Origin of the sequence: Morganella sp. BCCO 40_0007 (assembly GCF_032989665.1) — a bacterium.
GTDB classification, from domain to species: domain Bacteria; phylum Pseudomonadota; class Gammaproteobacteria; order Enterobacterales; family Enterobacteriaceae; genus Morganella; species Morganella sibonii.
In genome coordinates this window covers 57,153-114,823 of sequence record NZ_JAVBIN010000011.1, presented here as the reverse complement: position 1 = coordinate 114,823, position 57,671 = coordinate 57,153, and the positions used below count along the sequence as shown (strand labels likewise).

The window sequence follows — 57,671 nt, the reverse complement described above, 5'->3', positions numbered from 1 at the left end:
TCCGGCGCCTTGATACCGGCAGCCCAGACCATCAGGCTCGCGGTAATATGCTCACCATCTTTGGTGTTCAGGCCGGATTCATCGGCACTGGTCACCATAGTCTGTGTCATGACTCTTACGCCCAGCTTGCTCAGTTCCTGATGTGCGGCACCGGCAATTTTCGGCGGCAGTGCAGGCAGGATGCGCTCACCCGCCTCCACCAGCGTCACATTCAGCGCATCCGTGTTCAGACCTTTAAAACCGTAGCTGTGGAGCTGCTCAACGGCGTTATACAGTTCTGCGGACAATTCCACCCCGGTCGCACCACCGCCGACAATGGCGATATTCACTTTTTCGCCTTCGCCGTGGCTGGCGGAATATTTCAGGAACAGGTTGAGCATCTCATTATGGAAACGTTTTGCCTGTGACGGACTGTCGAGGAAGATACAGTTCTCTTTGATTCCCGGCGTCCCGAAATCATTGGAAGTACTGCCCAGCGCCATTACCAGGATGTCATAATCCAGGTTACGTTCCGGTACCAGCAGGTCACCGTTGTTATCACGGATTTCCGCCAGGGTGATATTTTTGCTGTCGCGATCCAGTCCGGTCATAGAGCCGAGCTGGAAATTAAAATAGTGATTGCGGGCATGTGCCAGGTAGCTCAGGGCATCCACGCCGTCATCCAGAGAACCGGTCGCCACTTCGTGTAACAGCGGTTTCCACAGGTGGCTGCTGTTGCGATCGACCAGAGTGATTTCCGCTTTTTTCTTCTTACCCAGTTTGTGGCCAAGCTGCGTTGCCAGTTCAAGCCCGCCTGCGCCACCGCCGATAATCACAATCTTCGTATTCGGTGTAGTCATAACATCCTCTGAAAAATAATCTAACGTTATCTCAGGGCTCTTCAGGAAAAACAGTGAGATAACATCAGACAAAACTGAATCGTGTCACACCATGGTATACCACAACAGGTAATTTGGTCATACCATATTTGATCATAATCAAATTTTGGGTAATCCGGCGGTAAAATGCAAACATTATTTTAAAGTTAACAAGAATATTTTACTTTTGGTTTACCTCTGATGCTTTCTTTAATCACCGGATTAACTTTTCACAGTCACTCATGGAAAAAGCCTGTTATCTTGCTGATCCGCCAGCAGAAAGTTATTGATATAGCGCAATGACCGGAAAGATACGTAAGAGATACCGCACAGGGAAAGCAGTTTTGAGACAGGAATCGCTTCAGTTGAGGCGTAAAAAAACCGCGCCTTAGCAGACGCGGTCATTTTACTGATATCAGGCTTTTTTAAACGGAGTTTTAAACGTTTTGATTTCCTGTAAATGACGGGACAGATCTTTAAATTTATGAGCCTGCTCTTCATCCCAGATAACCTGATAGTAAGGCGATAAAGTATCATGCGCACGCTGACTATCCAGTGCCTCATCATTGCGGGACAACAACACCAGGCAGTTCTGCCGGTTCAGGGTGCGGAAATCCGAAATACACTTGGTCATGATATCCAGATACTCTTCCGGGCGGTCGATTTTACCTTCCATATTTTCATACGGGAACAGGTTCGGGTTCACCATCACCTGACGAATTCCGCACAGGTAGCCGACACGTTCAGCCCAGAAGCCCCCCAGCCCCACGCCCAGCACAATGGCCGGACCTTCGCTCTGTTTTACCGCTTTATCCACTTCGGTCAGCAGATATTTCATGTCATAACGCGGATGCAGTGTGCTGTAACTGATAAAACGGACATCCGGGTCCGCAAATTTCAGCTGCATCACTTTTTCATGATTGCCCGGGCTGGTTGAATCAAATCCATGAAGATAAATAATCATGCTCGCTCCTGCCATTGTTCGTGTAATACGGATAGGGTTTTGTTCGCCTGCTGCCAGCGCTCACTGCGCTGCAATTCGGCCAGATCATAACCTTTACCCCGATGATACAACTTATCAATACGTTGTGCCGTGATAACAGGCAAATTATCAAGGATAGTCACAGCACCTTTACGGTTATTACAGACCAGGATCATATCGCAGCCCGCATCCAGTGATGCCTGACCGCGTTCGGCATAACCGCCCATGACCGCCGCCCCTTCCATTGACAGATCATCCGAGAAAATCACCCCGTCAAACCCGAGCTGCTGACGCAGTACTGATTTCAGCCAGTACGGCGAGCCGCTGGCCGGACGATCATCAATCTGAGTGTAAATCACATGAGCAGGCATGACGGCATCAAGCAGCCCGCGCTGGATAAATTCACGGAAAATCGCCATGTCTTTACCGCGGATCACCGCCGGATCGCGTTCATCACGCGGCGTTTCTTTGTGGGAATCCGCACTGACCGCACCGTGTCCCGGGAAGTGTTTACCGGTACTCGACATTCCGGCACTGCGCATACCGCGCACAAAACGCTCCGCCATCTGCGCTGCAATATCGCCGTCCTCATGGAACGCACGCGAGCCGATAGCCGCGCTGCCATGCCCCAGATCCAGCACCGGCGCAAAACTGATATCAATATCCATGGCGATCATTTCCGCCGCCATCAGCCAGCCCGCTTCTTCTGCCATCGCAGAGCCGGTGAGCGGGTCATTCAGCAGTGCAAAAGATTGCGCCGCCGGCAGACGGGTAAAACCCTCTTTAAACCGCTGAACGCGCCCGCCTTCCTGATCAACCGCAATCACCACACGGTTGTCGCGGGTGGCTTCACGGATCTGCCGCGTCAGTTCACGCAGCTGTGCCGTGTCATGGAAATTACGGGTAAAAAGAATCACTCCACCGACAGAAGGGTGGCGCAGAATTTCGCGCTCTTCGCTGTCCAGCTCATACCCTTCAACATCTAACATTACAGGACCCATGGTGACACCTCGTTATATTTACCTGAGCCCGGCGGCGGCTTTCAGCGCGGCCGGGTATTGCAGAAACTGCGGGTCGCCGGTTTGTCCCCAGCGGCTCTCAAACCACATAACCATCATATAATCTGCCCGTGCCTGCCAGCGGCAGGTCTGCGCCAGTACACGCTGCGGACAGTGATAAGCAGAATAATAACGCAGAAAAGTGTGAATTAACGTCAATGACCAGTTATTGGCACGAAAAAGTGTGGCGAGAGAGAGGCCGATATCCGTGTCAGCGGCGTATTCCCAGTCAATCAGATGCAGATCACCCGCTGCGGTCACGATATTACCGGGGTGGATATCCATATGTGCAGGGGCGAGTTTCAGCGGCTGCGGTTCCGCTTCGCGCATAAAGTGACGGTGGATACGCAGCAGCTGCGGGGTGCGGCGGTGTTTGTCCGTCAGATGAAAATGCCTGTCGGCCTGCGCTTTGAGCGGCAGACGATACCCGGTAAGCGGCTGGTTATGCAGATTGCTGACCAGCGCCGCCAGTTGCGGCATAAACGCCGGTTCCTGCATCTGTTCCGGCGGCAGAGTCTCCCCCGCCACCCGGTACAGCAGCAACCAGCCGTGGCTGAAGCCCGCCACACACGGCACCAGCCCGCTGTCACGCAACCGGTGCAGGATACGTGCCTCTTTCTGACGGCTGACACCGATATCCGCACTGTGTGCCGTCTGCGCTCTGCCAATCAGAAATACATCATTTTGTTCAATACTGACACTTTCCCGCGTCAGCCCGTTCAGCGGACGGATTGTCCAGCCGCCGGCCGGCAGTGCGGGAAAGTGTTCAGCGAGACATAACAGTAACGCGCTGTTACTGCTCAAGCACCGCGCCCTTACCGGACCAGATGATTTCACCGCTGCTGACAGACATCAGCTGCATTTCCATCTGACGGGCATCGCGGGTGCCGGTCACCACACTGTACAGCACATATTCGGCATTCAGGTAACGCGCCAGACCGATGGCTTTGCTGCGCAGGGTCAGTGTGTCGTTATCGCCCATACCAAGCACTGACATAGCACTGCTGACCGCACCGGCCGGGATCACATTCAGCACCCCGGTTTTTCCGATGGTATTCATCAGAGCACCGGTCGCGACATTGGTTTGCAGACTGCTGTTGGTCTTATTACCGACTTTATTGACCAGCAGTGTGCTGCCCTGATTCACGCCGTCACTGTGCACCATCTGATTAACCAGCGGTGTGATGCTCTGTTCCCATTCAATTTTTTTCATTTTCGGCGGCACAGGCACCGTATCTGACGGCGGCAGCGGCGGCGGTGTGGTATCCGCAGGCGGAGGTGTTACTGTATCCACCGGAGCCGGTGGTGTTACCGGTGCCATTGAAGGACACCCGGCCAGCAGCCAGACAGAGGCAATCACACATAAAAGACGTTTCATCACAATTCTCCTGTCCGCCGCTTATTTTGCCAGCATCGGTCCCAGATGACGGCCGCCGACCAGATGCATATGGATGTGGAACACTTCCTGTCCGCCGTGGCGGTTGCAGTTCATAATCAGGCGGTAGCCGTCATCCGCAATCCCTTCCTGCTGTGCAATTTTGGCTGCCACAGTGATCATATGACCCAGAACCTGTTCATCTTCCGCAGTGACATCATTCACGGTAGGAATAAGATGATTGGGAATAATCAGAATATGCGTCGGTGCCTGCGGGGAAATATCACGGAACGCCGTGACGCTGTCATCCTGATAAACGATATCAGACGGAATTTCACGACAAATAATTTTACTAAAAATAGTTTCTTCGGCCATAACCTGCTCCTGTAATTAATCAGCCTGACAGACGGGTCCGTATTTACCGGACTGACACCTGAAACAGACGGCTGAAATTGTCAGTGGTGATCTCAGCAAGCGCTTCAACGCTCACCCCTTTTAATACCGCCATATACTCCGCCACATCACGCACGTAAGCGGGCTGGTTTTCTTTGCCGCGGAACGGTACCGGTGCCAGATAAGGTGAGTCCGTTTCAACCAGAATACGATCCAGCGGCACAATCCGTGCGGCTTCGCGGATCTGTTCTGCGTTGCGGAAGGTCACGATACCGGAAAAGGAGATATAAAAACCTTCATCCAGCAGTGCCGTTGCCGTCTCTTTGTCCTCGGTAAAGCAGTGTAACACGCCGCCGCACTCCCCGGCCTGTTCTTCGCGGATAATCGCCAGGGTATCTTCACGGGCATCGCGGGTATGTACAATGACCGGTTTATTCAGTTCACGTCCGATGCGGATATGCTCACGGAAAACATCACGCTGAAGCGCCGCATTCTCTTTCTGATAGTAGTAATCCAGTCCGGTTTCGCCGAGTGCCACCACACGTTTATCCGCTGCCAGTTCACGCAGCAGTGTGAAATCATACGGCTCATCCAGATTCAGCGGATGAATACCACAGGAAAAGGCCACATCCGGGCGTTCGCCAATCAGCTCACGCATTTTGGTATAACCCGGCAGGGTTGTCGCAACCGCCAGCGCATATTTCACATCACGCTGTGCGGCTTTTTGCATAACATCATCCACACTCTCGTGCCGTTTTTCATAATCCAGACAATCGAGGTGGCAGTGGGAATCGACTAAAAACATAATTAACCTGTTATTTTAAATGAGGTGGTGCAGAAAACAGCGTTTCCTGGTGTAACAATTGTTCTGTCAGCAGCAGCTCCTGGTTAACCCCGGTGATAGTCATCAGCCGGTGGCGGCAGGTCAGCCAGCTTTCCGCCGCACTCAGTAAATGCGCGCTGCTGTAATGTGCCGCCAGTTGTGCGATAAGAGCGGACTGATCCTGATTCAGACAGGCGGGAGCCATATTCTGCTGATATTTTACCGCATCCATAAACAGGGTTGTCAGCCAGCTGATGCGCTTTTCCGTATCCTGATGATTCAGTTCAGATAACAGCGACAAAAAGTCCCCGCTGCGCACTGAGGCGGCCAGTTGCGTAAACAGGTTCAGCCGGTTTTGCCAGTCAGCGGTTGTCAGCAGCAACAGTGCTGCTGCCGGGGCATTATGGCAGAGATTCAGTGCCGTCTGACGGGAAACCGCATCGGACTGCGGATGTTCGCGCTGCAACCACTGTAAGCCGGTATCCGGTGACGGCGGTGCCAGGTGATACGCAAAACAGCGGCTGCGCAGTGTCGGCAGTAATTGTTCCGCCCCCTGACTCTGCAACACAAACCAGGTATTCTCTGTCGGCTCTTCCAGGGTTTTCAGTAAGGCGTTGGCGGCCGCTTCCGTCAGCAGTTCCGCCTGCGGAATATGAACCAGCTTGGCACCACCCTGCTGAGCGTGGTCATGCAGTTTTTCTGTCACGGCGCGCACGATATCAACACCGGAGGTGGATTTGCCTTTTTCCGGCTGCAGAAGATAAAAGTCCGGATGGGTGCCTGCCAGCATCAGTTTACAGCTGTGGCACTCCCCGCAGCTTTTAATACCCTGCGGCTGCTGACACATCCGCAGACGTGTCAGAGCATAGGCCAGCTCGTCGGTGCCGGTGCCGGGAATACCGTACAGCAAAAGCGCATGGTGCCCCTGGCCGGACAACCACGCGGTTGCCAGCTGACGGTAAACAGGATTAAGCCACGGATACCAGTTCATTACGCCTCTTTTTGCTGTGCCAGCCAATCCAGTACCGCAGTACGGATAGATTGATGGACATTATCCATTGATTGCGATGCATCAACAGTAACAATGCGCGGGTCAGATTCGGCCAGTTCCAGATAACGGGCCCGGGTACGACGGAAGAAATCCAGCGATTCCTGTTCAATTCTGTCCAGCTCCCCCCGGCTGCGGGCACGGGATAAGCCGGTTTCCGGCGGCAGATCGAGATACAGCGTAAAGTCAGGATAAAAATCCCCCAGCACGGTATCACGCAGTGACTGCATCAGCTTGCGGTCAATACCGCGTCCGCCGCCCTGGTAGGCCTGAGAAGACAAGTCATGGCGATCGCCGATCACCCATTGTCCCCGCGCCAGTGCCGGTTTGATGACATTATCCACCAGCTGAATACGGGCAGCGTATAACATCAGCACTTCGGCTTTATCTGTGACGGTTTCGCCGTCGATCCCGTCTTTAATCAGTGTACGCAGTTTTTCTGCCAGCGGCGTGCCGCCCGGCTCACGGGTATAGATCAGATCCGTGATGCCATTTTCATGCAGTGTATCAACAATCACCTGACGCGCCGTGGTTTTCCCGGCACCTTCAAGCCCTTCAATTACAATAAATTTGCCTGTCATTGTTTTTTTAATCCGTTACGGTAATCCGCAACCGCCCGGTTGTGATCCCGCAGGTTTGTGGTAAATACATGTCCGCCTTTACCGTCTGCGACAAAGTAAAGGTAACCGGTAGTGTCCGGTCTGGCTGCCGCTTCCAGCGAAGCACTGCCCGGCATAGCGATAGGCGTCGGCGGCATGCCGTCAATCTGATAGGTATTATACGGCGTTGCCCGCGCCAGATCGCTGCGGTAAATCGTGCCCTGATAACGTTCCCCCATACCGTAAATGACGGTCGGGTCAGTTTGCAGGCGCATTTTCAGTTTCAGCCGGTTCATAAAAACTGAGGCCACTTTTTTGCGTTCGCCGTCCACACCGGTCTCTTTTTCAATCAGCGAGGCCATGATCAGCATTTCATACGGATCGGCATACGGTAAGTCGGTGTTACGGGTCTTCCACGCCGCCGCCAGCTTTGTTTCCATCTGCTGGTGCGCCCGTTTCAGAATCTGAGTGTCTTCCGTTCCGGCGGTATAAAGATAGGTATCCGGATAAAAACGCCCTTCGAGGTGGCTCCCGGCAGGCAGGCCGAGCATCTCTGTCAGTTTATCCGCCGGTAAATCCGCGAGGGTCTGTTTCAGATAAGGCGCTTCTGACAGAATTTTTTGCCAGTCCGCCAATTTACTGCCCTCAACAAAACGGATGCTGAACTGTGCCTCTTTACCGCTGACAAACAGTTGCAGCATGCTTCTGACGGTCATATCCGGCGTCAGGCGATAAGTACCTGCTTTGATTTTTGCCAGATCCGGCTCCAGTTGCAGCAGCCAGTCATAGTTATGTGATTCCGGGATAATCCCGCTTTCCGCCAGTTTTTTTTCCAGCGCCACCCGGCCGGTACCCGGCGGGATGGTGAAAATTGTCTCTTCAGTAACTGAAATTTTTTGTCCGGAAAAAGCGTTCACCTGGTGATAAAGCCAATACGCCACGCCGCCGGCAACCGCAAGCAGCACCAAAAATGTCACAAGGAAAATCCGTGTTTTTTTCATCAGTCATTAACTCTGTTCGTTCAGGGTATTGCTGCCGGACAGTGCGGCAAAAGCAGGGTAAAAAGTGAACGGGAAGTATACCGCCAGTGATGACGGTCATCCGCACGGATTTCATTGACCGGCATCACCGGCATCAGCGCATTGCACATAATCACTTCATCTGCTTTTGCCAGCACCTGCGGAAAACGTTCGGTTTCATAACAGCGGTAACGGCTGTTTTTCAGTACATCCATGATATGCGCGCGCATCACACCTGCCACGCCGCATTTGTTCAGTGACGGCGTAAATACATCATCACCGCAGCGCCAGAACAGATTTGCACTGCATCCTTCGGTCAGAATACCGTCAGTATCACAGACAATGGCTTCATCTGCCTGTTGTTCTGCCACATACCGGCGGATAAGTACCTGTTCCAGCCGGTTCAGGTGTTTGATACCAGCCAGATACGGATTGACGGACAGTGGCACCGGGCTTTTTACCAGCGATAAACCACGTTCCTGCAATGCCGGATAACCTGCCGGGTAAGCAGAACGGATCAGGATCACCACCGGCGGTACATCCGCGCGCAGATAACCGCGTCCCTGCTCACCGGCAGAGATAATTACTTTCAGCACAGCATCGGTGCTGCCGTCTGCGGCCTGCATAATCCATTCGGTCAGCAGTGATTCATCCGGCGGTGTCAGCCCCAGCCCTGCGCAGCCATCCTGTAACCGGTGCAAATGGCGTGTCAGTAATGCCGGTTTGCTGTTCACAATACGCATTGTGGTAAAACAGCCGTCACCAAACTGCACACTGCGATCAGAAATTGCAATCGTGTGCTGCGGTACACCATTAACCCAGTAATGCGCCTGTTGTATCATAGCCAACTCATTGTTTTAACGATTATTATTTAACCGTTATTCAGTATCCGGACAGACCTGTATAATAGTACAGCTGTGATTTTTGTGCAAAAGCACGATAACGGATGCCTCAGGTAAAAAAAAAGCGCCGTCATGGCGCTTTTTCCTCAGAAAACAGACTCAGATCTTGCGGAAAATCAGGGAACCGTTGGTTCCGCCGAAGCCGAAAGAGTTACAGAGTGCGTATTCCATACCTTCCACTTTGCGGGCTTTGCCCGGTACAAAGTCGAGTTTGCAGACCGCATCATCCTGATTATCCAGGTTGATGGTCGGCGGTATAATCTGATCACGCAGAGCCAGAATGGTGAAAATGGATTCCACTGCACCGGCAGCACCCAGCAGGTGACCGGTCATGGATTTGGTTGAACTGACCAGAACTTTCGTTCCTTCACCAAATACCGTTTCAACGGCTTTTGCTTCCGCCACATCACCCGCAGAGGTGGATGTACCGTGAGCATTAATATAGCCGATGCTGTCAGCAGGGATGCCCGCATCCTGAATCGCGTTTGCCATGGCCAGTGCGGCACCGTCACCGTTTTCCGGTGGTGATGTCATGTGATAAGCATCGCTGCTCATCCCGAAACCGACCAGTTCCGCGTAGATTTTCGCACCGCGGTTTTTCGCGTGTTCGTACTCTTCCAGCACCAGCATACCGGCACCGTCACCCAGCACAAACCCGTCACGATCTTTATCCCACGGACGGCTTGCGCCCTGAGGATTGTCATTATTGGTGGATAAGGCACGTGCAGCACCGAATCCGGCAACACCTAATGGTGTGCTGGCTTTTTCAGTACCACCGGCAACCATGACATCTGCATCACCGTAAGCGATAATCCGGGCCGCGTGCCCGATATTATGCACGCCGGATGTACAGGCAGTGGCAATGGAGATACTTGGTCCGCGCAGACCGTACATAATGCTCAGATGTCCGGCAACCATATTGATGATAGTTGACGGGACAAAGAACGGGCTCACTTTACGCGGGCCGCCTGCTGCCAGAGAAGCGCAGTTTTCTTCAATCAGTCCGAGACCACCAATACCAGAACCAATCGCAGCTCCGATGCGGGTTGCATTGGCTTCTGTTACTTCAAGTCCGGAATCCTCTATTGCACGGATACCGGCTGCAATACCGTATTGAATGAAGAGATCCATCTTCCGGGCATCTTTGCGCGAAATATTAAAATCTTCGTGATTGAAATCTTTTACCATACCCGCGAATTTGGTCGCATGGTTTGAGGTGTCAAAATGATCAATCAGGCTGATACCACTCTGCCCGGCACACACAGCTTTCCAGGATGAATCGACTGTATTACCGACAGGAGATAACATGCCAAGTCCGGTCACAACTACACGACGCTTAGACACGCTTATCCTCCGGGGGGGGAAAATAAAAGAAACAAGGCGGTCGGGTGACCGCCTGGACATGAGGGATGCTTACTTGCCTGCGTTCTCAACGTAGTCAATAGCAGCCTGTACAGTTGTGATTTTTTCTGCTTCTTCGTCTGGGATTTCGATGTCGAACTCTTCTTCCAGAGCCATCACCAGCTCAACTGTGTCAAGAGAATCAGCGCCTAAGTCATCAACGAATGAAGCTTCGTTTTTTACTTCTTCCTCTTTAACACCCAGTTGTTCAACGATGATTTTCTTAACACGTTCTTCGATAGCGCTCATACTATTAAATTTCCTATCAAAACTCGCTATATGCGATGGTTTTCGTAGTTTATAAAATACAGGAAAAGATGCAACCCAATCCCGGCTGGTCTAACCATATAAATACTCACTTTTGCGTGCGTTTACACAAAAACGGCAAATGGTTAGCTCAAACATTAAATCATGTACATGCCACCATTGACATGCAATGTCTCGCCTGTGATGTAAGCCGCTTCATCAGAAGCTAAGAAGGCTACAGCACTGGCAATCTCTTCAGCATCACCCAAACGGTTAGCAGGAACCTGAGATAAAATGCCTGCACGCTGGTCGTCTGTCAATGCACGAGTCATATCGGTTTCGATAAAACCCGGGGCAACGACGTTGACGGTGATACCGCGCGACGCAACTTCACGGGCGAGTGATTTACTGAAACCAATCAGCCCGGCTTTCGCCGCCGCATAGTTAGCCTGTCCGGCATTTCCCATCGTTCCGACAACAGAACCGATGGTGATGATGCGCCCGCAACGTTTTTTCATCATGGCGCGCATAACAGCTTTGGACAGACGGAACACGGATGAAAGGTTAGTGTCCAGGATATCCTGCCACTCATCGTCTTTCATACGCATCAGTAAGTTGTCACGTGTGATACCTGCATTATTAACCAAAATATCGATTTCGCCAAACTCAGCGCGAATATTTTCTAATACATGGTCAATGGATGCGCTGTCGGTCACGTTCAGCGCAAGGCCTTTACCCTTTGCGCCTAAGTATTCACTGATAGCTGCCGCACCGCTTTCGCTGGTTGCAGTACCAATCACAGTTGCACCGCGTGCTGCTAATTTCTCAGCAATTGCACGGCCGATTCCGCGGCTCGCACCGGTGACAAGGGCAATTTTGCCTTCAAAGCTCATCTCAACCTCAGCGATTTTCAAGTGCTGTTTCCAATGATGACATATCATTGACAGCAGATGATGTTAATGTTTTCACAATACGCTTAGTCAGCCCGGTCAGTACTTTGCCCGGCCCCGCTTCCAGCAGATCTTCAACACCCTGCGCGGCCATAAACTCAACAGTTTCGGTCCAGCGTACCGGATTATAAAGCTGACGGACTAATGCATCACGAATTGCATCGGCGGAAGTCTCTATCTTAACATCAACATTGTTCACAACAGAAAAGATTGGTGTGTTAAATGTGATATTTTTTAGCGCAACGGCTAATTTATCAGCAGCCGGCTTCATTAATGCACAATGTGACGGCACACTGACCGATAACGGCAGTGCACGTTTTGCACCGGCTTCCTTACATAAGGCCCCGGCACGCTCAACCGCGTCTTTCTCACCGGCGATAACCACCTGACCCGGTGAGTTAAAATTAACCGGTGATACCACCTGCCCCTGTGCAGCATCTTCACAGGCTTTGGCAATGGCGTCATTTTCCAGACCGATGATCGCGTACATCGCACCGGTACCGGCAGGAACCGCTTCCTGCATCAGACGGCCGCGTAATTCGACCAGTTTAATGGCCTCTTTAAAATCGATCACACCGGCACACACCAGCGCGGAGTATTCACCCAGGCTGTGACCGGCCATCATGGCAGGCATTGCGCCATTTTTTTCCTGCCAGACGCGCCAGATAGCCACAGAGGCCGCCAGCAGTGCAGGTTGGGTCTGCCAGGTCTTATTCAGTTCTTCTTCCGGTCCGTTCTGAACGAGTGCCCATAAATCGTAGCCCAGTTCAGCGGATGCTTCGGCAAAGGTTGCCTCCACGACCGGAAAATTTGCCGCGAGGTCAGCCAGCATACCGACTGACTGAGAACCCTGTCCCGGAAATACCATTGCATATGCAGACATGATTTAGCTTCCTGAAAAATTAAAAACGAATTAAAGCAGAACCCCAGGCGAAACCGCCGCCGAAGGCTTCAATCAGAATCAGCTGACCGCGTTTGATGCGCCCGTCACGAACGGCTTCATCGAAAGCAGTCGGCACAGAGGCCGCTGAGGTGTTGCCGTGGCGATCCAGGGTTACCACCACTTTATCCATGCCCATATTTAATTTTTTTGCGGTGGCACTGATAATGCGCAGGTTTGCCTGATGCGGCACCAGCCAGTCGAGTTCTGATTTGTCGATATTGTTCGCCACCAGCGCTTCTTCAACGACGTTGGCTAATTCACGGACCGCCACGCGGAACACTTCGTTACCCGCCATCGTCAGGTACGCCGGTTTTTCGCTGTCTTTGCGATCTTTATTCGGTAATGTCAGCAGATCGCCGTAACGGCCGTCCGCATGCAGATGGGTGGAGAGAATGCCCGGTTCTTCTGACGCTTCAACCACAAAAGCACCCGCGCCGTCACCAAACAGGATAACGGTACCGCGATCTTGAGGGTCCAGCGTTTTCGCCAGAACATCCGAACCGATAACCAGGGCTTTTTTCGCCATACCGGTTTTAATAAATTGATCCACCACACTGATGGCGTAGCTGAAACCGGCACATGCCGCAGCCACATCAAAGGAGATACAGCTGTCGATACCCAGCAGTTTCTGGATTTCACAGGCGGCACTCGGGAAACCGTGAGTGGAAGACGTGGTCCCCACGACAATCAGATCGATATCACCGGCAGGAATACCTGCCATATCCAGTGCGTTCAGCGCTGCCTGGTGGCCCATCGTGACAACGGTTTCGTCATCACCGGCCAGACGGCGCTCGCGGATACCCGTACGAGTAACAATCCACTCATCGGTTGTGTCGACCATTTTTTCCAGATCAGCATTTGTGCGGATTTGTGCAGGAAGATAGCTCCCGGTTCCTAAAATTTTTGTATACATATTAGTTAGTTACTCTTAGGTAATACCATAGCAAGGCGAGATGCAATTCGTTCCGGCACCTGCTTTTCAACGGTCTGAACCGCCTGCGTAATGGCAGCGTTGAATGCACTTACATTCGCCGCACCGTGACTTTTAATCACAATGCCGCGTAATCCTAACAGAGAAGCGCCGTTATACTGGTCGGGGTTCAGGTGGCTGAAGCGTTTATTCAGCCATTTTGTCACCACTTTCTTCACGACTTTCTTCACAGCTTTGTACAGCAGAGATGACGATTTGCCTTCATTCTGTGATTTAAACATAGAAAGGATCACACGAATCACCCCTTCCATGGTTTTCAGGGTAACGTTACCCGCGAAGCCGTCACAGACCAGCACATCCGTTTTACCGGTCAGCAGTTCATTACCTTCTGCATAGCCGATATAATTGATGTCCGGTATCGATTTCAGCACCGTGGCTGCTTCGCGGATATTGTCGAGTCCCTTGGTTTCTTCTTCACCGATGTTCAGTAATGCCACTCGCGGATGAGGAATCCCGGCCACATCTTCTGCCATCACCGCGCCCATGACAGCAAACTGCACCAGCATCTCACTGCTGCACTCTGCGTTTGCGCCCAGATCAAGCAATACTGTTTTGCCTTTCTTCTGATTCGGCACCACGGTCATCAGTGCAGGACGCTCGATGCCTTCAATGGATTTCAGCATCAGTTTTGCCAGCCCCATCAGCGCTCCGGTGTTTCCGGCACTGACGCACGCCTGTGCCTCCCCCTCTTTCACCAGTTCCAGTGCGATACGCATGGATGTGCCTTTACTCTGGCGAATAGCCTGAGAAGGTTTGGCATCACCGGCAATCGTCTCATAGGCAGGGATCACCCGCAGACGAGTGAGCAGCTCAGCATTCTGGTTTGCAAGCAGAGGAGAAATGGAATCAGGGTGCCCGACCAGCAACAGGGTGAGCTTTGGATTAGATGCCAGTGCCTGCAGCGAGGCAGGCACTGTGACATGGGGGCCGATATCCCCACCCATGGCATCTAACGCGATGGTTAGATTAGTCAAGATATCAACGTGCTTAAAAGCAGCAGATTACTTGTTGATTACCTTACGACCACGGTAGTAACCATCAGCGGTCACATGGTGGCGCAGATGAGTTTCACCAGAGGTTTTGTCAACAGAAACCAGAGTTGCTGACAGTGCGTCATGAGAGCGACGCATACCACGTTTGGAACGAGTTGGTTTATTTTGTTGTACGGCCATTGACCTTACTCCTTAAGTACTTTTCTTTAAACTGGCTAATGCAGCAAACGGATTTGGCTTTTCTGCTTCCGGAGGAAGCTCACCAAAGACTTTCACCGCGTCGGACACTTCACAGTGTTCAGAATCATGTACCGGAACCACAGGCAGAGAAAGAATTAATTCATCTTCAATCATTGCCAGTAAATCTGTCTCACCAAAATCACTTACGTCAATTGGCTCATACTCTTCCGGTAATGCCTCAGCCTGTTCATCGCTGACAACCGGGCTGAAACAATACGTTGCGCGGACATGAAGCGGGAAGATGTTACCACACCGCTGACACTCAAGTGAAACATCAGTTTCTGCTGTTCCCTTAATGACTGTCAGACGCTGCGGATCGATTTCAAACGTCAAATCAACATCAACGTCGCTGTCCACACTGACTACCGATTCGGCTAACCGCGTAACCTGCTCAGGTGCATAGCACCCCCGGTAATCCAGGCGCTTCTGCGCGGCGCGCTTTGCATCAATAGTCAGAGGTAATTTTATCTTTTGCATAAGGCGCGCATCTTATATTCGTAAGACGATATAGTCAAAGAAAATATAGACAGCAAAGAGGGCGGTAACCTGCCTTCCCGCTAAAAATACACTCAATAAGCGGCGCATAGTTTAGAATGAGTTTATTCTTTTTACCACGATTTTCGGAATATTTATGATCTCACTGGTTCTGGCCTCCACCTCCCTGTACCGCAAAGCCCTGCTGGAGAAACTCGGCGTGCCGTTTGTCTCCGCCGCTCCCGGCACAGATGAAACCCCGTACCCGGCAGAAGACGCACAATCACTGGTCATGCGCCTGGCCCGCAAAAAAGCCCGCTCGCTGACACAGCAATACCCTGACAGCCTGATTATCGGATCTGATCAGGTCTGTGTGCTGGACGGGGAAATTACCGGCAAACCGCATCACTATGATGCGGCGTTTGCACAACTGCGCAAAGCTTCCGGTCAGCGCATCACCTTTTATACCGGACTGAGCCTGTACAACAGTGCCACCGGGGAAGATCACACGATATGTGAACCTTACCACGTATATTTCCGTACACTGGAAGATGACGAAATCCGCGCTTATCTGCTGGCGGAAACGCCTTATCAGTGTGCCGGCAGTTTTAAATCCGAAGGATTAGGAATCGCCTTATTTAAAAAACTGCAGGGAGATGACCCTAATACACTGATAGGATTACCGCTGATCCGCCTGACAGAATTACTGATTCAGGCCGGATACAACCCACTGCGGATACCCCGCTGACCTTTATCCGGGGTATCCGATGACTGTTAAGGAACTGACATGAAGCTGAAAATGATCGCTGCCGCAACGCTGCTGTTCAGCGCAGCCGGCCTGGCTGCCCCGTCACTGGCGGACAAAACAACGTTTGTTGCCGACTGTACAAAAGGCGCTGTGACCAACCTGAAAAATCCGGACAACCGCAGTAAAGTCCCGGAAGTCTGTGAGTGTGTCTATGACAACTCACTGGCAAAATTCGGTAAAGACGGGCTGACCAAACTGGATGATCAGATCCGCAAAGGTCAGAAACTGACAGAACAGGATTCTCAGGCTATCGGTGAGATTGCCCAGAACTGCACCACTAAAATTATCGGTGTGCAGACAAAGTAACCACCGCATGTCGTCGATACTGCCAATATAAGAAAAAACCCGCGTTCGTCGCGGGTTCTTTATAACGGGGTCTGCACTCTGTTTATTTTGCCTGTTTCGACCGCAGCACAGTCAGACAATGACGCAGCTTTTCATCTAACGGCGCCTGAAGACGCATCGCCTCACCGGTAGACGGATGTGTAAAAGCAAGTGCCGCCGCATGTAAAAACAGCCGGTTCAGGCCCGTCCCTTTCAGTTGTGCATCAAACTGTGCATCACCGTAACGGTTATCAAATGCGATAGGGTGCCCCGCATGAAGCGTATGCACACGGATCTGATGCGTACGTCCGGTCACCGGGCTGGCTTTAACCAGTGTGGCCGTATCAAAGCGCTCTTCCACTTTAAAACGGGTTTCTGATGGTTTTCCTTCCGGGCTGACTTTCACCACGCGTTCGCCGCTCTGGAGAATATTTTTCAGCAGCGGTGCCTGCACCACTTTTACGGAAGACTGCCACTGACCGCGTACCAGTGCCAGATAGTCTTTCTGCATCTGCTTCAGACGCAGTTGTTCATGCAGCGCCCGCAGTGCGGAACGCTTTTTGGCGATCAGCAGAATACCGGAAGTATCACGGTCGAGCCGGTGCACCAACTCCAGGAAACGCGCGTCAGGACGCAGCGCCCGCATTGCCTCAATCACGCCGAAACTCAGACCGCTGCCGCCGTGCACCGCAGTGCCCGCCGGTTTATTAATCACCAGAATATGATCATCTTCATACAATACACACTCTGCGAGTGCGGATACTTTATCCAGTTTCGCTGATACCGGCGCATCATTTTTCTCTGCCACACGCACCGGCGGAATACGGATGCTGTCCCCGTCCGCAATTTTGTATTCCGGTTTGATCCGGCCTTTATTTACGCGCACTTCCCCTTTACGGATGATGCGGTAAATCATGCTCTTCGGTACCCCTTTGAGGCGCGCGAGCAGAAAATTATCAATACGCTGGCCGGCTTCATCGCCGGACACAACAACAAATTGAACTGTCTGATTATCAGTTTTCATGAAACGGGGGGCTATCCTCTGAACCGTTGCTCCGCAAACCGGGATCGTTATCCGGTGAAACAGGCGGCAAATGTGCATCAATGTTTTACGCGGCTATTTTCCCATTTTTTCCGGAAAAAGACCAAGGATTAACGTCATTAACAAATTTCTGCATAATTTTCACCGAAACATGCAATGTCACCTTGCTATAACCACACCGGCAATGGAATAATGCATGCGCCGATTTTGGCAAAGCAGATATTTTATATTTGTCTGACCGATGACAACGCAGCAATGGCGTAAGACGTTATTTCCGGTCAGATAATCAGCGGGCTGCGGGTTGCAGCTTACCGGGCCGGTATCACGTATAAACGTGATTTTCAGCCGGCAACGGGGATTCAGACAAGACTGAACCTCACCGACACAATTTGCACCTCTATACGATCGACAGCCGGGAGGCTGACGGTGCGGTAAAAGCCACGAGGTCATCGGTTCCGGTAGCAACGAAATTGCCCGCAGCGCACTAATTAAATGAAAAGATTGAGTAAATTATAATGAAAAGAATGTTAATCAACGCAACTCAGCAGGAAGAGTTGCGTGTTGCCCTTGTCGACGGGCAGCGGTTGTATGATCTGGATATCGAAAGCCCCGGTCACGAACAAAAAAAAGCAAACATCTATAAAGGGAAAATCACCCGTATTGAACCGAGTTTAGAAGCTGCTTTTGTTGACTATGGCGCAGAGCGTCACGGTTTCCTTCCCGTCAAAGAAATTGCCCGCGAGTATTTCCCTGCTAATTACCACGCCTCCGGCCGTCCGAATATCAAAGATGTCCTGAAAGAAGGTCAGGAAGTCATTGTTCAGGTCGACAAGGAAGAGCGCGGTAATAAAGGCGCGGCACTCACCACCTTTATCAGTCTGGCCGGCAGTTATCTGGTTCTGATGCCGAATAACCCGCGTGCCGGCGGTATTTCCCGCCGTATCGAAGGGGATGATCGCACCGAGCTGAAAGAAGCCCTGTCCGCACTGGATATCCCGGATGGTATGGGTCTGATTGTCCGCACCGCCGGTGTGGGTAAATCGGCCGATGCCCTGCGCTGGGATCTCGAATACCGTATCAAGCACTGGGAAGCCATCAAAAAAGTTGCTGAAGGCCGCCCTGCTCCGTTCCTGATCCATCAGGAAAGTAATGTTATCGTCCGCGCGTTCCGTGATTATCTGCGCCCGGACATCGGTGAGATCCTCATCGATAACCCGAAAATTCTGGAACTGGCCCGTAAGCACATCACCGCTATCGGTCGTGCCGACTTTGCCAGCAAAATCAAACTGTACCAGGGCGAAGTGCCGCTGTTCAGTCATTATCAGATTGAATCGCAGATTGAATCCGCTTTCCAGCGCGAAGTCCGTCTGCCGTCCGGCGGTGCGATTGTTATCGACACCACTGAAGCCCTGACCGCTATCGATATCAACTCCTCCCGTTCAACACGCGGCGGTGATATCGAAGAAACTGCATTTAACACTAACCTGGAAGCGGCAGATGAAATTGCCCGCCAGCTGCGCCTGCGTGACCTCGGCGGCCTGATTGTTATCGACTTTATCGATATGACGCCGGTCCGTCATCAGCGCGAAGTGGAAAACCGGATGCGTGAGGCAGTTCGTCAGGATCGCGCCCGTATCCAGATCGGCCGTATTTCCCGTTTTGGTCTGCTGGAGATGTCCCGCCAGCGCCTGAGCCCGTCACTGGGTGAATCAAGCCACCATGTGTGTCCGCGATGCAGCGGCACCGGGACTGTGCGTGATAACGAATCACTGGCGCTCTCCATTCTGCGCCTGATTGAAGAAGAAGCGCTGAAAGAGAACACCCATCAGGTACACGCGATCGTCCCTGTTCCGGTGGCGTCTTATCTGCTGAACGAAAAACGCCAGGCCGTCAGTGCAATTGAAGCACGCCAGGCGGGCGTCAGCGTGATTATCGTGCCGAACAACCAGATGGAAACCCCGCACTTCCGCGTGGTCCGTGTCCGTAACGGTGATGAGATCGGTACCCTGAGCTATCGCCTGCCGGAGAAATACGAAGCGGAATCCGCTGCCGGTGAAGAAGAGGAAACTCAGGAACGCCGTGCGCCGGAGCAACCGGCTATCAATGCCTTTGCTATTACTTCCGACGCACCGGTACCGGCACAGTCTGCCGCTGCCCGCAAACCGGAAAGTAAACGCGATAACCGTCAGGACAAACAGGCACCTGCTGCTTCTGAAGGTGGTTTCTTCAGCCGTCTCATCAAAAAGCTGTTCGGTTCCGCACCTGTTGTGCAGGAAGAAACTGAACAGAAAGAGAAAAAACAGAGTAACGACAACAATAACCGCCGCGGCGGGAATGACCGTAACAAACAGCGCCGTAACCGCCGCGACCGTAATGATCGCAACGGTGAACGCACCGAACGTACTGACCGCCCTGAGCGCGGCGAACGCAGTGATAACGAATCACGTAACAAGCGTGACCGTGATACGGTAAATGAGCCGCGTAAAGGTCGTAATCAGAATACGCCGAACGAAGATCTGACACCGGAAGAACTGGCCGCCCGCGAAGCGCAGCAGCAATTACGCCGTGAACAGCGTGCAGAGCGCCAGCGCCGTCGTCAGGAAGAGAAGCGTACTCAGCAGGATGCGAAAAAACTGCATGCGCAGCAGGAAGATCAGGATGCCCTGAACAGTGACGGTAATACGGAAGATGATGATGCACCAACACCGGTTCGTCAGCGCCGTAACCGCCGCCAGCTGAACGGCTCTGTCCGTATTACGGATGGCGCAACACAGACTGAACCGGCTGTTGCAGCTTCCGTTCCTGCTGTAACCGACACTGCACCTGCTGCAGTCCCGGCGGATACAGACGTACCGGCTGCGGCTGAAAACAATGGTGATGAAACGCACAGCGATAACATTCTGCCGCGCCGCTCCCGCCGTTCACCGCGCCATCTGCGTGTGAGTGGTCAGCGCCGCCGCCGTTACCGCGAAGACCGTCAGCTGACGCAATCCCCGGTTCCGCTGGAAATGGCTGTGTTCTCTCCTGAGCTGGCCTCCGGTAAAGTGTGGGTTCAGTATCCGGTTGTGACACCTGCTGTACCTGCGGAACCGGAAATGACAGAAGCGGCTCCGGAAGTCACCGCGATAGTGACAGAAGCTGCGGTTGTCACCCAGATTGTTGCTGAAACGACAGAAACCACGGTTGTGGCAGAACAGTTCTCTCTGACAATCGCTTCTGAAGCGCCTCAGGTTACCGCGCCGGAAGAAACACCGGCTGCTGAGACTGTGACTGAACCTGTACCGGCAGAAATGCCTGCTCAGGAAACCACAGAGGTTGTAGCTGATGAACCGGCAGTAACTGACATCGTTACGGCTGAACCGACAGTGATTGCAGAGCCTGAAGTGATTACAGAACCTGTAGTGATTACAGAGCCTGAACCGGTCGTTGTTGCTGAACCGGTTGCTGAGCCTGTTACTGCTCCTGTGGCAGCACCGGTTACTGAAACAGCCGCCGTTGTGGCCGTACGCCACGCGTATTCACCGATGACCAAAGCGCCTGCTCCGGCAACCACCGGCGAAGCCTTTGCTATCACTGAATACCAGCGTGAAGCCCGCGAAGCCTACTCCCTGCACGGTGCAGGTGGTCATGCCGCGACTAACCATGCAGCTTCAGAGCCATCAAAAACACTGCTCTGATAATGTATCGCTGAACTGAAAATGGCTTCCTCCGGGAAGCCATTTTTTTATTTCCGGAAAAGACCGGTAACTGATGGTTCTTTATACGAAGCTGGCTTTCAATTATACTAATGACGTCTTGAGAGTCCTGCCTGTCAGTGACTCTGAAGTAACAGGAGAAACAGCATGGTAAAAAAGACAACCCAGACAACCGTTACAGCTATCGTGGCAAGCCTTATGGCTTCGCTCGCTCCTGTTCCTGCACAAAGCACAACCTTACCCGTAACCGCAGTGGAAATAAGTACAAACCATAATGTGGCGGCCTCCCTCACATTTAATCTTCCGGGGGGCGTCGTTTTCCTGCCGCTTGAAGATGCTGCTGATTATCTTAATCAGATCAATGAACATCAGCGATCACTTCTGAATACAGTCGTACAAGACAGACAAAACCGGGGAAAAGGTGCCCTTTTTGCATTCACTCCGCGAATGAAACGTTTGTGCGCTGATGGTCTTAAACATCATATGCGCGTTAAAGAAGCCATCCGGCTTGTCATGGCAAATGATAACCTCAGTAAAACGTTCCCCGGTAACCCCGGACAGCAAGCACAATATAAAGCTAATCTGCTTCGCTTCGGTCGTGCGGTCGCACAAAGTGAATTTATCCTCAGAGATACATTGTCACTCATTGAACAAAGCATGCCTCCTGAAAATACAGTGCATTTAACAGATATGCCGGGTGATAACGAAGTCCGTTCCTGGATTGCTGCTGAACACAAAAAACTCAAACTCCCGGTATAGGAGTAACACCGATGCCTTGCATAGTGAGTGTTCATTCTGATGTAGAGATGCCGGATATCGCAAACAGTTATGCTAAAGCTTTAGAGACCTGGAAGAACTCACAGATTTTACCTGATCATTTCGGTAATGAGGGTCAATGGGAAAGTAATCCCCGGTTGTGTGATTCTTTCGTCTATAAACTACATATCCGATTACCGTCAGAACCCGGATGGAAAAAAAACAAAGCACAGATTGACAGACATTCCAATCATTACCTTGTGTTTTCAAGGCATTGGCTCGATTATGATAACATTCAAATCATCAGTGTTATGAGCCCTGACGGCCACGAAAAAGCCAGAACATCTTATATGTCTGAATTGGAACGACGGGCAGAAGAGTTTCAGAACAGTTAAAAAAACCGCGAATGCTGCCATTCACGGTTTCTGTGGTTCTGATTATGCGATTACTTAATATCTTTGATATCGCCCATCGCTTTGAGCTCTCTGGAGATTTCACGGCGCTCTTTTGACAGATCCGCATTCTTGATGATGTACTCATCCACACGATCTTCGTAGTCACTGCGCATATTGGCAATGATGGCCTGGATATCTTCAATGGACATACCCGGCTTGATGTAATCACTCAGGTTATCAAGCAGAAGTACACGTTTCTGGTTATCACGAATTTTCTTTTCGTTGTCAGTTATTTCACGCAATATTTTATTTTTACGGCGAAACATACGAACGAACTCCAGGACATTGTGAAAGGAAGGCTTGGTTGTGTTGTCCATTATTCTACCCTTAGTCATATCTGAAATGTGATTCATTAAACAATACAGGTTAACCATGACTGCCGACAAGCACTTCCGCCGGTTTTCGTCAGTTTTATTCAGTGTAGCGTATTTCTGTGCGGAATTGTTTCAGCTGGCAGACATTCCGCATAAAATACTGCAATTTTGTGCGATCGGCTATCGGATAACATGACAGGGATAATCAGTACTGAAATTGGTATTTTGTTCCCGATTTGTTACCCTGTAGCCCATCATTTATCAGAAAACGGGCCATACGGTGTCTTCAGCACAATTTTTCTTTCACGATTACGAAACCTTCGGGCAGGACCCTGCCGGTGACCGTCCGGCGCAGTTTGCCGGTGTCCGCACTGACAGTGAATTCAATATTATCGCCGATCCGGTGATCGCCTACTGCGCCCCGGCAGATGACTACCTGCCGCAACCCGCCGCCGTGATGATAACCGGTATCACGCCGCAGGAAGCGTTGCAGAAAGGTGTTAATGAGGCGCAGTTTGCCAGACTGATTCATGACACCTTTACACAACCGGATACCTGCATTCTCGGCTATAACAGTATTCGTTTTGATGATGAAGTCACCCGTAATATTTTTTACCGGAACTTTTACGACCCGTATGCCTACAGCTGGATGAACCGCAATTCCCGCTGGGATCTGATTGATATTACCCGCGCCTGTTATGCCCTGCGTCCTGACGGTACAAACTGGCCGGAAAATGACGAAGGTCTGCCAAGCTTTAAGCTGGAGCATCTGACGGCCGCAAACGGCATCGCCCACGAAAATGCCCACGATGCGATGGCTGACGTGTATGCCACCATCGCCATGGCAAAACAGTTACGGGGCGCTCAACCGCGTCTGTTTGATTATTTCTTCAGTCTGCGCGACAAACGTAAACTCGCCGCTCTGATTGATATTCCGTCCATGAAGCCGCTGGTACATGTCTCCGGCATGTTCGGGGCTGTCCGTGCCAATACCAGCCTGGTGGCTCCGCTGGCATGGCACCCGGATAACCGCAATGCCGTGATTATGTGCGACCTGGCCGGTGATCTGACCCCGCTGCTGACACTGGATGCGGATACCCTGCGTGAGCACCTCTATACCCGCCGTGATGAACTGCCGGACGGCGCATCTCCGGTACCGCTCAAGCTGGTGCATATTAATAAATGCCCGATCCTGGCGCCGGAAAATACCCTGCGCCCACAGGATGCACAGCGTATCGGGCTCGACAAAGATGTGTGTGCCCGCAATGCGGAACTGCTGCATCAGCATCCGGAGATCCGCGAGAAAGTGGTGGCCGTTTTCGCACAACCGCGTGAGTTCCCGCCGCAGAATGATGTGGATCGCATGATTTATCAGGGCTTTTTCAGTGACTCAGATAAAGCGGCAATGACCATTATCCGCGAAACCGATCCGAAAAATCTGCCTGCGCTGGCATTAAGTTATCAGGATGCGCGTCTGCCGGAATTACTGTTCCGCTACCGTGCACGGAATTTCCCGGGTACGCTGGATGAACAGGAGCAGCAGCGCTGGCTGGCCCATCGCCGTGAGGTATTCAGTCAGGATAATTTAACACGTTATTTTGAACAGATCGGTGAAATGATGCAGGAATATCAGCATGATGCGCATAAAACAGAACTGCTGAAGAAGTTGGTACAGTACGCGCAACAACTGGCGGAGTAAGCAGACAGACCGCCGGGAGCAGCGCTCCCGGCAATAATATTATCCCGCTTTATTCGAGGTATAAAACACCCGGCACAGGGATTCCCTGTACTTCGGGCAAACAGATACCAGCCGTGTCCGGCTCTCAGTATCCCGTCCCAGTTCCTTCAGCACCCCTTTGGTGATCAGTGAATCGGCACTGCTGTGCTTGATGCCGATACTGACATTTTCATCACGGGCATTCAGAATATAGATAATCAGCGCGCGCTCATCCGAACTGAGGTTATGCAAAACCTCTGCTTTATGGCATTTGACCTGAACCGCTTTGCCGAAGGCATTTTTGAGTCTTTTAAACATAGTGACCAGTAAACAGGGAGAAAAGCTGATTATAATAAAATTAATCCCTTATTAACATTACTGATTTATCCGGAAAATTAATGAAAAAATCCGGTTACAGACATAACCGGATTTTGCGGATTTCATTCTTCAGTAAGGTTATTTCTGATGCTGACTACAGCCACATCCTTCGTGCCCTTCACCCCAGTATTTTAATTTACTGGTTTTACCCAATCCCGGATTCAGGGTATTGGTCGGGTCCGTCGCTTTATAGAAGGCTTTCAGCTGTGGTTTGGCTTTATACAGATGGCCGACATTATGCTCTGCCGGATATTCCGCCCCGCGCGTGTTCAGGATTTCCAGCATCTCTTCTTTCAGTGCGTGCGGGTCCACGCCTTTCTTCACAATATAGTCCTGATGGAAAACGTGGCATAAAAAATGTCCGTAGTAGAGTTTATGCACCAGTTTACTCTCAATTTCCGGCGGCAGAACTTCCAGCCACGCCTGATCATTACGGCGCAGCGCAATATCCAGCGCCAGGATATCCTCCACCTTACTGCTGTTGACCGCGTGATAACGGATAGCGGCACCGGCGGCCACAAAACGGTGCAGGAAAGCATCTGCGCCCTCTTTGGCATCACACTCAAAGAAGCCGCCTTCTGCATTTTCAAAGAAACTGCTCAGCCAGCTGCGGGCTTCATCAATGCCTTCACCGGCCATTTTCAGCATCAGGTGATGTTCATATTTATCGCGGTACTCCTCCATCCGGCGCGGCAGATGGTTAGGCCATAAATGGCTGAATAACTGCATTGTTCGGTCGATCAGGTTTTTCGGCAGCAGCGGGATTTTATTGAAGATCGCATCCATCCGTCCTTTGATGGTGAACAGTTTCGGCATTTTTTCGGTACCGAGTTTATCAATCGTCAGGAAGCTGTCTTTACCGTAGACTTTCGCGATGTCATAACACTCGCGGTGCATATATTCCCCTGCCACCGGCAGATGTTTAAAGCTGGCGAGAATATGGCGGCGGATATCTTCCAGTACCGACGGGGTATTGGTGCCGATATAGAAGACTTTGTTCTCCCCCTGTGACGGGAACGTATCCAGGCGCACCGCAAACACCACCAGCTTACCGGCACAACCGGAGGCTTCAAACAGGCGGCGTTCATCGGCATTGAAACGGGACGGCGTGTCTGCATCCACATCGCGGATACGCTGATGATAGTCATGATCAGACGCCGGTTTATCCGTATCCTCAATATCCGCCTCCTGATAGCGGCGGTATTCCAGACAATTCAGAATCTCTTCCGGGGACGAACCTAAATCAATCCCCAGATGGTTTACCAGTTCTGCAGTGCCGTCCGCATTAACACGACCGTACAGCGCGAGTTCGGTATAAGCCGGTCCCCGCTGCACCAGCGAACCGCCGGAGTTATTACAAATCCCGCCGACCACAGATGCCCCGATACAGGAAGAGCCAATCACGGAATGCGGCTCACGGCCCAGCGGTTTCAGGACTTTTTCCAGATGCCACAGGGTACTGCCGGGTAACGCCACAACCTGCTGCTGTTTTGTCAGTACCTGAATCTTATCGAGGCGCAGTGTGCTGATAATGACAATCTCACGGTCATAATCATCCCCGCTCGGCGTGGATCCCTCTGTCAGACCGGTATTGGCCGCCTGCATGATCACAATTCTGTCAGCTTCTACAGTGGCTTTAAACACCTGCCACAGTTCATACAGCGTACCCGGGAACACCACCGCCAGCGCACTGCCCTCACCGGAGCGGAAACCCTTGCGGTATCGCTCCGTCTTACGCGGCTCCGTTAAAATATGTTTATGACTGACAATATCTGTCAGTGCCTGAATAAGACGTGCGCTGTCAGGTTGCTGACTGTTGATCATACTTTCCCCCGATTCAGATTACTTATTGTTCATTAAGTAATTATGCCTCTTATCTTATTTATAATACAAATACTATTTTTAACAAATTTAACAGATTAACCACGAAACCGGTTTATTTAAACAGATTGATCAGCAGCGTCACCATCATAATTCCGACGGTCAGGATCAGGATTTTGCGGACAATCTCACCATTGGTACGGATGGCATGCTGACTGCCGAGGTGATTTCCGAGCAGGCTGGCGGCGATCATCGGGATACTGAGCAGAAACGCGATATGTCCGGCCATAATAAACGCCACCAGCCCGCCGACGTTAGATGCCAGATTAAAGATTTTCGAGGTGGCGGAGGATTTCAGTAAATCCAGGTTGTTGATCAGAAACAGACAGATAATAAAGATACTGCCGGTGCCCGGCCCGAAAAAGCCGTCATAGAAACCGACAATAAAACAGGTAAAAAAGACCAGCCAGACAGATTTACGTACCGCATTACCCTGCTGTGCGCCACCGAGTTTCCCTTTAAAGAAAGCGGCCAGCAGGCCGATCGGCAGCATACAGATAATAATGTAGGTAATCGTTTCAGACGGCAGATAAATAATCGCCTTCGCGCCCACCCAGGCTCCGAAGAACGATGAAATAATCCCGGCCGGAATTATCTGCCAGTAAACGGATTTGTTTTTGATAAAGTTTGAAATTGCCGCCAGTGTACCGACAGAGCTCACCAGCTTTTCCTGACCCAGTGCCATATGCGGCGGAAGGCCGGTCAGCATAAAAGCAGGGATCAGAATCAGCCCCGCACCGCCTGCGATAGAATCAATATACCCGGCCACAAAAGAGGCAATGACCAGCAGTGCCAGTCCCGCATAAAAATAGTCTGCCATCAGGCTGTGTTCAATATACATCCGCATCCCTTAATCATTATCTTTTATGATTTACTGTACTTTCAGCGGGTTACTATACCTTATTGCATATAAAAAAACGGCGCACAGAATCAAACTGTGCGCCGTTTCCGGGATAAAGAACTGCTTAAAACTTACTGTTCCGGCATCTGCGGCATCGGACGACGGAAGCGGCGGGTCAGCCATAACATATAGATCAGACCCAGTGCGCCCCAGCTCAGTCCTAATTCCATCGATTTCGCATCGAGGTTGAACCAGAGCACCGTGACGGTCGCAGCACCGATAATCGGCAGCAGCAGGTAGTTGATCTGGTCGCCCAGCGTCTTGTTGCGGCGCTCGCGGATATAGAACTGTGAAATCACCGACAGGTTAACGAAGGTAAACGCCACCAGTGCACCGAAGTTAATCAGCGCGGTTGCGGTGACCAGGTCAAACCAGACCGCACTCAGCGCCAGAACACCCACCAGCATCACGTTCAGTGCCGGGGTGCGCCATTTCGGATGTACGTAACCGAAGAATTTCTCCGGGAACACACCATCGCGGCCCATGACATACATCAGACGGGATACCCCTGCCTGTGCTGCCATACCGGAAGCCAGTACGGTCACGCAGGAGAACACCAGAATGATGGACTGGAAGAAGGCACCGGCCACCATGTACATAATTTCAGGCTGTGACTCTTCCGGATTGTTGAAACGGGACACATCCGGGAAATAGAGCTGCAGGAAATAAGACACCGCGATAAAGATCAGGCCACCAATCAGTGCGGTCAGGAAAATCGCTTTCGGGATCACTTTCCCGGCATTCGGTGTTTCTTCTGACAGGGAGCTGATACCGTCAAACCCTAAGAAGGAGAAGCACAGTATCGTTGCCCCGCTTATCATCGGGATCATTTCCGCATCAATGGAGGCAAACGGACGGAAGGAGAGCAGCGTACCCGCCCCTTCACCCGCAGACACACCACGGATCAGCAGACCGACAAACACAATCATCACAGCAACCTGTACCACGACAATTCCGGTATTGAGGTTTGCCACGACATTGATGCCGCGCAGATTAAATAATGTCATCAGGAATACCAGACCGGCGACAAAGATCCATGGCGGACAGTCCGGGAAGATAGCCTGAAGATAAATTTTTGCCAGCAGAATGTTGATCATCGGCATGAACAGGTAGTCCAGCAGTGATGACCAGCCGACCATAAAGCCGATATGCGGGCTCATGGATTTCTGGGCATAGGTATACGCCGAGCCGGCGGAAGGGAACCGTTTAACCAGTTTTCCGTAACTCAGCGCAGTAAAAAGAATGGCTGTCAGTGCGATAGCATAAGACGTCGCAACATGACCGCTGGTAATTTCGGACACGATCCCGAAGGTATCAAAGATGGTCATCGGCTGCAGGTAAGCAAGCCCCATCATAACGACCTGGACGAGTGTCAGTGTTTTTGCGAGTTGTACGCGGTTATTGGCAGCTGTACGGTTCAGGCCAATATCAATTGCAGAATTATGCGACATGAGCGAATCCTCCCGTAACACCGACAATCATACTGATACTACTATCAGATGGCGTGTTACCGGGAAGACTTCGCATCTGCCTGTAGGCAGTGAAGTAAGAAGGGGTTTGGAGTGCAGAGCAGGAGCGCCGTGCTCCGTAGTCGTCGTTGCAGCAGCCAGTGCCGATTGGCACAGGTGCAAAAGTGAAAAATTGCGCCATTTATCGCATCCTCATACCGGTGTTTATCGTCCGGTGTAATTCAGTAAACAGTTATCCGGCCTATCGGCCCCTTTTTTTGTCGGTGACAATATTTTAGTGCAAAAAAAAAACCGATGCGTATAAATGCATCAGTTATTTTTTTGGATGGCGCATTCTGCACCCCCCGGTCATAAATTTCAAGCTTTGTTCGCCCTTATCAGGCAATTTTTTTCCATACCGGTTTAGCAGCAGAATTTCCGTGACGAAACTTTGAATATTTATAGCAAAAACGTTAAAAAATCCGGCTGTTCGTGTATTTTTCAGTCACTCTGCCTGCCATAAAAAAATACGGCGCCCGGGAAAGGGCGCCGTTTTTCGACACATAATAATGAATGATGGTTACATCAGAAGTTATAGTTCAGACCGATGTTGTAACGGCGGCCGTCGAGTGTGGCTCCGTAGTTTTCATTATCAATACGGCGATCCAGTACGTTATACACACCCGCCACAAAGTTCAGGTCTTTATTCAGCTGATAGCTGCCGCCGATATCCACGGTAGCATAAGAGCCTGTTCCTGTTGCCATGCTGGTGCGGGACAGGTAATCAGACGTTTTACCGCGGAAGTTAATCCGGCTCCAGGTTTTGATATCCTGCGTGGTATCCCAGTTCAGTGTGGCGTTAGCCATATGTTTTGGTGTCTTATTCAGCGGTTTACCTTTAAATTTACCGCTCTTCTGTTCAGAATCAGTAAAGGTATAGTTAGCCGTTAAATCAACAGAATCGGTAATCTGCCAGTTCATAATCGTTTCAACACCGCGCATATTGGCTTTATCGACGTTGATACGGTCACTGACGAAATCATAAGTATTTCCGTCCGGGTCTTTCTCAGTACATGTTATCGTTGTACCTGTTCCGCAACGGCGGATTTCTGTGATTTTGTCTTTAAAGTCAGTATTAAAGACCGTCAGGCTCATATTGAGGTTATCCTGATTGTTCCACAGCACGCTAATCTCTTCGGTAACGGTCTTTTCAGGTTTCAGATTCGGATTGCCGAAAATAACCGCATTTGAGTTACCGCCGCCGGTTGCCTGTCCCCATGATGCCGTTGCCTGACGCAGATCAGGTGAACGGTAACCGGTAGACACACCACCTTTCACTGTCCAGCTTTCATCCAGATGCCACACGCCGTAAACACGCGGCGTCCAGTGCGTACCAAAGTTTTCATCTTTATCCATACGCAGACCGCCGGTCAGAGTGAAATCATTGGTCAGTGCCCAGTCATCCTCTGCAAACAGTGCCCAGCTGTAGCGGTCAAGTTTATTACCTTCCAGTTTGTTGCCTTTATCTTTCAGCTCTTCGAAACGATACTGGCCACCGAGGCTCAGCATATGATCGCCGAGCGGCATAACTGTCTGGTTACGGGCGATGGTGTCGTAATACTCCATATTACGGCCCGGGTTTTTGGTTTCGTTACGCTGAACATAGCTGTTCATGCTGCCCCAGTCGTAGTTACCGTCATGGGTAATCGCATATTGTGCCATTTCATACTTGCTGAAACTGCTGGATTTTTTCTTTTTACTGGATTCTGACGCACTTTTTTCCCAGCGGGAATCACGGTGCTGATTATCTTTTTTGAAATCAAAATCGATGCTGTTCTGCTCATCCGGCGTTAATGTCAGTGTACCGCCGCCGCTGGTCATGATCTGGCGGTTAAAACCGCTTGAAAAATTATCTTCCCCGCGATGAGAATACTGGCCATTCACTTTCATGCTCAGCAGGTTATCCACCAGCGGACCAGCGGCGAAGAAACTGCCCTGCCCGGTGTTACCGCTGTCTTTGCTTTCTGTGATAGTGGCATCGGTACGGACACTTGCATGCCACTCGCCCTGCGCTTTCCGCGTGATAATATTGATAACCCCGCCCATGGCATCCGAACCATACAGTGAAGACATCGGTCCGCGCACCACTTCAATGCGATCAATCGCAGTCAGCGGCGGTAACCATCCCTGCTCAATACCGGAGTTATCACTATTAGGGCGCGTTTCACGGCTGGCAACCCGTTTTCCGTCCACAAGAATCATGGTGTATTTCGGGTCCATCCCGCGGATACTGATATCAGAAGAACTGCCGCCACCGGTAACCACAACACCCGGTACATCTTTCAGTGCATCTGTCACATCACGGTACGCTTTATCTTCCAGCTGTTCGCGTGAAACAACGGAGATAGTCGCCGCAGCATCCTCAATTTTCTGCTGGAAGCCGGATGCGGTGGTGACCATAATCACGTCTTCTTTATTTGCAGCCTGAGCAGCCATCACCTGAGCGGCGAGTGCTGCCATAACACATACCGCCACTTTTCGTTTTGAAAAAATAACCATTCTTTTGATTCTCCAAGAGATAATATATTTATGGACAATCGACATTTGCTCTCAGGGATTTATATCCCTTTTTTAATAATAACGACCCTGCCATTTCAGGCATCGGACATTATTTTATTATTACCTTTTATAAGGTTATTTGTTTTTATAAATATAAACTATACAGAAAACAATGTATTATCAGCGCATAAAAACATATGCGGCATACAGATAATCATCCTCTGCGGAAATATATTCCGCAGAGAATAAAAAAGAATATGTAATATAAACCGGTTTTATTATGCCAGCGATGCAACTGCCCGCGGCACCAGACCATCAATCACAACATGCGGCACAGCCTGTGAGCAGTGCTCAATACGACCGCGTACGCCATAAACGGTTGCCAGGCTATCCGGGGTAATAACAGACTCCGGGTCACCTTCTGCAATTAAATTTCCGTCTTTCAGCATTAATATATGATCGCCGTGACGCAGTGCGATATTAATATCATGGACAACCACTACCGTAATAATATTCCGGCGTTGTGTTTCACGACGCACCAAATCCATTACGTGATACTGATAATTTAAATCCAGTGCGCTTAACGGCTCATCCAGTAATAACAGTTCCGGCTGGCGGATTAATGATTGTGCCAGCCCGACTAATTGTTTCTGACCACCGGATAACTGATCCAGATAATGCAGCGCCAGATGTTCAATACCCAGTTGTGACAGCAGAGACATAACTTCCTGCTCACTGTCCCGGTCTGAAACACCACCGGATGCCCGCTGCGCAACAATGACCGATTCCAGTACATGCAGATGCACACCCGCAGGCAGTGTCTGCGGCAGATAAACCACCTGCTTCGCGCGTTCGGCAAAATTCATCCGCATCAGGTCATGTCCGTCGAGCAATAACTGCCCTTCGGCTTTATTCAGTCCGGCCAGAGAGCGCAGAAGCGTGGACTTTCCGCTGCCGTTCGGCCCGAGCAGCACAGTAATTTTACCATGCGGCAGTGGCTCAACACTCAGATCTTCAATGATTTTCCGTTTTGGATAACCTGCATTGAAGTGTTTAATCTGTAACCCGCTCTGAGCAGACATTGCATTCAAATCCATCTTACATGCTCCCTTTATGACGCAGGATCATGCTCAGGAAGAACGGCACACCTACCAGTGATGTCACAATACCAACCGGAATAATCACCCCCGGAATCAGGTTTTTCGAGGCAATGGACGCCATCGACAGTACCAGCGCCCCGATTAATGCGCTCGCCGGCAGATAGAAACGGTGATCCTCACCAAACATCATACGGGCAATATGCGGTGCAACCAGGCCGATAAAGGCAATCGGGCCGACAAAAGCCACCGCCAGTGCAGTCAGGATACTGATGCGCAGCAACGTGCCGAGACGCAGACGGCGCACATTAATCCCGAAACTGACAGCCCGGTCTTCACCCAGGCGCAGTGCGGTCAGCTTCCACGAGTTACTCATGGAGAGCGGCAGCAGGATGGCAAATGCCAGCGTCATCACACCCAGTTTCACCCAGGTGGCACGCGCCAGGCTGCCCATCGTCCAGAAAACCAGCCCCTGTAAGGTGTCTTCTGTGGCGATAAACTGCATCATTGAAACCAGTGCGTTAAAGGTAAAGACCATGGCAATACCGAATAACACCACGCCGGAGGTTGCCACACGAGTCCAGCGGGTGATGCCGTCAAGCATCAGCGCGGAAAACAGGGCAAAAATAAAGGCGTTCGCGGAGACAAACCATTGATCCGGCACGCCCGGAATACCGATCCCGAGGACTATCGCCAGCGCCGCACCAAACGATGCGGCGTTGGAGACGCCGAGGGTAAACGGACTTGCCAGCGGGTTATTGAGGATGGTCTGCATTTCTGCCCCGGCAAGGCCGAGGGACATACCGACCACTACCGCCATCAGGGCGTACGGCAGACGGATTTCCCAGACAATCACACGGGTGCCCGCCGACACGCTTTCCGGCGACACAAGAGTCTGCCAGAGCGCATCGAGAGTCAGCCCGGAAGGGCCCATGGTAAAATCGAGCACCACCGTACAGAGTATTACCGCAACCACCGCAAACATCCACATCAGCCGCCTGCGCAGTAAACGCCGGTAATGTGATTTCACATCACAGCTTAATTCACCGTCTGCCTGTTCCGGCTTGGTCTGTAGCATTGCTTCTGTGGTAATACTCATTATTCAAATACCTGCTGACTACTTAAAATTATTTACCGCTGACCCAGTATGTTCCGGTTGGTTCGACAGCCAGGAACTGACTGTACATGTCATCCATGGTTTTCTTCGGATCAAGATCTTTAAACTGCTCCGGATAGAACCACTTGGCAAAGACCTGGGCGGCAATCACGTTATAAGGTGAGTTATAATAGTTGTGCCAGACCGCATAGTCACGCCCTTCTTTCACCGCCGTCAGCGTATTGATACCCTGACGTTCTGTAATGGCTTTCAGGCTGTTTTTTGCATCGGCTTCTGTTGCCTGTGCACCCAGCTGAACGCCCGCATCGGTGCTGCCCGGTGCTTTCGCGCCGCTCACCAGATAAATATCCGGATCAACCGCAATCACTTTTTCCAGGTTCATCGTGCCCAGCGGGGTCGGCAGAACATCTTTGGCGATATTTTTACCGCCTGCGACATCGATAAAGTTACCGAGGTTACCGTTACCGGCTGTTCCGCAGCAGTCAGGGAAAGAACCGGCACGCAGATCAATAAAGACAGTCGGTTTTTTGTCTTCCGGGATGTTGTCTGTCACATCGGTGACTAACTTCATCTGTTTCTGATAGAAATCTTCAAAGGCCTTGGCTTTTTCTTCGCGGTGCAGCACTTTACCCAGCACACGCATACCCGGCAGGGTATTTTTCAGCGGTTCATTGCGGAAATCCACAAATACAACCGGCACGCCCGCTTTTTCCAGCTGACCAACCAGTTCACTGTTTTTACCCGGTCCGTGACCGGCCAGACCAAAAATAGCCACATCCGGATTGAGGGTTAATACTTTTTCTGCACTGACGCTGTCAGCCGTGGTATTACCAATCAGCGGGATCTTGTCGATTTCCGGGAATTTAGCTTTGTAGACAGCATAAGACTGCGGGTCGAGTTTGCGGAAGTCACCCTGCCAGCCTGCAATACGTGCCAGCGGTTTATCCCCTTCCAGCAATGCCACCGCGTGGATCATACGCCCTTCCCCTAACAGGATGCGCTCCACTTTTTCCGGTACTTCCACTGTACGGCCTGCGGCGTCAACCACCGTTTCTGCCCATGCTGCGCTGCTCATCAGAACAGCCCCTGCTGCCAGGCTCATGGTCAGCCCTTTTGCTACAGATACTAATTTCACGTTACCGACTCCTGTTATCTGTCAGAAATTGGCGTTAACAATAAAGCAAATAAGAACTCTTATCAATACGGAATAATTATCTTCCTCATTACAATATTCGTTATCATCAGGAGTTATCGATATATCGAAAGATTATCTAAAGGAAATGCGCTTAATAAGCAGATAAAACGACTGACTTAACGAATAAATGTAGTTTCAACCCCGATGATGCCCGTGCAAAACCGGTAACGATAAACATAAAAAAAACCTGACCAACATAGTCAGGTTTTTTATCAATTTACGTTATCTGTCACAAAACCGGGTTATTTATGACTGGCTGGGAAGTCCATTTCGCCGTAGCGGACAAACTTAGTACGCTTAACAATTTTATAACCAAACCAGATAGCGAAGAACAACGGCAGACCGATATACGTCGCGACCACACCGACCCAGTCAATCTGATCCTGAAGGAACGCTTCGTAGTTCTGGCCGAGAGTAATGGTCAGACACAGGATAAAGGCGAAGATCGGGCCGACCGGGAAGAAACCGGAGCGGTACGGTAAATCGTTCAGGTCATAACCCTGCTTAATATAGCCCTTACGGAAACGGTAGTGACTGATAGCAATCCCCAGCCAGGCGATAAAACCGGTCATCCCCGAGGCATTCAGCAGCCACAGATAGACAGACTGGTTACCGAACATCGATGTCAGGAAGCAGAGAGCGGCAATCACAGTCGTGGCAATCAGCGCGTTACGCGGTACACCGCCTTTGGACAGTTTGCCGAACAATTTCGGTGCTTTGCCGGATTTCGCCAGGGTGTACAGCATACGGGTGGACGCATACATCCCGGAGTTACCCGCAGACAGTACCGCTGTCAGAATAACCGCATTCATTACAGCCGCCGCAGAGAGCAGACCGGCGCGTTCAAACACCAGGGTGAACGGGCTGACGCTGATATCGGTTTCATCATTACGCAGCAGGTTCGGGTCGGTGTACGGGATAATCAGACTGATCACCAGAATCGCCAGCACATAGAACAGCAGGATACGCCAGAACACTTTGCGCACTGCTTTCGGAATATTTTTGGCCGGATCTTTGGATTCACCGGCAGCGATACCGATAAGTTCAGTTCCCTGGAAAGAGAAACCGACAATCATCGCCACCCCGATCATCGCGGCAAACCCGCCTTTGAACGGTGCCTCACCGATAGTCCAGTTGTGCCAGCCGGCCCCTTCCCCGCCTTTCATGATACCGGTGATCATCATCACACCGACAATAATAAACAGGATAACGGTACTGACCTTAATTAAGGAGAACCAGTATTCCGCCTCACCGAACCCTTTTACAGAGATAAAGTTAAGCAGGAACATGATGGCCAGGAACGCCGCACTCCAGACCCAGCCCGGGATCTGATCCGCCGGGAACCAGTAGGTCATCACCAGCTGTGCCGCCACAAGGTCAACAGCGATAGTCACCGCCCAGTTGTACCAGTAGTTCCAGCCCAGTGCGAAACCGAAGCCTTCATCCACATATTTGGCGCCGTAGGTGGCAAACGAACCCGATACCGGCATATAGGCCGCGAGTTCGCCGAGGCTGGTCATCAGGAAATAAACCATCAGGCCGATAATGGCATACGTTAACAGTGCCCCGCCGGGACCGGCCTGGGCGACGGTGGCACCGGAGGCGACAAACAGCCCGGTACCGATAGATCCGCCGATGGCAATCATCGCCAGATGGCGCGCTTTTAATTCACGGCGCAGTGTCTGCGGTTGTTCACCCGCGGTTTGATTTGCTTGCTGAGACATTACAATCCTGTTTCATGTAGTTATTTTTCATCCACTGAGCGTGATTGTAGCGAAATCCCCGGGCAGTACCCAGCAAATATGCGGCATTATAAGATACCTGCATAATCGATGCGGAATTATAAGCACCCGGCTTATAATTGCCTCCGCTGCCCGCCGGAAACCGGCGGCAGAAGAAACAGATGCCGCATCAGCGGCAATAGGTCAGGAAGGTATTAAGGGCGTTGGAGATATGTTTCTGGCGGTGATAGATCCGGAAAAGGGTGCGGTTCAGATTCAGTCCGCGGATTTTCACTTCAGACAGCAGCCCGTTATCCAGCTGTTCCGCAATCACCCGCCGGGACAGACAACTGACCCCGCGGCCGAAACGCACGGCGTGTTTGACGGCCTCGGAATTCCCCAGCTCCATTTCCACACGAAAACCCGGCAAACGGTTAAACAGAATCTGATCCAGCACTTCCCGGGTACCGGAACCGCGTTCACGCAGAACCCAGGCCACATTTTTCAGGTCGTCCGGCGTGACATTGCTCTTCCCGCTGAGCGGATTATCCGGACTGCAGAAGATCACCAGTTCATCTTCCAGCCAGGGTTCCGTAATCAGTTCCGGCGAATGGCAGACACCTTCGATAAGCCCCATATCCGCACGAAACTCCAGCACGGCTTTAATCACTTCCTCAGTATTAGAGATAAATAATTCAACCGGTGTGTTTTCATGTACCGCACGGTATGCCCCCAGCATTTCCGGCAGCATATAGTTGCCGATGGTGGTGCTGGCAGCAAAACGCAGTGCTCCCGCATCGGATTTAAACAGCTGTTCAATTTCACCGGCCTGCTCCAGCAGGGCAATGGCTTTAGGATACAGCAGCCGCCCGTGTTCATTGGTCACCAGGCGTTTACCGACCCGGTCAAACAGCTGAACATTGAGCTGATTTTCCAGATCCGTCAGAGAGGCACTCACGGCGGACTGTGAAAGCGCTAACTGCTGGGAAGCTTGTGTCGTCGAACCGGACTTCTGAACTTCTGTAAAGACTTCGAGCTGTCTCAGTGTGATGCGCATGGCAAAGCGCTCCCTTATTTCATTCCGATTATTATCATCATATTAACATTATACTTATAATTTAACATTGCCATTACCGCTAACCTGATTTTTAGATTAATTATAGAATTATTATCAATTTTAAAAATATTACGCTTTCCGCTATGCTTTGCACATTGTTATTCCTTTTTGTGAGTTACTTATGTCTGAAAGTCATATCAAATCTGAAAAAGCCCGCCATACAGCAAAACCGATGTGGCTGAGACTGCTTCCGGGCTTTGTCCTGGCAGGGGTTCTGACCACTGCCTCGATGCTGCTCGGGGAAATGCCCTGGTTTATCAACCTCGGGCTGGGCGCACTGACACTGGCCATTTTGCTGGGAATTATCGCCGGTAACACTGTTTATCCGCATATCAGGCCGCAGTGCGAAGCCGGGGTGGGTTTTGCCAAACACTATTTTTTACGGGCGGGGATCATCCTGTACGGCTTCCGTCTGACATTCCAGCAGATCGCCGATGTCGGGATCAGCGGCGTCATTATTGATGCGGTAATGCTGACCAGCACCTTCCTGATCGCCATGTATATCGGCCGTAAATGGTTCGGGCTGGACAGAGAAACCGTCATTCTGATTGGTGCCGGCAGCAGTATCTGCGGCGCGGCGGCGGTGATGGCAACTGAACCGGTCGTGAAAGCACCGGCAAGTAAAGTGGCGGTTGCCGTCTCCACCGTGGTGATTTTCGGTACCATCGGTATCTTCCTGTACCCGTGGCTGTTCCATCTGAATGCCGCACTGGGCTGGCTGCCGTTCACTGACATGAGTTTCGGGGTATATGCGGGGTCTTCCGTGCATGAAGTGGCTCAGGTGGTGGCGATTGGCCACACCATCAGCCCGGATGCGGAAAACAGTGCTGTGATCAGCAAAATGATCCGCGTGATGATGCTGGCGCCATTCCTGCTGATCCTGTCACAGTATCTGAGCCGTCAGAAAAGCAACGCAGGAGGTGCAGCGAAAGAAAAATCCAAAATCACCATTCCGTGGTTTGCCGTCTTCTTTATTCTGGTGGCCGGATTTAACTCTTTCCATCTGATCCCGGAGGTGATTGTCCGCCAGATTATCGTGCTCGATACCATTCTGCTGGCGATGGCGATGGTGGCACTCGGTCTGACCACGCATGTCAGCGCAATCCGTCAGGCCGGTATCAAACCGATGCTGATGGCGCTGGTACTGTTTGTCTGGCTGATTGGCGGCGGTGCGGCAATCAACCTGCTTATCCCGCTGATCACCGGCTGATCCTGCCTTTCTTTCTGCGATATCCCGGTTGTGCGGCCGGGATATCCTGTCACTGCATTCTCCGGTTCCTTATGCCATAATCGGCACCAAAGAAGGAGAAAAACCAATGAAATATGTCGGAGCACATGTCAGCGCCGCCGGTGGTGTTGATCAGGCGGTTATCCGGGCGCATGAACTGGGGGCAACCGCATTTGCCCTGTTCACCAAAAACCAGCGCCAGTGGAAAGCCGCCCCTCTGTCTGAAAAGGTCATCGCAGCTTTCAGGGCTGACTGCAAAAAATACGGCTACGGTCACGGGCAGATCCTGCCCCATGACAGCTATCTGATTAACCTCGGGCATCCGGAAACCGACGCACTGGAGAAATCCCGTGAGGCATTCCTCGATGAATTACAGCGCTGCGAACAGCTCGGTATCGACCGGCTGAATTTCCATCCCGGCAGTCACCTGAATAAGATTGAAGAAAAAGCGTGTCTGGCACGGATAGCTGAATCAATTAATATCGCGCTGGATAAAACCCGCGGTGTGATTGCCGTGATTGAAAATACCGCCGGACAGGGCAGTAATCTCGGGTTCCGCTTTGAGCAACTGGCCGCCATTATTGAGGGTGTGGAGGATAAATCCCGCGTTGGTGTCTGTATCGATACCTGTCACGCATTTGCCGCCGGGTATGATCTGCGGACACAGGACACCTGCAAAGCCACATTTGCGGAATTTGAAAGTATCGTCGGATTTGAGTATCTGAAAGGCATGCACCTGAATGATGCCAAAAGCGAATTTGCCAGCCGCGTTGACCGCCATGACAGTCTCGGTCAGGGTAAAATCGGTAATGCGCCGTTTGAATTTATTATGAAAGATAACCGGTTTGACGGCATCCCGCTGGTGCTGGAAACCGTGAATCCGGATATCTGGGCACAGGAAATTGCCTGGCTGAAATCGCTGGCAAAATAACCCGGTTTATACCACCGGGCTGAGTTTGATTTTTGCCATCATCGCCGCCAGTTCGGCACGGTCACGGACACCGACGCCGGGCTGGCTCACTGCCAGCGCAGACACCGCAGTGGCCATACGCAATGTGTGCTCGCTGCTCTGACTCATCAGCAGACCATAAACCAGGCCGCCGACCATCGAGTCCCCCGCCCCGACGGTACTTATTACCTCACAGTGCGGCGGCAGTGCACGCCAGGCGCCGGACGCATTCACCCACAGTGCTCCCTCCTGCCCCAGTGAAATCACCACATGGGCGATTCCTTTATCACGCAGGGCATGTGCGGCATGAATCACATCTTTCAGCTCCGGCAGCGGTTTCCCCGCCCAGATTTCAAGTTCATGGCGGTTGGGTTTCACCAGCCACGGCGTGGCTTTCAGGCCGGCCACCAGCGCCTCGCGGCTGCTGTCAAAAATAATGCACGGGCACAGCTGGCGCAGGCGGCTCATCCAGGTGGTAAACCACGCCGGGTCCACCCCTTCCGGCAGACTGCCGCTGACGACCACCATGTCGAACTGTCCGAGCCAGGTCAGCGAATCCGCCATAAACTTCTGCCACTCGCTTTCGGTGATACGGAAACCGGAAAAATTCAGATCCGTCACCGAGCCGCTGTTTTCGGTCAGTTTCACATTGATCCGGGTGCGTCCCGGGATAACATGGAAACGGTTTGCCAGCCCGTTTTCGCTGAAGAAGTGCTGGAACTCTTCCTGATTATCTTTCCCCAGAAAGCCGCTGACAGTCACATCCACACCGAGGTCACGCAGGACTTTGGCAACATTAATGCCTTTTCCCGCAGGATGTAACCCGACTGTTCTGACACGGTTCACCTCGCCCGGGACAAGGGACGGACACATCCCGACAAGGTCATAGGCCGGATTTAAGGTAATTGTGGCTACTCGACGGGTCATCAGCCGGGTGCTCCCTCTGTTATTTTTGGCTAACGGGTTATAATCATTAGTAATATTATGCGGCAGGATACAAACAACCGCTTTTGAATCGTTTCAGTTATAACACACACACGCGGATATTCTATGCTCTGAATCATTCAATTTGCAGGAAGAAGCTGTCAAAAACAGACAGGCTGTCACTCCGGCGGGCGGCAGTGTACCATAGCGCCCGCAATCTGATTAAAAAGAAGGAAAAAATAATGCCTGTCGTCGTCGGTACCGGGGTGGTTATTGTGAACAGCAAAGGTGAGGTGCTGCTGGGTAAACGCAGCGGCAAACATGCGCCTTACTGGTCCATTTTCGGGGGACATGTTGATCCCGGTGAAACGTTTGAAGCCTGTGCTGTCCGCGAAATTCAGGAAGAGATCGGTATTACCCTGACTGCTCCCAAAGTCATCGGGCTGTGCAATAACCTGGAAACCTATCAGGCGGAAGGTAAACACACGGTATCTGTCTGCCTGCTGGCGCAGTATGACAGCGACACCCTGCCGGTTATTCAGGAACCGGATAAATTTGACGGCATTATCTGGTGCTCCCCGGACAATCTGCCGGAGCCGCATTTTGAGGCCAGCCGTAACGCTATTCATCTGTGGCGGACCGGTCAGTTTTATCTGACAAAATAATCCGTTATCTGCCGTACCGGATATCCGGCGCGGCAATTGCTTATTTATCACTCAATCACACACAATTACGCTGATTTATCGGTTTATCTGCTTTACAACCTTTTTTTGCCGCCGTATCATCAAGCTAGTACACGGAGCTGAGTAACCGGAGGATTTAATGAGCAGCGACGCAATAACACAAACCAAACGCCCTTCCGTCCTGGGCGGTGCCATGATTATCGCCGGTACCGCTGTCGGTGCAGGCATGTTTTCCATCCCTGTGATGACGGCCGGTGTCTGGTTTACAGGCTCTGTCCTGCTGCTGATTTACACCTGGTTCTGTATGTATACCTCCGGACTGATGATCCTTGAGGCAAACCTGAATTATCCGTCCGGTTCCAGCTTTCACACGATTACCAAAGATCTGCTGGGTAACGGCTGGTCGGTGATTAACGGGCTGTCCATTGCTTTTGTGCTCTATATTCTGACTTATGCCTATATTTCGGCAGGCGGTTCGATGCTGCAGGAAAACCTGGCGGCACGCGGGTTTGATATCACTCCCGCCATGAGCGGCATTTTCTTTGCCGTTGTGGTGGCTGTCATTGTCTGGATCTCAACCAAAGCGGTAGATCGCCTGTGTACCATTCTGATCGGCGGTATGGTGATTGCTTTCGTGATGTCCGCAGGAGGAATGATCACTGAAGTGAAAACTGCGGTGTTATTTAACACGCAGGAGCCGGAAGCCCGCTATCTCCCGTATGCGCTGGTGGCTCTGCCGTTCCTGCTGACGTCATTCGGTTTCCACGGTAACGTCCCGGGGCTGGTAAAATACTACCGTAATGATGCGAAATCCGTGGTACGCAGCCTGCTTATCGGCTCCCTGATCTCACTGGTGATTTATATCTTATGGCAGCTGGCCGCCCAGGGTAACGTCCCGCGGGAAAACTTTAAGCAGATTATCGCGGAAGGCGGCAATATCACCGCACTGTTAAACCAGATGAAAGCCGCGATCAGCAGTGATACCACCGTGCAGTTACTCAATGCTTTCAGTTATATGGCGCTGGCCAGTTCATTCCTGGGAGTCTCTCTGGGGCTGTTTGATTATATCGCGGACTTCTTTAAATTTAAGGATAACGGCACCGGGCGCCTGAAATCTGCCGTGTTTACCTTTGTTCCGCCTGCGATTCTGGCGGTGCTGTATCCGAACGGTTTCCTGTATGCCATCGGTTATGCCGGGCTGGCAGCCACTATCTGGGCGGTCATTGTTCCCGCGCTGATGGCGAAAGCCACCCGCCGCCGCTTCCCGGAGGCAGCCTACCGTGTGCCGGGCGGCAATGCGATGATCATCTTTATCATTGTGTTCGGGCTTCTCAACGCCGTGACACATATTTTATCCATGATGGACCTCCTGCCGGTTTACCGCTGATTTAATCCTGACAGCACACCCGCCGCATTTCTCTGCGCGGGTGTGCTAATTTTGGCTTGCACATTGGAAAAACTGCGAGTAATTTTGTCGCCAATCCGCAGGTCTGAAGGCCTGCTTTACTATTGATATTACTTATGTAACGGGACAAATTATGGCAAAGGCCAATGAAATTAAACGCGGAACCGCAGTAAGCTATAACGGTAAGCTGCTGATGGTCAAAGATATCGATGTCCAGACGCCGAGTGCCCGCGGGGCCAGCACCCTGTATAAAATGCGTTTTACGGATGTCCGCACCGGACAGAAAGTGGAAGAGCGTTTTAAAGGTGATGATATTATCGACACGATCACCCTGACCCGCCGCGCTGTGCAGCTCTCTTATGTTGATGGTGATGAATATGTCTTTATGGATGATGAAGACTTCACGCCTTATCCGCTGAAAAAAGATCAGATCGAAGAAGAGCTGCTGTTTATTCCTGAGGAAGGTCTTCCGGGTATGCAGGTACTGACAATGGACGGCCAGGTACTGGCGCTGGAACTGCCGCAGACTGTTGATATGGAAATTATTGAAACCACCCCGGGTATCAAAGGGGCATCTGCCAGTGCGCGGACCAAACCGGCAACCCTGCCGACCGGGCTGGTGATCCAGGTGCCTGAATACCTGAGTAACGGTGAAAAAATCCGCATTCATATTGCGGAACGTCGTTATATGGGCCGCGCGGATTAATTCCCGCAGCCGGTAAAAACTGCCTGTTACCGGGTTACCGGTTTTCTGCTCTCAGCGGAAACCGGCTGACCCGCCGTCCATTCGCATCCCTCAGAAGTAATCCACCCGCAAATACGCTTCCCGGCGCTCTTCATTCAGAACCGAGTAAGACGTACGCCCCATTGATTGCGGCAGACGTCCCTGAGCAAGTTCACCTTCTGCGGTGTTGTCCTGCATACTGGCGGGTTCGCCGTTGCGCAGGCAGCGGTATTCAAATGACGGCTGACTATCCTGCGGTTTCTCCGCCTTCAGGACACTGACTTCGCAGGCGGTATTCACCACACTGCCGGAGAGCAGAATTGTCCCTTCGCTGATACCGGATGCCGCTCCCGGCAGGATAACTGACAAGCTAAACAACATACCACTGAAAATAGCCTTAAGATGATTCATCACAGGCACCTCACTGTTGTTCCGTCGGACTGACGACCAGCGTGTTAACGTTACCGCTGTACTTGTTATAACGCGCCCGGCACAAAAAAAGAAGCGAAAACCGGCATCGTGGTGTGGTACGTCACACGATTTTCACCGGTTTCTCCGGTATGCATTGATTGCGGGGCTCTGTCTTCATTAAAGATAACTGACAACAACCATGGCTAATTGCTTTCTGCTGTCCAGCCAGTGAAGTTTTGCTTCCCCCATATTGGCCGGTATCAGGTCGGACACGGATCGGGTATTGCGGGTGATAGTCTGTGTATTCAGTTGTTCTTTTTTCATTCCTGAACGGTAACAGCGGGAGCTGATATCATTGATATTAAAGTCCATTGTGCAGGGGCCTTCAACAATCGCACCATGGAACGTGATCACACCGGATACTGAGCGGCTTTCACTTTCAGCCGCTGCCGTAACGCTGCTCATTAATAAACCTGCAGCAGCGATAAAGAACTGTAGCTTTTTCATAACGAACCTCTTCGGATAAGTATTCGCGGAAGCAACCCGTTTACCGCGGGATGAAAATTATTCGCTTATTCTTTATCGACAATAGGTCACTAATCTTTACTGAGATATAACAAACAGCCGTGTTTTTAGCATGATGACAGAATTATATACTGTAATTTCTTATATCATGATAATAATATGACTTTATTAACTATTCCACCCTCGTCTGCCATGATTATAGACATTAACTAACAAATAACAACTTTTACATAAAAGCAACATTATCCATTTCCCTTTTTATGTATAAACTCATCCCCGTGTTTCTGGCAGACTGAAGCGAAACTTTTGCTAAACTATTTAATTATCTTCAGGTTTTGTTATGGCAGTGCAGCGCTTCACACGTCCGTTTTTTGTCAGCCTCTGCGGGATTATGCTGTTTCTTTCCTGGTACCTGCCGGTGGATCACGGTTTGTGGGCAACACCCGACCATACTGTCTTCCGTTTTTTTAATACCCCGCTTGCCGGCAATCATTCTCTGGCCGTATTTATTGCCGTTATTAATAACCGTGCATTTGATCTGGCTGCGCTTCTGCTGATGGGACTGATCTATTACACCGCTTTCCGTAAACAGGACAGCGCCGGTAAACGCAGGCTGGTGATGGCGGGGATTGTGATGGTGGTAAGTGCAGTGCTGATTAACCAGGCCGGGCAGGCAATTCCTTTTAACCGTTACAGCCCGACTCTGATGCTCGATTCGGTTCACCGCGTCAGTGATATCACCGGAATCTTTACAAAAGATGCATCAAAAAGCAGTTTTCCGGGTGATCACGGTCTGATGCTGATGATTTTCGCCGCGTTTGTCTGGCGTTATGCCGGATTCCGTTATTTTTCTGCCGCTGTTTTACTGGTAATTATTTTCTCCCTGCCGCGGATAATGGCAGGTGCACACTGGTTCAGCGATATTATGGCCGGTTCGCTGTCACTGACATTAATTACGCTTCCCTGGATTTTACTGACACCTCTGGGTGATCGGTGTGTAAATTTTCTGGTACGCCGCATGCCCCGGTTATCCGATATTACAAAGAAAATTTCACATTAGTGAAACATTCCGGACATCCTAATCAGATTACCTTACTGACAAGTTTAAGGTTTTGTAAATAACCGTTTTTTTCCCTCGCCATTTCCGGCCCCTTTATGTAGTATCAATTCGTCCAATTATTAGGAATTGATTAATTTTGCCAGTAATTAGATCGTTACGTATGGTTGATTAATCCCTTTTCATAAATTGTTCATTGATATTAAACGTGCCGTTCCGCACGTTTTTAGAATAAACATATTGTGCACCCGCGTGGATTTAATTAGTGTAAGTATGTTTTGTTTTTAAAGTGACATTCGTCACATAAGGAATGCAAGGGAAAACTCACACATGGTCACATCTCAACCGATTCTGAGATATATCACCCGGATTGTTCCGGCATTGATTATCGCGGCGACATTGTCAGCATGCAGTACATCTCCAAATTCAGCCCGTCAAGTTCAATCTGAAACCCGTACAAACAATTTTATTTTGCAAGCGTCTCAGGATGAATTCGAACAGTTAGTCAACAATGTCGATGTTAAATCAAAACTGATGTCTCAGTATGCCAGCTGGAAAGGTGTGGCTTACCGTCTCGGCGGCACAACCCGTTCAGGTATCGACTGCTCCGCATTTGTCCGCCAGACTTTCCTCGACCAGTTCGGTATGGAACTGCCGCGTTCAACAGCAGAACAACAGTCTGTCGGCACCAGCGTAAAACGAGCAAAACTGCAGGCCGGTGACCTGGTATTATTTAAAACCGGAAAACGTCAGCGCCATGTCGGTATTTATGTCGGTAATGATAAATTTGTCCATGCATCCACATCAAACGGTGTTATCGTTTCCAACATGACAGATAAATACTGGAATAACCGTTACTACGACGGACGCCGTTTAATTAAATAATACATTCACTCCCTTGCAGTGTATTATTTAAAAAGAAAAAGCTTCCTTTTCAGGAAGCTTTTTTTGTATCTGCATTTTACCGGAGCCGGCTGTCAGACCGGCGGTGTTACACATCAGAAAGGGTAACGGGCAGAAATATTCTCTGCAATGGCTGCCCCTGCGGTTTTCAGGGCACACATTGCCGTGCTCTCATCATCACTGTGTAAAAACAGGCACGGCTCCCCTTCCCAGGTCAGGATCAGACTGTCAATCTGCAATCCTTCCAGATGCGACCGGATGGCGCACAGGGCATCATATGTTGAATGGTGGCCGTGACTCAGTAATTTTAAACCGGTCAGGCTGTCTTCCCTGCTCTGCAAAGGTTCCGGTAACGCCTCTAACCGGCGGCCGTCATCATGACCGGAAAGCCGGTAATGCTGTGGCAGGCGGGAAACAACTGAAAGCGCATTACTATTCACACTATTATCCTGTCATACTGTGCCGGTGAATCATCTTCAATAAAATTTCCGACCCAATCCCTCGAAATTAACGAACATTCACTGTTCACGGATGATGAAAGACCGGCGACTTACTCCCGATCCGGCATAAACGTATTCAGTACTTTTCTGCCGGTTGTTAACAACATCAATCCAATTGCCTCTATTTGTATACTGTTTTGTTAATTTTCTCAACTGATTTATTTTATATCATATAGCTGAAGTTGAATGAATAAGGATATCATTCCATGTATTCATCACTCGAACACCTTTAAATATGATTAAATATCAGTTAATTATACAATTAACGAAAAATAGCGGCGTGTTCAGCATGGTTGTCCGTCATGAAACAAAATTCACATTAATGTAACTTTTCATGATTCAGATCAACCAAATGATGACTGAGTAGTTGTCCGGGGTAATCATTCGACTATTACTGATATTACAGAAATGACCGGTCCGGCAAATTCCGGACCGGCAGAAGAGAAAGGAAATCAGGCAAAACGCCGTGCGTACAATACCAGTGATGCAGCAACCAGAATACAAAGCGCCATCGCACCGACCATCGGCCAGACGGTTGTCATCTCAAACGACGCCACCACAGCACCTACTCCCGCACCGATACCAAACCGCAGTACTCCCGCCAGCGATGAGGCGGTCCCTGCCATATGCGGATAATCATCCAGAATCACTGCCATCGCATTGGATGTGATCATGGCAATATTCCCCACATAGCAGGCCACGCCAATCATGATGGCAACAAAACCAAAGTCTGCTGATGCGGCCAGTAACAACCAGCATCCGGCCAGCAGCTGTACCACCAGCCCGGTACGCAGCATATTCAGCGCACCAAAGCGGCGGACATAGCGGCTGTTGATGGTGGTCATAATAAAGAGGAAAACGATATTCAGTGCAAAGCAGTAGCCGAATTCCAGCTCTGTCAGCCCGTAGAGCTGAATGTAAACGAATGACCCGGCTGATAAAAAGGAGAACATCCCGGCAAATGAAAAACCGGATGCCACCATATAACACAGCACACGCTTCTGGCGGAACAAGGTCACAAACTGACCGAGCATGATCCGCAGACGGAACGGCTGACGACGCTCTTTCGGCAGGGTTTCGCGGATAAAGAACAACACCAGCAGTGCGGCGATCAGCGCGGCAATCATAATTGTCCAGAAAATCGCGTGCCAGCTGAACCAGAGCATCATCATGCCGCCCATGATCGGTGCCAGCAGCGGTGCCACGGTCATCACCAGCACCACAAACGACATACTGCGGGAAAACTCATCTTTGGTGAACATATCCCGCATCAGGGCGTTGATTACCACACTTGCTGCGGCGGCGGCAAAGCCGTGCAGCCCGCGCATGCCGATAAACGTACCGATATCCTGCGACATCGCACAGCCTGCCGAGGCCAGAGCAAAAATCAGGGTTCCCCCGAGGATCACCGGCTTGCGGCCGAGCGCATCCGCCATCGGGCCGTACACCAGCTGCCCGGCGGCAAAGCCTATCAGATAACTGTTGAGGGTCATCTGGACGTCGCCCTCAGTGACACCAAAGTCACGGGCGATGGTCGGCATGCTTGGCAGATACATATCGATAGCCAGCGGCATCAGCATCGATAACAGACCCAGGATAAAAATCAGGCCGAAATAGGCCGAACGTTGCACTTGCACGCCTGTTACTCCGTATTCAATTCAGTAAAAAGGTGTTCAGAGAACCGACTGAATCTCTTCGTCAGTCAGCGGACGGTATTCTCCCGGCGCCAGGCTGTCATCCAGCACAATGCCGCCGATACGCTCGCGGTGCAGTTCGTCCACATGATTACCGGCAGCAGCAAACATACGTTTGACCTGATGGTAACGTCCTTCGGAAATCGTCAGCCGCACATCCAGAGGCGTGATAATCTCAAGTTTTGCCGGTTTGGTCGGATGCTGCTCACCGTTCAGCATCACTCCCTGTTCAAACAGGGCTGCGGTCGTGTCCGCCACCGGCTCCGCCAGCGTGACACGATAGGTTTTCTCACAGTGATGTTTCGGCGAGGTAATACGGTGCGACCACTGACCGTCATCGGTCATCAGCACAAGTCCGGTGGTATCGATATCCAGCCGTCCGGCGGCATGCAGTTTATGGGCAACCGGTTCATCGATAAAATAGAGAATGGTCGGGTTAACCGGATCATCCGTTGAGCAGACATAGCCCTGCGGCTTATTCAGCATAAAATAGCGCGGCCCGGTGACGTGTGTCATCACATTGCCGTCATACGCCACTTCATTTTCCGCGCTGACTTTCAGTGCGCCGTTTTTCACGACATCACCATCCACAGTCACCATTCCCGCACGCAGCTCTCTGGCCACGAGGTTCCGGCTGATACCCATCTGATGGGCAAGAAATTTATCTAATCGCATGAATGTCTCTTAAACCTGACGTGCCCGCAGCGGACTGCCGGCAGATAAGCAGATAAAATGAAAGAAGTTGGTTCGATAATAACCACAGTAATCATTATAACAACAAACCATCAACATCACAGTGCCTTTCTGACGGCGGTTCCGCTGTTTATCCTCCGCCATGCAGTCAATTGTCGCGCCCAAAGTGTGATATGCTGGCACCCTGTTTTTTTGTCTGTTCCGCCGGAGTTCCTGTGACATTTACCCTGCGACCTTATCAGCAGGAGGCTGTCGATGCCACCCTGCTCTATTTCCGCAAACACACCACACCCGCAGTGATTGTCCTGCCCACCGGAGCGGGAAAAAGCCTGGTGATCGCCGAACTGGCCCGGCTGGCACACGGCCGTGTATTGGTACTGGCGCATGTCAAAGAGCTGGTGGAGCAGAATCACAGTAAATATCAGGCTTACGGGTTAGATGCGGGTATCTATTCAGCCGGATTATCACAGAAAGAATCCTCACAGAAAGTCATCTTCGGCAGCGTGCAGTCTGTCGCCCGTAATACCGCCGATTTTGACGGCAAATTTTCCCTGCTGATTATTGATGAGTGCCACCGGATCAGCCTCAGCGAAGACAGCCAGTATCAGCAGGTAATACAGCATCTGCAAAAGAATAACCCTGCTCTGCGCATTCTCGGCCTGACCGCCACCCCGTACCGCCTGGGCAGCGGCTGGATCTATCAGTATCACTATCATGGCATGATCCGCGGCGATCATACCTGCTTCTTCCGCGATTGTATCTATGAACTGCCGCTGCGCTATATGGTCAGCCATCAGTATCTCGTTCCGCCGCAACGGCTGGACATGCCGGTGCTGCAATATGATTTTTCACAGGTACCGGTCAGTGCTGCCGGCATGTTTGACTCGCAGATGCTGGCGCGGGAAGTGAAAAAACAAAAGCGCATCACACCGCGTATTGTCCGCCAGATTATTGAGTATGCCGCACCCCGTCAGGGCTGCATGATATTCGCCGCCACCGTGGAGCACGCGGCAGAAATTGTATCACTGCTCCCGCCCGGCGAAGCGGCGCTGGTCAGCGCGGATACCCCGTCCGCAGATCGGGAAACGATTATCCGCGATTTCAAAGCACGGAAACTGCATTATCTGGTCAACGTTTCCGTTCTCACCACCGGATTTGATGCCCCGCATGTGGATGTGATTGCCATTTTGCGCCCGACCGAATCTGTCAGCCTTTACCAGCAAATCGCCGGACGCGGACTGCGCCTCTCCCCGGGAAAAACGGAGTGTCTGATCCTCGATTACGCCGGAAACCCGCATGACCTCTACATGCCGGAAGTCGGTAATCATAAACCAAACAGCAAAAGCCAGCCGGTGCAGGTATTTTGCCCGTTATGCGGTTTTGCCAACCTGTTCTGGGGATTATGTACCGATGACGGCCATATCATCGAACACTACGGCCGCCGCTGTCAGGGAATTATTGATGCGGATGATGAATCCGCCCGGCATCAGTGTGATTTCCGTTTCCGTTTTAAACTCTGCCCGTCCTGTAACGAAGAAAATGATATTGCCGCACGGCGCTGCTGTCACTGCGATGAAGTCCTCAGTGATCCGGATGACATGCTGAAAGCCGCACTGCGTCTGAAAGATGCGCTGGTACTGCGCTGTGGCGGTATGGCACTCTCAGCCGGTCAGGATAACCGCGGTGAATGGCTGACCATCAATTATTACGATGAGGACGGCACCACCGTCAGTGAGCGTTTCCGGCTGACCACACCGGCACAACGTTTTGTCTTCGAGAAACAGTTTCTGGCACAGCATCTGCGCGCACCCGGTGTGCCCTTTCAGTGGCAGGATGCAGAATCGGTGATCCGTCAGCAGGCATTGCTGCGTTACCCGGATTTCATTGTTTCACGCAAAAAAGAGAACTTCTGGCAGATCCGGGAAAAAATCTTTGATTATCAGGGGCGATTTCGTAAATCCGACAGTCTGGCATAACCCTGAGTGCTGCTTTTTGGGTTTTATACCGGGTTTCGTTTGCCGTTTGTCCGCATTTTCGGTAAAATGCACGCCGCTTCACCGGGGGTAACCCTGCCGGAGCCAAATACCGACTTTGCTGCTGGGTCGCCTGTAGCAGAGATTTTTTTTACTCTTGTTAAAGAGAAAAGCTATGTTAACTATCAATGCTGAATTACGTAAAGAGCAGGGTAAGGGTGCGAGCCGCCGCCTGCGCCGCGCAAACAAGTTCCCTGCTATCGTTTATGGTGGCAACCAGGAACCTGTTTCCATCGAACTGGATCACGACATCCTGATCAACCAGGAAGCTAAACCAGAATTTTACGAAGTTCTGAACCTGGTTATCGATGGTAAAGAAACCAAAGTGAAAGTACAGGCTGTACAGCGTCATCCGTTCAAGCCAAAACTGACACACATCGATTTCCTGCGCGCTTAATTACGCCACCTATCGAGCTTTAATCGGGACGCCGAGTAAATAACGCCGCTTTTGCGGCGTTATTTATTTCTGCCCTTACTACCCTTTATTACCACGGCGCTGTAACTGATCCCGCAGATTCGGCGGAGTTCCTTTAATGGTCAGGGTATCCGTAGCCGCATCCCAGAAAATCCGCTCACCCAGCAACATCGCATCAAAATTAATGGTCAGCCCGCCGCCACTGCCGGCAAATTTTGTCAGCTGACGCAATGTACTGCGATCAGCCGGGAAAGAATCCTCCAGTCCGTACTCTTTTTCCTGTGTAAACTGCGCAAAACTCTGCTCACCCAGCGGCGGCAGTTCTGCGGACAGTTCGGTCAGCTGAATCTCTTCACCGCTTTGCAACTGCTCTGTGCAGTAATCAAACACCTGTTTGCGGTAAGACTGACGCTCCTGTTTATCCGCCTGTGCTTCCTCACAGTAATCATCCAGTGCCTGTAACAATCCTTTGTTCTGGATTTTGGCATTAAAGCCCTCAGCGGCACCGAGAAAGTCCATAAAGAAATCGGACACTTTACGCCCGACACGACCTTTCAGGAATGTCAGGTAACGGCTGGACTCCGGATTGGTTTCCCATTCGGTCAGATCAATGCGGGCAATAATATCCGCATGCGGGATATCCAGATAATGGGTACTGTTGAGCTCCAGGCTCTCATTCACCAGCATACTCTGGCAGTTGTCGAGTACCGCCACCAGCAGATATTCCACCGCCAGATAACGGTAGTGAGCAAATAACACCACGCCGCCCTGGGCAAACGGGTATTTTGCCAGCTCATCCTTCAGGCGTACGGTTGCCGCACGGGTAAAGGCATGAAACTCTTCCTCTCCCTGCCGCTGCAGACGCAATGCCGCTGACAGTTCGCTCTCTTCATTAAATACACCGTACGCTTTGCTTTTCGCGCTGTAGACCCGGTGCAGTTCAGCCATCATTTCCTCAACAATGGCGGTTTTTTCCAGTGGTGTGTCCCGCAGTACCACTTCCAGTGTCTGTTCATCGCGTTTAATCAGCTGATGTAACGCAATCTGAATGATATCCAGACTCATCTTTAACTCCTTCGGCCTCGTTTGCGCGTATTCAAACATCGTTGCAATCTGTGCGCAAGTCACATTCACAGGAGAATGTGACAAGACAGGATAATCCGCAGCGCGCATACTGAAATTGACCGGTTACCTGCGTAACCGGACCCATAATTGAAATAATTTTCCGCAAAAAGCAGAAATACGGCCGCTCATCAGTTATGATATAGAGCTTTGTACAATCAGGATATCTACGTTTATGCCGCAATCATCCCGCTACAGTGATGAACACGTTGAAAAGTTACTGGCTGAGCTGGTCAGTGTGCTGGAAAAAAACCGGACACCGACCGACCTTTCTCTTATGGTGTTAGGAAATATGGTGACCAATCTCATCAATACCAGTGTTGCGCCGTCACAACGCGCGAATATTGCTGAATCCTTCGCCCGCGCCCTGCAATCTTCCGTCAGTGAAGATAAAGCGCACTGACCGCATTCCGGCTGACGACGAAACTCTATGGTAACGTATCGTCCGAAATACGGTGACAAAGTCTCCCAGATGATAAGCTGGGGGCACTGGTTCACCCTGTTTAATATTCTGCTGAGTCTCGCACTCAGCAGCCGTTACCTGTTTATTTCTGACTGGCCGGACACCCTGATTGGCCGTATTTACGCCATCACCAGCTGGCTGGGACATTTTAGTTTCCTGGCCTTCGCCCTGTATCTGCTGATTGTGTTCCCGCTCACGTTTGTGGTGATGTCACAACGGCTGCTGCGCTTTTTATCCGCTGCGCTCGGTACAGCCGGGCTGACACTGCTGCTGTTTGATATCGGCATTTATGAACAGTTCCGCCTGCATTTAAACCCGGTTGTCTGGGATCTTGTCGTCAACCCGGAACAGGGGGAAATGGCACGGCGCTGGCAGTTTATCTTTATTGCGATCCCGGTCATTTTCCTGATCGAGATGTTGTTCGGTACCTGGAGCTGGCAGAAACTGCGCAGCCTCAACCGGCAAAAATTCGGTAAACCCGTTGCTGTGGTCTTTATCACCGCCTTTATTACATCCCATATTATGTATATCTGGGCGGATGCTAATTTCTATCGTCCGGTCACCATGCAGCGCTATAACCTGCCGGTGTCTTATCCGATGACGGCACGTAAATTCCTGGAGCGTCACGGCCTGCTCGACAGTACCAGTTATGAACAGCAACTGTTGCTGCACGGCGACCCGACCGCGCAGGGTGTTGAATACCCGATCAACAAACTGACCTATGCAGACAGCGGCAGCGGCTACAATTTACTGCTTATCACCCTCACCTCGCTGAGCCGGGAAGATATTGATAAGGCAATGCCGAATCTGAACCGGTTTGCACAGGAAAGCACGCAATTCACACAGCACTACAGCAGTGAAATCAATCCGGAACGGGCACAATTCGGGCTCTATTACGGCATTTCCGGTACCTATTATGACGGCATCCTGAACGGACGTATCCCGTCTGCACTGATGTCTGCACTGAGTGCGCAGAATTATCAGACCGGATTCTTCTCAACGGAAAACTTTGCCTCCCCGCTCTTCCGCTATGCTCTGCTGGCGGATTACAGCCTGCCGCCGCTGCGTGACGGGCAGGACAACCGCGGGACAGCCACCGCCTCTGCGGATGTGGCAGAACGCTGGTCACTCTGGCTGAAACAGACCCGTAAAGATCAGCCGTGGTTTGCGCTGATTAACCTCAGCACCCCGTTACCGGACGGTCATTCCGCCCCGGATATGACAAATATTGATAACACGCTGGACGCACTGATTCAGGATATCCGTTTACGCGGCGAGTGGGATAAAACCGTTATCGTCATCACCGCCGGTACCGGTGACAGCGTGGAAAAACTGCAGGATAACTGGGTTACTGACGGCAAATTTAACCGTGACCAGCTGCGTGTTCCGCTGATCGTCCACTGGCCGGATACACCGCCACAAACCATCAGCAAACTGACTGCACACCCGGATATTATGGCAACCCTGATGCAGCGCCTGCTGCACGTCAGTAACCCGCCGGGAGAATACACACAGGGAGATGACCTCTTCACTGCTGTACGGCGTAAGCCCTGGATATTTACCGGAGATAACAGCAATCTGGTGATTATCAAACCGGACTCAGCATCGCTGCTGACATCCCAGGGTAAATATCAGCGCTTTGGTGAGGATGATGAAAAAATCCGTAACGCCAAGCCGGATATGGCTGAATTACTTCAGGTTCTGACAGAGCAGAAGCGCTTTATCGATACCCATTAACGGCAGGATAAAAAAAGCACAACCGGACAGCTCTGTCTTGCTTTAATCAAAGAAAACAGTAGTATAGACATCATTCGGCATGTAGCGCAGCCTGGTAGCGCACCGTCATGGGGTGTCGGGGGTCGCAGGTTCAAATCCTGTCATGCCGACCAGCATTTTTATAAGAAAACCAATCTGTTAGGGTTGGTTTTTTTGTGTCTGTAATTTCTGTCGGGGTAATCCGGGGGTAACTCAGGGGTAACTCAGGGGTAACTCAGGGGTAAAACAGGCGACTAAATACCACTACTGTTTCACCCCTTCACCACCGGCAGCTGACTGAAATTTGTCGTGTATGCGGTGATAACATTTCGCGCTTCATCTTGTACCCGCCGTCGCTTCCTGGTCCGCTATGAGCGAAAAGCGGACAAGGGGAATGATCCGAATTAATGTAATCTTCATTATTTGATTAGTCAGCCGGCTTAAAGTAAACACGGTCAGCACTGAACCGGAGATAGCGGTATGACAAACAAAATCAAAAACACAGAAGAGCTTGAAGCACTTTACGGTAAACCGGCAGAAGCCTCTTTATTGAAAGAAGTGAATTATATTCACCCTCTGTACCAGCCTTATATTGAATCCTCACCATTTCTGGCAGTTGCTACCTGCGGCTCCGATGGGATGGATGTTTCCCCCCGGGGAGATGCACCGGGATTTTTAGTGATTGAAGATGAGCATACACTGTTGTTACCAGACCGGCGCGGGAATAACCGTATTGACAGTATGCGTAACCTGCTGGAAAACAATCAGATTGCATTACTACTTCTGATACCGGAAGTAAACGAAACCCTGCGTATCAACGGTACAGCGGAAATTATCATTGATTCAGAGATTCTGGCACGATTCAGTGTAAACGGTGTACTGCCACGCTCGGTACTACGTATCCATGTGGAACGGGTCTTTTTTCAGTGCGGACGCGCCCTGATCCGCTCCGGATTGTGGCAGAGTAAATATCCGGCAGAAAAGGGAAAAATTCCGCCACCGGGGCAAATTCTCAAATCCATCAGCCGTGACGAATTCGATGGTGATGCGTATGATGCAGAACTGCCGTCACGGATAGCGAAAACCCTGTACTGAATAGTACAGGGTAGGATTATTGGTAAAGTGAAAAATCAATAACTTGATTTTTCTTTATTTTAATATTTTCTCAAAAAATGCCTGCAAACGTATTATTCACCGCTATTAGTGACGTTCTGTTCAGGATTCATTTAACCCATATCAAATATATTACCTGTCACCTAGTACTACTTTATTGCAGTAATTTATTTGCCCGGCTGATTGCCGGGCTTTTTTTCCCTCTGACCTTTTCCCTTTCTTCACTCTCTGTATATGGACAGTATTAACTTACACTGCTAACTACTGAATTGTTCCGTTATCCAAGAGAATCAGGCAACCAAGTGCATCGGTGATATCCGTAATCTCACCTTTTATTTTTGCAGTTTGTCCTTTTTTAATTTTAAGAACATTCTTTTCTTCACTTGGTTTTAACGTATATGAAGCACCATCTTTATTATTAAATTTAATAGCGACCACTTTAGGCGGGGTTGGTTTATAGAGATCATATCTGACTACCTCTTCTAAACTTGTGATAGTGTTCACCTTTCCTTCGAAGATGACCCACTTCCCTCTCCATTTTTGCTTCGCTGATATTTCATTATCATCAAAGTCCTTACATACTTCTGAGTAAGTAGCTTTAGTTACTGTTGAATCCACCGACGGGGATATTTGGTTGACAGCACTATTAACTGAGCGGATAGCGTCATTTATTTTGCATCCCGATAATAATGTAATTATGGTCAGCAGCAATATTTTATTTTTCATATAAATCCCTTTATAAAATATAATCTTAACAATAAATTTACTGATTAAATAAGTCGATTCACCGATATCATTTATGAGCGTATTTTTATTTAAAAATCATATACAAACAAGATAAACAAAAAAATGGCTCCTAAAATTGTAGCGTTTCATCCGGTTATTTAAAATAAGAAAAATCCTGCCAACCCGGAAGTTGACTATTATTAAGAAGGATAGTTTTTTTGATGCACTAATATCATCATTCTTTCTTCATGTGTATCGAGCGGAAACATATAAAACTTATATAAATTTCTACCAGTACCACTCATAAGTGACGTTTACAGAATTTTATAAAAATTGATTGATGATATCTGAACACCGGGTACAAAAAAACCGCCGGAGCGGTCTGTTTGGATTTCGGCTTTAGCCGGTTTAAAAAAACCAACCTGCTGCGGTTGTTTTTTTTGTATCTGTCATCTGCAGACAATCACACCTTAAGCATCTTCACCGTTTCATCAATATCTATTTCATCTTCTGAAAAAATCAGTGTAGTT

58 protein-coding genes and 1 tRNA gene (2 of these 59 cut by a window edge) are annotated in these 57,671 nt (G+C 50.7%); 19 read left to right on the top strand and 40 right to left on the bottom strand.

All coding sequences use genetic code 11. The features are described from left to right. The 19 genes from R5268_RS14450 to yceD all read right to left on the bottom strand — a co-directional run. Positions 1-839: the 5' portion of an NAD(P)/FAD-dependent oxidoreductase gene (locus R5268_RS14450; RefSeq protein WP_107678711.1), read on the bottom strand. Its footprint begins 466 nt before the window's first position; the window shows 839 of its 1,305 coding nt (coding positions 1-839); it begins with the start codon at positions 837-839; the stop codon falls past the left edge of the window. A 433-nt stretch (positions 840-1,272) separates the two neighbouring features. Further along, the gene (ycfP, locus tag R5268_RS14445; protein WP_107678712.1) at positions 1,273-1,821 is read right to left on the bottom strand and encodes an alpha/beta hydrolase YcfP; all 549 of its coding nucleotides are present in this window, start codon (positions 1,819-1,821) and stop codon (positions 1,273-1,275) included. Next, complete coding sequence (nagZ, locus tag R5268_RS14440; RefSeq protein WP_166708161.1) at positions 1,818-2,840, bottom strand: beta-N-acetylhexosaminidase; 1,023 nt, start codon at positions 2,838-2,840, stop codon at positions 1,818-1,820. The genes ycfP and nagZ overlap by 4 nt, the downstream gene beginning before the upstream one ends. Positions 2,841-2,858: 18 nt before the next feature. Next, positions 2,859-3,701, bottom strand: a complete 843-nt coding sequence (locus R5268_RS14435; protein ID WP_317419686.1) for a phosphotransferase — start codon at positions 3,699-3,701, stop codon at positions 2,859-2,861. Then, the gene (gene lpoB / locus R5268_RS14430) at positions 3,691-4,275 is read right to left on the bottom strand and encodes a penicillin-binding protein activator LpoB (protein WP_182107962.1); all 585 of its coding nucleotides are present in this window, start codon (positions 4,273-4,275) and stop codon (positions 3,691-3,693) included. Before lpoB ends, R5268_RS14435 begins: the two co-directional genes overlap by 11 nt. Before the next feature lie 21 nt (positions 4,276-4,296). Beyond that, positions 4,297-4,647 carry a purine nucleoside phosphoramidase gene (hinT, locus tag R5268_RS14425; protein ID WP_317419687.1) on the bottom strand — a complete coding sequence of 117 codons (351 nt, stop codon included), beginning with the start codon at positions 4,645-4,647 and terminating at the stop codon, positions 4,297-4,299. 43 nt (positions 4,648-4,690) lie between these two features. Beyond that, positions 4,691-5,470, bottom strand: coding sequence for a metal-dependent hydrolase (locus tag R5268_RS14420; RefSeq protein ID WP_046894935.1), 780 nt, complete (start codon positions 5,468-5,470; stop codon positions 4,691-4,693). 10 nt (positions 5,471-5,480) lie between these two features. Beyond that, positions 5,481-6,479 (bottom strand): DNA polymerase III subunit delta', encoded by a 999-nt coding sequence (gene holB / locus R5268_RS14415; RefSeq protein WP_218454273.1) that lies wholly within the window; start codon positions 6,477-6,479, stop codon positions 5,481-5,483. Beyond that, on the bottom strand, positions 6,479-7,117 hold the full coding sequence (gene tmk, locus R5268_RS14410) for a dTMP kinase (RefSeq protein WP_182107968.1): 639 nt from the start codon (positions 7,115-7,117) through the stop codon (positions 6,479-6,481). The genes holB and tmk overlap by 1 nt, the downstream gene beginning before the upstream one ends. Next, on the bottom strand, positions 7,114-8,136 hold the full coding sequence (gene mltG / locus R5268_RS14405) for an endolytic transglycosylase MltG (RefSeq protein ID WP_317419688.1): 1,023 nt from the start codon (positions 8,134-8,136) through the stop codon (positions 7,114-7,116). Before mltG ends, tmk begins: the two co-directional genes overlap by 4 nt. A 20-nt stretch (positions 8,137-8,156) precedes the next feature. Beyond that, positions 8,157-8,996: an aminodeoxychorismate lyase gene (gene pabC, locus R5268_RS14400; RefSeq protein WP_317419689.1), complete on the bottom strand. Its 840-nt coding sequence runs from the start codon at positions 8,994-8,996 to the stop codon at positions 8,157-8,159. Between the two features lie 159 nt (positions 8,997-9,155). Then, positions 9,156-10,400, bottom strand: a complete 1,245-nt coding sequence (gene fabF / locus R5268_RS14395; RefSeq protein WP_046894930.1) for a beta-ketoacyl-ACP synthase II — start codon at positions 10,398-10,400, stop codon at positions 9,156-9,158. Positions 10,401-10,469: 69 nt separating this feature from the next. Further along, the gene (acpP, locus tag R5268_RS14390; RefSeq protein ID WP_004238075.1) at positions 10,470-10,706 is read right to left on the bottom strand and encodes an acyl carrier protein; all 237 of its coding nucleotides are present in this window, start codon (positions 10,704-10,706) and stop codon (positions 10,470-10,472) included. Between the two features lie 155 nt (positions 10,707-10,861). Next, the gene (gene fabG, locus R5268_RS14385) at positions 10,862-11,596 is read right to left on the bottom strand and encodes a 3-oxoacyl-ACP reductase FabG (RefSeq protein ID WP_004240650.1); all 735 of its coding nucleotides are present in this window, start codon (positions 11,594-11,596) and stop codon (positions 10,862-10,864) included. 7 nt (positions 11,597-11,603) lie between these two features. After that, on the bottom strand, positions 11,604-12,536 hold the full coding sequence (fabD, locus tag R5268_RS14380) for an ACP S-malonyltransferase (RefSeq protein ID WP_046894929.1): 933 nt from the start codon (positions 12,534-12,536) through the stop codon (positions 11,604-11,606). 19 nt (positions 12,537-12,555) lie between these two features. Then, the gene (locus R5268_RS14375; protein WP_046894928.1) at positions 12,556-13,509 is read right to left on the bottom strand and encodes a beta-ketoacyl-ACP synthase III; all 954 of its coding nucleotides are present in this window, start codon (positions 13,507-13,509) and stop codon (positions 12,556-12,558) included. Positions 13,510-13,514: 5 nt separating this feature from the next. Then, the gene (plsX, locus tag R5268_RS14370) at positions 13,515-14,561 is read right to left on the bottom strand and encodes a phosphate acyltransferase PlsX (RefSeq protein WP_072056899.1); all 1,047 of its coding nucleotides are present in this window, start codon (positions 14,559-14,561) and stop codon (positions 13,515-13,517) included. A gap of 27 nt (positions 14,562-14,588) precedes the next feature. Then, positions 14,589-14,759, bottom strand: coding sequence for a 50S ribosomal protein L32 (rpmF, locus tag R5268_RS14365; RefSeq protein WP_004240653.1), 171 nt, complete (start codon positions 14,757-14,759; stop codon positions 14,589-14,591). 12 nt (positions 14,760-14,771) lie between these two features. Next, a complete protein-coding gene (yceD, locus tag R5268_RS14360) occupies positions 14,772-15,296 on the bottom strand; it encodes a 23S rRNA accumulation protein YceD (protein ID WP_052925930.1) in 525 nt (174 codons plus the stop codon). A gap of 154 nt (positions 15,297-15,450) precedes the next feature. Between yceD and R5268_RS14355 the strand changes: the two genes are divergently transcribed. Next, positions 15,451-16,041, top strand: a complete 591-nt coding sequence (locus R5268_RS14355) for a nucleoside triphosphate pyrophosphatase (RefSeq protein WP_317419690.1) — start codon at positions 15,451-15,453, stop codon at positions 16,039-16,041. Positions 16,042-16,080: 39 nt separating this feature from the next. Continuing rightward, the gene (locus R5268_RS14350) at positions 16,081-16,407 is read left to right on the top strand and encodes a hypothetical protein (RefSeq protein WP_046894924.1); all 327 of its coding nucleotides are present in this window, start codon (positions 16,081-16,083) and stop codon (positions 16,405-16,407) included. A gap of 82 nt (positions 16,408-16,489) precedes the next feature. On the opposite strand, the gene rluC is transcribed toward R5268_RS14350, so the two are convergent. Further along, the gene (gene rluC / locus R5268_RS14345; RefSeq protein ID WP_218454278.1) at positions 16,490-17,449 is read right to left on the bottom strand and encodes a 23S rRNA pseudouridine(955/2504/2580) synthase RluC; all 960 of its coding nucleotides are present in this window, start codon (positions 17,447-17,449) and stop codon (positions 16,490-16,492) included. A 533-nt stretch (positions 17,450-17,982) separates the two neighbouring features. Between rluC and rne the strand changes: the two genes are divergently transcribed. The 3 genes from rne to R5268_RS14330 all read left to right on the top strand — a co-directional run bounded on the left by rne (position 17,983) and on the right by R5268_RS14330 (position 22,313). Next, a complete protein-coding gene (rne, locus tag R5268_RS14340; protein WP_317419691.1) occupies positions 17,983-21,144 on the top strand; it encodes a ribonuclease E in 3,162 nt (1,053 codons plus the stop codon). 165 nt (positions 21,145-21,309) lie between these two features. Then, entirely contained in the window at positions 21,310-21,921 is a 612-nt protein-coding gene (locus tag R5268_RS14335) for an iron-sulfur cluster assembly scaffold protein SufA (RefSeq protein ID WP_317419692.1), read from the top strand. An 11-nt stretch (positions 21,922-21,932) separates the two neighbouring features. Then, positions 21,933-22,313 (top strand): type II toxin-antitoxin system YafO family toxin, encoded by a 381-nt coding sequence (locus tag R5268_RS14330; RefSeq protein WP_218454281.1) that lies wholly within the window; start codon positions 21,933-21,935, stop codon positions 22,311-22,313. Between the two features lie 50 nt (positions 22,314-22,363). On the opposite strand, the gene tmaR is transcribed toward R5268_RS14330, so the two are convergent. Next, positions 22,364-22,690, bottom strand: a complete 327-nt coding sequence (gene tmaR / locus R5268_RS14325; RefSeq protein ID WP_025154524.1) for a PTS system regulator TmaR — start codon at positions 22,688-22,690, stop codon at positions 22,364-22,366. A gap of 277 nt (positions 22,691-22,967) precedes the next feature. Between tmaR and sbcB the strand changes: the two genes are divergently transcribed. Further along, positions 22,968-24,386 (top strand): exodeoxyribonuclease I, encoded by a 1,419-nt coding sequence (sbcB, locus tag R5268_RS14320; protein WP_218454282.1) that lies wholly within the window; start codon positions 22,968-22,970, stop codon positions 24,384-24,386. Between the two features lie 39 nt (positions 24,387-24,425). On the opposite strand, the gene R5268_RS14315 is transcribed toward sbcB, so the two are convergent. The 10 genes from R5268_RS14315 to yieE all read right to left on the bottom strand — a co-directional run bounded on the left by R5268_RS14315 (position 24,426) and on the right by yieE (position 37,758). After that, positions 24,426-24,722 carry a hypothetical protein gene (locus R5268_RS14315; RefSeq protein WP_046894920.1) on the bottom strand — a complete coding sequence of 99 codons (297 nt, stop codon included), beginning with the start codon at positions 24,720-24,722 and terminating at the stop codon, positions 24,426-24,428. A gap of 138 nt (positions 24,723-24,860) precedes the next feature. Further along, positions 24,861-26,606, bottom strand: a complete 1,746-nt coding sequence (gene dld / locus R5268_RS14310) for a D-lactate dehydrogenase (RefSeq protein ID WP_046894919.1) — start codon at positions 26,604-26,606, stop codon at positions 24,861-24,863. A 112-nt stretch (positions 26,607-26,718) separates the two neighbouring features. Then, entirely contained in the window at positions 26,719-27,504 is a 786-nt protein-coding gene (locus R5268_RS14305; protein WP_317419693.1) for a sulfite exporter TauE/SafE family protein, read from the bottom strand. A gap of 131 nt (positions 27,505-27,635) precedes the next feature. Further along, on the bottom strand, positions 27,636-29,015 hold the full coding sequence (locus tag R5268_RS14300; RefSeq protein WP_046894917.1) for an APC family permease: 1,380 nt from the start codon (positions 29,013-29,015) through the stop codon (positions 27,636-27,638). Positions 29,016-29,597: 582 nt separating this feature from the next. Then, entirely contained in the window at positions 29,598-31,571 is a 1,974-nt protein-coding gene (locus R5268_RS14295) for a ligand-gated channel protein (protein ID WP_182107984.1), read from the bottom strand. Positions 31,572-31,849: 278 nt separating this feature from the next. Beyond that, positions 31,850-32,668 (bottom strand): ABC transporter ATP-binding protein, encoded by an 819-nt coding sequence (locus R5268_RS14290; RefSeq protein WP_052925936.1) that lies wholly within the window; start codon positions 32,666-32,668, stop codon positions 31,850-31,852. Position 32,669: 1 nt separating this feature from the next. Continuing rightward, the gene (locus R5268_RS14285; RefSeq protein ID WP_046894914.1) at positions 32,670-33,767 is read right to left on the bottom strand and encodes a FecCD family ABC transporter permease; all 1,098 of its coding nucleotides are present in this window, start codon (positions 33,765-33,767) and stop codon (positions 32,670-32,672) included. A gap of 28 nt (positions 33,768-33,795) precedes the next feature. Continuing rightward, positions 33,796-34,887, bottom strand: coding sequence for an ABC transporter substrate-binding protein (locus tag R5268_RS14280; RefSeq protein WP_208323379.1), 1,092 nt, complete (start codon positions 34,885-34,887; stop codon positions 33,796-33,798). 335 nt (positions 34,888-35,222) lie between these two features. Beyond that, entirely contained in the window at positions 35,223-36,704 is a 1,482-nt protein-coding gene (locus R5268_RS14275) for an amino acid permease (protein ID WP_166708176.1), read from the bottom strand. 187 nt (positions 36,705-36,891) lie between these two features. After that, the gene (gene yieE, locus R5268_RS14270) at positions 36,892-37,758 is read right to left on the bottom strand and encodes a DNA-binding transcriptional regulator YeiE (RefSeq protein ID WP_046894911.1); all 867 of its coding nucleotides are present in this window, start codon (positions 37,756-37,758) and stop codon (positions 36,892-36,894) included. 181 nt (positions 37,759-37,939) lie between these two features. Between yieE and R5268_RS14265 the strand changes: the two genes are divergently transcribed. Further along, positions 37,940-39,028, top strand: coding sequence for a YeiH family protein (locus tag R5268_RS14265; RefSeq protein WP_317419694.1), 1,089 nt, complete (start codon positions 37,940-37,942; stop codon positions 39,026-39,028). A 106-nt stretch (positions 39,029-39,134) separates the two neighbouring features. Next, positions 39,135-39,977 (top strand): deoxyribonuclease IV, encoded by an 843-nt coding sequence (nfo, locus tag R5268_RS14260; RefSeq protein WP_218454285.1) that lies wholly within the window; start codon positions 39,135-39,137, stop codon positions 39,975-39,977. A 6-nt stretch (positions 39,978-39,983) separates the two neighbouring features. Here nfo and fruK read toward each other — a convergent pair whose 3' ends face one another. Further along, a complete protein-coding gene (gene fruK, locus R5268_RS14255) occupies positions 39,984-40,922 on the bottom strand; it encodes a 1-phosphofructokinase (protein ID WP_046894908.1) in 939 nt (312 codons plus the stop codon). Between the two features lie 239 nt (positions 40,923-41,161). On the opposite strand from fruK, the gene R5268_RS14250 reads away from it, so the two are divergent. The 3 genes from R5268_RS14250 (at position 41,162) to yeiP (ending at position 43,713) form a co-directional block, all read left to right on the top strand. Beyond that, positions 41,162-41,584: a nucleotide triphosphate diphosphatase NUDT15 gene (locus tag R5268_RS14250; protein WP_317419695.1), complete on the top strand. Its 423-nt coding sequence runs from the start codon at positions 41,162-41,164 to the stop codon at positions 41,582-41,584. 157 nt (positions 41,585-41,741) lie between these two features. Then, positions 41,742-42,989, top strand: a complete 1,248-nt coding sequence (gene mtr, locus R5268_RS14245) for a tryptophan permease (protein WP_107678731.1) — start codon at positions 41,742-41,744, stop codon at positions 42,987-42,989. Between the two features lie 151 nt (positions 42,990-43,140). Then, positions 43,141-43,713 carry an elongation factor P-like protein YeiP gene (gene yeiP / locus R5268_RS14240; RefSeq protein ID WP_046894905.1) on the top strand — a complete coding sequence of 191 codons (573 nt, stop codon included), beginning with the start codon at positions 43,141-43,143 and terminating at the stop codon, positions 43,711-43,713. Positions 43,714-43,803: 90 nt separating this feature from the next. Here the strand turns inward: yeiP and R5268_RS14235 are convergent, their stop codons facing one another. Together R5268_RS14235 and R5268_RS14230 are read right to left on the bottom strand one after the other, a co-directional pair. Further along, positions 43,804-44,142: a type 1 fimbrial protein gene (locus R5268_RS14235; protein ID WP_317419696.1), complete on the bottom strand. Its 339-nt coding sequence runs from the start codon at positions 44,140-44,142 to the stop codon at positions 43,804-43,806. A 177-nt stretch (positions 44,143-44,319) separates the two neighbouring features. Beyond that, positions 44,320-44,649 (bottom strand): type 1 fimbrial protein, encoded by a 330-nt coding sequence (locus R5268_RS14230; RefSeq protein ID WP_046894903.1) that lies wholly within the window; start codon positions 44,647-44,649, stop codon positions 44,320-44,322. A 358-nt stretch (positions 44,650-45,007) separates the two neighbouring features. Between R5268_RS14230 and R5268_RS14225 the strand changes: the two genes are divergently transcribed. Both R5268_RS14225 and mepS read left to right on the top strand, forming a co-directional pair. Further along, complete coding sequence (locus tag R5268_RS14225) at positions 45,008-45,727, top strand: phosphatase PAP2 family protein (RefSeq protein WP_317419697.1); 720 nt, start codon at positions 45,008-45,010, stop codon at positions 45,725-45,727. A 327-nt stretch (positions 45,728-46,054) separates the two neighbouring features. Next, the gene (gene mepS / locus R5268_RS14220; protein ID WP_107678733.1) at positions 46,055-46,609 is read left to right on the top strand and encodes a bifunctional murein DD-endopeptidase/murein LD-carboxypeptidase; all 555 of its coding nucleotides are present in this window, start codon (positions 46,055-46,057) and stop codon (positions 46,607-46,609) included. Between the two features lie 113 nt (positions 46,610-46,722). Here mepS and R5268_RS14215 read toward each other — a convergent pair whose 3' ends face one another. From R5268_RS14215 to rsuA, 3 genes are all read right to left on the bottom strand, one after another. Continuing rightward, positions 46,723-47,067, bottom strand: a complete 345-nt coding sequence (locus R5268_RS14215) for a hypothetical protein (protein WP_046894901.1) — start codon at positions 47,065-47,067, stop codon at positions 46,723-46,725. 512 nt (positions 47,068-47,579) lie between these two features. Then, positions 47,580-48,764, bottom strand: coding sequence for a Bcr/CflA family multidrug efflux MFS transporter (locus R5268_RS14210; protein WP_317419698.1), 1,185 nt, complete (start codon positions 48,762-48,764; stop codon positions 47,580-47,582). A 36-nt stretch (positions 48,765-48,800) separates the two neighbouring features. Beyond that, positions 48,801-49,496, bottom strand: a complete 696-nt coding sequence (gene rsuA, locus R5268_RS14205) for a 16S rRNA pseudouridine(516) synthase RsuA (protein WP_317419699.1) — start codon at positions 49,494-49,496, stop codon at positions 48,801-48,803. A 233-nt stretch (positions 49,497-49,729) separates the two neighbouring features. On the opposite strand from rsuA, the gene R5268_RS14200 reads away from it, so the two are divergent. Beyond that, positions 49,730-51,490, top strand: coding sequence for a DEAD/DEAH box helicase (locus R5268_RS14200; protein WP_317419700.1), 1,761 nt, complete (start codon positions 49,730-49,732; stop codon positions 51,488-51,490). A gap of 172 nt (positions 51,491-51,662) precedes the next feature. Beyond that, positions 51,663-51,944 (top strand): 50S ribosomal protein L25, encoded by a 282-nt coding sequence (rplY, locus tag R5268_RS14195; RefSeq protein ID WP_046894897.1) that lies wholly within the window; start codon positions 51,663-51,665, stop codon positions 51,942-51,944. A gap of 78 nt (positions 51,945-52,022) precedes the next feature. Here the strand turns inward: rplY and yejK are convergent, their stop codons facing one another. Beyond that, entirely contained in the window at positions 52,023-53,027 is a 1,005-nt protein-coding gene (gene yejK, locus R5268_RS14190; protein WP_025152633.1) for a nucleoid-associated protein YejK, read from the bottom strand. Between the two features lie 232 nt (positions 53,028-53,259). Here yejK and R5268_RS14185 point away from each other — a divergent pair, with 232 nt between their 5' ends. The 4 genes from R5268_RS14185 to R5268_RS14170 all read left to right on the top strand — a co-directional run bounded on the left by R5268_RS14185 (position 53,260) and on the right by R5268_RS14170 (position 56,397). Next, positions 53,260-53,487: a YejL family protein gene (locus R5268_RS14185; protein WP_046894895.1), complete on the top strand. Its 228-nt coding sequence runs from the start codon at positions 53,260-53,262 to the stop codon at positions 53,485-53,487. Between the two features lie 27 nt (positions 53,488-53,514). Beyond that, positions 53,515-55,284, top strand: a complete 1,770-nt coding sequence (gene yejM / locus R5268_RS14180; protein ID WP_317419701.1) for an LPS biosynthesis-modulating metalloenzyme YejM — start codon at positions 53,515-53,517, stop codon at positions 55,282-55,284. A 75-nt stretch (positions 55,285-55,359) separates the two neighbouring features. Continuing rightward, a tRNA-Pro gene (locus tag R5268_RS14175) sits at positions 55,360-55,436 on the top strand. A gap of 346 nt (positions 55,437-55,782) precedes the next feature. After that, entirely contained in the window at positions 55,783-56,397 is a 615-nt protein-coding gene (locus R5268_RS14170) for a pyridoxamine 5'-phosphate oxidase family protein (RefSeq protein ID WP_317419702.1), read from the top strand. A gap of 279 nt (positions 56,398-56,676) precedes the next feature. Here the strand turns inward: R5268_RS14170 and R5268_RS14165 are convergent, their stop codons facing one another. Together R5268_RS14165 and R5268_RS14160 are read right to left on the bottom strand one after the other, a co-directional pair. Beyond that, positions 56,677-57,141: an OB-fold putative lipoprotein gene (locus R5268_RS14165; RefSeq protein WP_218454291.1), complete on the bottom strand. Its 465-nt coding sequence runs from the start codon at positions 57,139-57,141 to the stop codon at positions 56,677-56,679. Between the two features lie 463 nt (positions 57,142-57,604). Next, positions 57,605-57,671: the 3' end of a cold-shock protein gene (locus R5268_RS14160; RefSeq protein WP_182108004.1), read on the bottom strand. The gene runs 410 nt beyond the window's last position; the window shows 67 of its 477 coding nt (coding positions 411-477); the start codon falls outside the window, past its right edge; it ends in the stop codon at positions 57,605-57,607.

Coding starts and splice junctions, on each gene's coding strand:
- dld (WP_046894919.1), bottom strand. CDS start 26,606: ATGATCAACAGTCAGCAACCTGACAGCGCACGTCTTATTCAGGCACTG.
- R5268_RS14355 (WP_317419690.1), top strand. CDS start 15,451: ATGATCTCACTGGTTCTGGCCTCCACCTCCCTGTACCGCAAAGCCCTG.
- ycfP (WP_107678712.1), bottom strand. CDS start 1,821: ATGATTATTTATCTTCATGGATTTGATTCAACCAGCCCGGGCAATCAT.
- mtr (WP_107678731.1), top strand. CDS start 41,742: ATGAGCAGCGACGCAATAACACAAACCAAACGCCCTTCCGTCCTGGGC.
- R5268_RS14285 (WP_046894914.1), bottom strand. CDS start 33,767: ATGAGTATTACCACAGAAGCAATGCTACAGACCAAGCCGGAACAGGCA.
- yejK (WP_025152633.1), bottom strand. CDS start 53,027: ATGAGTCTGGATATCATTCAGATTGCGTTACATCAGCTGATTAAACGC.
- rpmF (WP_004240653.1), bottom strand. CDS start 14,759: ATGGCCGTACAACAAAATAAACCAACTCGTTCCAAACGTGGTATGCGT.
- R5268_RS14300 (WP_046894917.1), bottom strand. CDS start 29,015: ATGTCGCATAATTCTGCAATTGATATTGGCCTGAACCGTACAGCTGCC.
- rne (WP_317419691.1), top strand. CDS start 17,983: ATGAAAAGAATGTTAATCAACGCAACTCAGCAGGAAGAGTTGCGTGTT.
- lpoB (WP_182107962.1), bottom strand. CDS start 4,275: ATGAAACGTCTTTTATGTGTGATTGCCTCTGTCTGGCTGCTGGCCGGG.
- R5268_RS14265 (WP_317419694.1), top strand. CDS start 37,940: ATGTCTGAAAGTCATATCAAATCTGAAAAAGCCCGCCATACAGCAAAA.
- rsuA (WP_317419699.1), bottom strand. CDS start 49,496: ATGCGATTAGATAAATTTCTTGCCCATCAGATGGGTATCAGCCGGAAC.
- pabC (WP_317419689.1), bottom strand. CDS start 8,996: ATGATACAACAGGCGCATTACTGGGTTAATGGTGTACCGCAGCACACG.
- mepS (WP_107678733.1), top strand. CDS start 46,055: ATGGTCACATCTCAACCGATTCTGAGATATATCACCCGGATTGTTCCG.
- R5268_RS14295 (WP_182107984.1), bottom strand. CDS start 31,571: ATGGTTATTTTTTCAAAACGAAAAGTGGCGGTATGTGTTATGGCAGCA.
- nfo (WP_218454285.1), top strand. CDS start 39,135: ATGAAATATGTCGGAGCACATGTCAGCGCCGCCGGTGGTGTTGATCAG.
- yieE (WP_046894911.1), bottom strand. CDS start 37,758: ATGCGCATCACACTGAGACAGCTCGAAGTCTTTACAGAAGTTCAGAAG.
- mltG (WP_317419688.1), bottom strand. CDS start 8,136: ATGAAAAAAACACGGATTTTCCTTGTGACATTTTTGGTGCTGCTTGCG.
- R5268_RS14165 (WP_218454291.1), bottom strand. CDS start 57,141: ATGAAAAATAAAATATTGCTGCTGACCATAATTACATTATTATCGGGA.
- R5268_RS14235 (WP_317419696.1), bottom strand. CDS start 44,142: ATGAATCATCTTAAGGCTATTTTCAGTGGTATGTTGTTTAGCTTGTCA.
- fabD (WP_046894929.1), bottom strand. CDS start 12,536: ATGTCTGCATATGCAATGGTATTTCCGGGACAGGGTTCTCAGTCAGTC.
- tmk (WP_182107968.1), bottom strand. CDS start 7,117: ATGACAGGCAAATTTATTGTAATTGAAGGGCTTGAAGGTGCCGGGAAA.
- holB (WP_218454273.1), bottom strand. CDS start 6,479: ATGAACTGGTATCCGTGGCTTAATCCTGTTTACCGTCAGCTGGCAACC.
- fruK (WP_046894908.1), bottom strand. CDS start 40,922: ATGACCCGTCGAGTAGCCACAATTACCTTAAATCCGGCCTATGACCTT.
- R5268_RS14330 (WP_218454281.1), top strand. CDS start 21,933: ATGCCTTGCATAGTGAGTGTTCATTCTGATGTAGAGATGCCGGATATC.
- R5268_RS14315 (WP_046894920.1), bottom strand. CDS start 24,722: ATGTTTAAAAGACTCAAAAATGCCTTCGGCAAAGCGGTTCAGGTCAAA.
- rplY (WP_046894897.1), top strand. CDS start 51,663: ATGTTAACTATCAATGCTGAATTACGTAAAGAGCAGGGTAAGGGTGCG.
- R5268_RS14420 (WP_046894935.1), bottom strand. CDS start 5,470: ATGTTTTTAGTCGATTCCCACTGCCACCTCGATTGTCTGGATTATGAA.
- R5268_RS14335 (WP_317419692.1), top strand. CDS start 21,310: ATGGTAAAAAAGACAACCCAGACAACCGTTACAGCTATCGTGGCAAGC.
- rluC (WP_218454278.1), bottom strand. CDS start 17,449: ATGAAAACTGATAATCAGACAGTTCAATTTGTTGTTGTGTCCGGCGAT.
- R5268_RS14305 (WP_317419693.1), bottom strand. CDS start 27,504: ATGTATATTGAACACAGCCTGATGGCAGACTATTTTTATGCGGGACTG.
- yejM (WP_317419701.1), top strand. CDS start 53,515: ATGGTAACGTATCGTCCGAAATACGGTGACAAAGTCTCCCAGATGATA.
- R5268_RS14185 (WP_046894895.1), top strand. CDS start 53,260: ATGCCGCAATCATCCCGCTACAGTGATGAACACGTTGAAAAGTTACTG.
- R5268_RS14275 (WP_166708176.1), bottom strand. CDS start 36,704: ATGTCTCAGCAAGCAAATCAAACCGCGGGTGAACAACCGCAGACACTG.
- R5268_RS14230 (WP_046894903.1), bottom strand. CDS start 44,649: ATGAAAAAGCTACAGTTCTTTATCGCTGCTGCAGGTTTATTAATGAGC.
- R5268_RS14375 (WP_046894928.1), bottom strand. CDS start 13,509: ATGTATACAAAAATTTTAGGAACCGGGAGCTATCTTCCTGCACAAATC.
- R5268_RS14290 (WP_052925936.1), bottom strand. CDS start 32,668: ATGGATTTGAATGCAATGTCTGCTCAGAGCGGGTTACAGATTAAACAC.
- tmaR (WP_025154524.1), bottom strand. CDS start 22,690: ATGGACAACACAACCAAGCCTTCCTTTCACAATGTCCTGGAGTTCGTT.
- acpP (WP_004238075.1), bottom strand. CDS start 10,706: ATGAGCGCTATCGAAGAACGTGTTAAGAAAATCATCGTTGAACAACTG.
- hinT (WP_317419687.1), bottom strand. CDS start 4,647: ATGGCCGAAGAAACTATTTTTAGTAAAATTATTTGTCGTGAAATTCCG.
- R5268_RS14225 (WP_317419697.1), top strand. CDS start 45,008: ATGGCAGTGCAGCGCTTCACACGTCCGTTTTTTGTCAGCCTCTGCGGG.
- yceD (WP_052925930.1), bottom strand. CDS start 15,296: ATGCAAAAGATAAAATTACCTCTGACTATTGATGCAAAGCGCGCCGCG.
- fabG (WP_004240650.1), bottom strand. CDS start 11,596: ATGAGCTTTGAAGGCAAAATTGCCCTTGTCACCGGTGCGAGCCGCGGA.
- R5268_RS14280 (WP_208323379.1), bottom strand. CDS start 34,887: ATGAGCCTGGCAGCAGGGGCTGTTCTGATGAGCAGCGCAGCATGGGCA.
- R5268_RS14170 (WP_317419702.1), top strand. CDS start 55,783: ATGACAAACAAAATCAAAAACACAGAAGAGCTTGAAGCACTTTACGGT.
- R5268_RS14350 (WP_046894924.1), top strand. CDS start 16,081: ATGAAGCTGAAAATGATCGCTGCCGCAACGCTGCTGTTCAGCGCAGCC.
- R5268_RS14250 (WP_317419695.1), top strand. CDS start 41,162: ATGCCTGTCGTCGTCGGTACCGGGGTGGTTATTGTGAACAGCAAAGGT.
- nagZ (WP_166708161.1), bottom strand. CDS start 2,840: ATGGGTCCTGTAATGTTAGATGTTGAAGGGTATGAGCTGGACAGCGAA.
- yeiP (WP_046894905.1), top strand. CDS start 43,141: ATGGCAAAGGCCAATGAAATTAAACGCGGAACCGCAGTAAGCTATAAC.